The sequence below is a fragment of the Streptomyces kanasensis genome, from assembly GCF_043077165.1.
GTDB classification, from domain to species: Bacteria; Actinomycetota; Actinomycetes; order Streptomycetales; family Streptomycetaceae; genus Streptomyces; species Streptomyces changanensis.
In genome coordinates, this window is the sequence record NZ_JBIBSF010000009.1 from 109,838 (window position 1) to 166,602 (window position 56,765).

At 75.7% G+C, this 56,765-nt stretch carries 51 protein-coding genes and 1 riboswitch (1 of these 52 cut by a window edge); of the genes, 39 read left to right on the top strand and 12 right to left on the bottom strand.

Annotation, left to right across the window (positions count from 1 at the left end; translation table 11 throughout):
- Positions 1–155: 155 nt before the first annotated feature.
- Entirely contained in the window at positions 156–1,970 is a 1,815-nt protein-coding gene (locus ACF053_RS22225; protein ID WP_391955511.1) for a S8 family serine peptidase, read from the bottom strand.
- 711 nt (positions 1,971–2,681) lie between these two features.
- Here ACF053_RS22225 and ACF053_RS22230 point away from each other — a divergent pair.
- The 15 genes from ACF053_RS22230 (at position 2,682) to ACF053_RS22300 (ending at position 15,865) form a co-directional block, all read left to right on the top strand.
- Complete coding sequence (locus ACF053_RS22230) at positions 2,682–2,813, top strand: hypothetical protein (protein WP_391955512.1); 132 nt, start codon at positions 2,682–2,684, stop codon at positions 2,811–2,813.
- A gap of 434 nt (positions 2,814–3,247) precedes the next feature.
- Complete coding sequence (locus ACF053_RS22235; protein ID WP_391955513.1) at positions 3,248–3,745, top strand: DUF2617 family protein; 498 nt, start codon at positions 3,248–3,250, stop codon at positions 3,743–3,745.
- Positions 3,742–4,152, top strand: a complete 411-nt coding sequence (locus ACF053_RS22240; RefSeq protein WP_391955514.1) for a DUF4247 domain-containing protein — start codon at positions 3,742–3,744, stop codon at positions 4,150–4,152. Before ACF053_RS22235 ends, ACF053_RS22240 begins: the two co-directional genes overlap by 4 nt.
- Positions 4,153–4,209: 57 nt before the next feature.
- Positions 4,210–4,647, top strand: coding sequence for a DUF350 domain-containing protein (locus tag ACF053_RS22245; protein WP_391955515.1), 438 nt, complete (start codon positions 4,210–4,212; stop codon positions 4,645–4,647).
- A 10-nt stretch (positions 4,648–4,657) separates the two neighbouring features.
- Positions 4,658–6,256, top strand: coding sequence for a polyamine aminopropyltransferase (locus tag ACF053_RS22250; RefSeq protein WP_391955516.1), 1,599 nt, complete (start codon positions 4,658–4,660; stop codon positions 6,254–6,256).
- Positions 6,257–6,308: 52 nt separating this feature from the next.
- A complete protein-coding gene (gene dhaK, locus ACF053_RS22255; protein ID WP_391955517.1) occupies positions 6,309–7,301 on the top strand; it encodes a dihydroxyacetone kinase subunit DhaK in 993 nt (330 codons plus the stop codon).
- Positions 7,302–7,306: 5 nt separating this feature from the next.
- Positions 7,307–7,924, top strand: coding sequence for a dihydroxyacetone kinase subunit DhaL (gene dhaL, locus ACF053_RS22260; RefSeq protein WP_391955740.1), 618 nt, complete (start codon positions 7,307–7,309; stop codon positions 7,922–7,924).
- A complete protein-coding gene (locus ACF053_RS22265; RefSeq protein ID WP_391955518.1) occupies positions 7,921–8,331 on the top strand; it encodes a PTS-dependent dihydroxyacetone kinase phosphotransferase subunit DhaM in 411 nt (136 codons plus the stop codon). Before dhaL ends, ACF053_RS22265 begins: the two co-directional genes overlap by 4 nt.
- An 81-nt stretch (positions 8,332–8,412) precedes the next feature.
- Positions 8,413–8,614, top strand: a riboswitch (cobalamin riboswitch).
- Between the two features lie 29 nt (positions 8,615–8,643).
- Positions 8,644–9,336, top strand: a complete 693-nt coding sequence (locus tag ACF053_RS22270; protein ID WP_391955519.1) for an energy-coupling factor ABC transporter permease — start codon at positions 8,644–8,646, stop codon at positions 9,334–9,336.
- Positions 9,333–9,680 carry an energy-coupling factor ABC transporter substrate-binding protein gene (locus ACF053_RS22275; RefSeq protein ID WP_391955520.1) on the top strand — a complete coding sequence of 116 codons (348 nt, stop codon included), beginning with the start codon at positions 9,333–9,335 and terminating at the stop codon, positions 9,678–9,680. The genes ACF053_RS22270 and ACF053_RS22275 overlap by 4 nt, the downstream gene beginning before the upstream one ends.
- A 5-nt stretch (positions 9,681–9,685) precedes the next feature.
- On the top strand, positions 9,686–10,432 hold the full coding sequence (gene cbiQ, locus ACF053_RS22280; protein ID WP_391955521.1) for a cobalt ECF transporter T component CbiQ: 747 nt from the start codon (positions 9,686–9,688) through the stop codon (positions 10,430–10,432).
- Entirely contained in the window at positions 10,432–11,319 is an 888-nt protein-coding gene (locus tag ACF053_RS22285; RefSeq protein ID WP_391955522.1) for an energy-coupling factor ABC transporter ATP-binding protein, read from the top strand. Before cbiQ ends, ACF053_RS22285 begins: the two co-directional genes overlap by 1 nt.
- Positions 11,320–11,452: 133 nt before the next feature.
- Positions 11,453–13,486: an oxidoreductase gene (locus ACF053_RS22290; RefSeq protein WP_391955523.1), complete on the top strand. Its 2,034-nt coding sequence runs from the start codon at positions 11,453–11,455 to the stop codon at positions 13,484–13,486.
- Between the two features lie 232 nt (positions 13,487–13,718).
- The gene (locus ACF053_RS22295; RefSeq protein WP_391955524.1) at positions 13,719–14,366 is read left to right on the top strand and encodes a PadR family transcriptional regulator; all 648 of its coding nucleotides are present in this window, start codon (positions 13,719–13,721) and stop codon (positions 14,364–14,366) included.
- 83 nt (positions 14,367–14,449) lie between these two features.
- A complete protein-coding gene (locus ACF053_RS22300; RefSeq protein WP_391955525.1) occupies positions 14,450–15,865 on the top strand; it encodes an NAD(P)/FAD-dependent oxidoreductase in 1,416 nt (471 codons plus the stop codon).
- A 30-nt stretch (positions 15,866–15,895) separates the two neighbouring features.
- On the opposite strand, the gene ACF053_RS22305 is transcribed toward ACF053_RS22300, so the two are convergent.
- The gene (locus tag ACF053_RS22305) at positions 15,896–17,086 is read right to left on the bottom strand and encodes a zinc-dependent alcohol dehydrogenase (RefSeq protein ID WP_391955526.1); all 1,191 of its coding nucleotides are present in this window, start codon (positions 17,084–17,086) and stop codon (positions 15,896–15,898) included.
- A 209-nt stretch (positions 17,087–17,295) separates the two neighbouring features.
- On the opposite strand from ACF053_RS22305, the gene ACF053_RS22310 reads away from it, so the two are divergent.
- Positions 17,296–18,033: a GntR family transcriptional regulator gene (locus ACF053_RS22310; RefSeq protein ID WP_391955527.1), complete on the top strand. Its 738-nt coding sequence runs from the start codon at positions 17,296–17,298 to the stop codon at positions 18,031–18,033.
- A 140-nt stretch (positions 18,034–18,173) separates the two neighbouring features.
- Here the strand turns inward: ACF053_RS22310 and ACF053_RS22315 are convergent, their stop codons facing one another.
- Positions 18,174–19,043 (bottom strand): uracil-DNA glycosylase, encoded by an 870-nt coding sequence (locus ACF053_RS22315; RefSeq protein WP_391955528.1) that lies wholly within the window; start codon positions 19,041–19,043, stop codon positions 18,174–18,176.
- A gap of 51 nt (positions 19,044–19,094) precedes the next feature.
- On the opposite strand from ACF053_RS22315, the gene ACF053_RS22320 reads away from it, so the two are divergent.
- Both ACF053_RS22320 and ACF053_RS22325 read left to right on the top strand, forming a co-directional pair.
- Positions 19,095–19,574 carry an NUDIX domain-containing protein gene (locus ACF053_RS22320; RefSeq protein WP_391955529.1) on the top strand — a complete coding sequence of 160 codons (480 nt, stop codon included), beginning with the start codon at positions 19,095–19,097 and terminating at the stop codon, positions 19,572–19,574.
- Between the two features lie 55 nt (positions 19,575–19,629).
- Positions 19,630–19,908: a hypothetical protein gene (locus ACF053_RS22325; protein ID WP_391955530.1), complete on the top strand. Its 279-nt coding sequence runs from the start codon at positions 19,630–19,632 to the stop codon at positions 19,906–19,908.
- Between the two features lie 212 nt (positions 19,909–20,120).
- On the opposite strand, the gene ACF053_RS22330 is transcribed toward ACF053_RS22325, so the two are convergent.
- Positions 20,121–22,094 (bottom strand): NAD-binding protein, encoded by a 1,974-nt coding sequence (locus ACF053_RS22330; RefSeq protein ID WP_391955741.1) that lies wholly within the window; start codon positions 22,092–22,094, stop codon positions 20,121–20,123.
- A 315-nt stretch (positions 22,095–22,409) separates the two neighbouring features.
- Between ACF053_RS22330 and ACF053_RS22335 the strand changes: the two genes are divergently transcribed.
- From ACF053_RS22335 to ACF053_RS22365, 7 genes are all read left to right on the top strand, one after another.
- Entirely contained in the window at positions 22,410–23,243 is an 834-nt protein-coding gene (locus ACF053_RS22335) for an ABC transporter substrate-binding protein (protein ID WP_391955531.1), read from the top strand.
- Positions 23,210–24,040 (top strand): amino acid ABC transporter permease, encoded by an 831-nt coding sequence (locus ACF053_RS22340; RefSeq protein WP_391955532.1) that lies wholly within the window; start codon positions 23,210–23,212, stop codon positions 24,038–24,040. Before ACF053_RS22335 ends, ACF053_RS22340 begins: the two co-directional genes overlap by 34 nt.
- A gap of 11 nt (positions 24,041–24,051) precedes the next feature.
- The gene (locus tag ACF053_RS22345; RefSeq protein WP_391955742.1) at positions 24,052–24,861 is read left to right on the top strand and encodes an amino acid ABC transporter ATP-binding protein; all 810 of its coding nucleotides are present in this window, start codon (positions 24,052–24,054) and stop codon (positions 24,859–24,861) included.
- Positions 24,862–25,064: 203 nt separating this feature from the next.
- Positions 25,065–25,718 carry a nucleotidyltransferase family protein gene (locus ACF053_RS22350; protein WP_391955533.1) on the top strand — a complete coding sequence of 218 codons (654 nt, stop codon included), beginning with the start codon at positions 25,065–25,067 and terminating at the stop codon, positions 25,716–25,718.
- The gene (locus tag ACF053_RS22355; RefSeq protein WP_391955534.1) at positions 25,715–25,969 is read left to right on the top strand and encodes a hypothetical protein; all 255 of its coding nucleotides are present in this window, start codon (positions 25,715–25,717) and stop codon (positions 25,967–25,969) included. The genes ACF053_RS22350 and ACF053_RS22355 overlap by 4 nt, the downstream gene beginning before the upstream one ends.
- Complete coding sequence (locus tag ACF053_RS22360) at positions 25,966–26,763, top strand: metallophosphoesterase family protein (protein ID WP_391955535.1); 798 nt, start codon at positions 25,966–25,968, stop codon at positions 26,761–26,763. The genes ACF053_RS22355 and ACF053_RS22360 overlap by 4 nt, the downstream gene beginning before the upstream one ends.
- A 55-nt stretch (positions 26,764–26,818) precedes the next feature.
- Positions 26,819–28,480 carry a catalase gene (locus tag ACF053_RS22365; RefSeq protein WP_391955536.1) on the top strand — a complete coding sequence of 554 codons (1,662 nt, stop codon included), beginning with the start codon at positions 26,819–26,821 and terminating at the stop codon, positions 28,478–28,480.
- Positions 28,481–28,564: 84 nt separating this feature from the next.
- Here ACF053_RS22365 and ACF053_RS22370 read toward each other — a convergent pair whose 3' ends face one another.
- Positions 28,565–29,362, bottom strand: a complete 798-nt coding sequence (locus ACF053_RS22370; RefSeq protein ID WP_391955537.1) for an SDR family oxidoreductase — start codon at positions 29,360–29,362, stop codon at positions 28,565–28,567.
- Between the two features lie 139 nt (positions 29,363–29,501).
- Here ACF053_RS22370 and ACF053_RS22375 point away from each other — a divergent pair, with 139 nt between their 5' ends.
- Positions 29,502–30,746, top strand: coding sequence for an FUSC family protein (locus ACF053_RS22375; protein ID WP_391955538.1), 1,245 nt, complete (start codon positions 29,502–29,504; stop codon positions 30,744–30,746).
- A 208-nt stretch (positions 30,747–30,954) separates the two neighbouring features.
- Here the strand turns inward: ACF053_RS22375 and gap are convergent, their stop codons facing one another.
- From gap to ACF053_RS22390, 3 genes are all read right to left on the bottom strand, one after another.
- The gene (gene gap / locus ACF053_RS22380; RefSeq protein WP_391955539.1) at positions 30,955–31,953 is read right to left on the bottom strand and encodes a type I glyceraldehyde-3-phosphate dehydrogenase; all 999 of its coding nucleotides are present in this window, start codon (positions 31,951–31,953) and stop codon (positions 30,955–30,957) included.
- A 109-nt stretch (positions 31,954–32,062) separates the two neighbouring features.
- Entirely contained in the window at positions 32,063–33,019 is a 957-nt protein-coding gene (locus ACF053_RS22385; protein WP_391955540.1) for a GlxA family transcriptional regulator, read from the bottom strand.
- A 269-nt stretch (positions 33,020–33,288) separates the two neighbouring features.
- Entirely contained in the window at positions 33,289–33,702 is a 414-nt protein-coding gene (locus tag ACF053_RS22390) for an SRPBCC family protein (RefSeq protein ID WP_391955541.1), read from the bottom strand.
- Positions 33,703–34,104: 402 nt separating this feature from the next.
- On the opposite strand from ACF053_RS22390, the gene ACF053_RS22395 reads away from it, so the two are divergent.
- The 11 genes from ACF053_RS22395 to rfaE2 all read left to right on the top strand — a co-directional run bounded on the left by ACF053_RS22395 (position 34,105) and on the right by rfaE2 (position 46,809).
- Complete coding sequence (locus tag ACF053_RS22395) at positions 34,105–35,124, top strand: glycosyltransferase family 2 protein (protein WP_391955542.1); 1,020 nt, start codon at positions 34,105–34,107, stop codon at positions 35,122–35,124.
- Positions 35,125–35,441: 317 nt separating this feature from the next.
- Positions 35,442–36,041, top strand: coding sequence for a D-glycero-alpha-D-manno-heptose-1,7-bisphosphate 7-phosphatase (locus ACF053_RS22400; protein ID WP_391955543.1), 600 nt, complete (start codon positions 35,442–35,444; stop codon positions 36,039–36,041).
- Positions 36,038–37,048: a glycosyltransferase family 9 protein gene (locus tag ACF053_RS22405; protein ID WP_391955544.1), complete on the top strand. Its 1,011-nt coding sequence runs from the start codon at positions 36,038–36,040 to the stop codon at positions 37,046–37,048. The genes ACF053_RS22400 and ACF053_RS22405 overlap by 4 nt, the downstream gene beginning before the upstream one ends.
- Positions 37,045–37,998: a glycosyltransferase family 9 protein gene (locus ACF053_RS22410; protein WP_391955545.1), complete on the top strand. Its 954-nt coding sequence runs from the start codon at positions 37,045–37,047 to the stop codon at positions 37,996–37,998. The genes ACF053_RS22405 and ACF053_RS22410 overlap by 4 nt, the downstream gene beginning before the upstream one ends.
- 302 nt (positions 37,999–38,300) lie before the next feature.
- Entirely contained in the window at positions 38,301–39,395 is a 1,095-nt protein-coding gene (locus tag ACF053_RS22415) for a carboxylate-amine ligase (RefSeq protein ID WP_391955546.1), read from the top strand.
- A gap of 189 nt (positions 39,396–39,584) precedes the next feature.
- Positions 39,585–40,559, top strand: a complete 975-nt coding sequence (locus ACF053_RS22420; RefSeq protein ID WP_391955547.1) for an NAD-dependent epimerase/dehydratase family protein — start codon at positions 39,585–39,587, stop codon at positions 40,557–40,559.
- Positions 40,560–40,748: 189 nt separating this feature from the next.
- Positions 40,749–42,437 (top strand): carbamoyltransferase family protein, encoded by a 1,689-nt coding sequence (locus ACF053_RS22425; RefSeq protein WP_391955548.1) that lies wholly within the window; start codon positions 40,749–40,751, stop codon positions 42,435–42,437.
- Positions 42,434–43,399, top strand: coding sequence for a glycosyltransferase (locus ACF053_RS22430; protein ID WP_391955549.1), 966 nt, complete (start codon positions 42,434–42,436; stop codon positions 43,397–43,399). The genes ACF053_RS22425 and ACF053_RS22430 overlap by 4 nt, the downstream gene beginning before the upstream one ends.
- Positions 43,396–44,637: a glycosyltransferase gene (locus ACF053_RS22435; RefSeq protein WP_391955550.1), complete on the top strand. Its 1,242-nt coding sequence runs from the start codon at positions 43,396–43,398 to the stop codon at positions 44,635–44,637. The genes ACF053_RS22430 and ACF053_RS22435 overlap by 4 nt, the downstream gene beginning before the upstream one ends.
- 85 nt (positions 44,638–44,722) lie before the next feature.
- Positions 44,723–45,400: a D-sedoheptulose-7-phosphate isomerase gene (locus tag ACF053_RS22440; protein ID WP_391955551.1), complete on the top strand. Its 678-nt coding sequence runs from the start codon at positions 44,723–44,725 to the stop codon at positions 45,398–45,400.
- A complete protein-coding gene (gene rfaE2, locus ACF053_RS22445; RefSeq protein ID WP_391955552.1) occupies positions 45,397–46,809 on the top strand; it encodes a D-glycero-beta-D-manno-heptose 1-phosphate adenylyltransferase in 1,413 nt (470 codons plus the stop codon). The genes ACF053_RS22440 and rfaE2 overlap by 4 nt, the downstream gene beginning before the upstream one ends.
- A 210-nt stretch (positions 46,810–47,019) precedes the next feature.
- Here the strand turns inward: rfaE2 and ACF053_RS22450 are convergent, their stop codons facing one another.
- A complete protein-coding gene (locus ACF053_RS22450) occupies positions 47,020–48,315 on the bottom strand; it encodes an MFS transporter (RefSeq protein WP_391955553.1) in 1,296 nt (431 codons plus the stop codon).
- Between the two features lie 383 nt (positions 48,316–48,698).
- Here ACF053_RS22450 and ACF053_RS22455 point away from each other — a divergent pair, with 383 nt between their 5' ends.
- Positions 48,699–49,448 (top strand): SDR family oxidoreductase, encoded by a 750-nt coding sequence (locus ACF053_RS22455; protein WP_391955554.1) that lies wholly within the window; start codon positions 48,699–48,701, stop codon positions 49,446–49,448.
- Positions 49,449–49,478: 30 nt separating this feature from the next.
- On the opposite strand, the gene ACF053_RS22460 is transcribed toward ACF053_RS22455, so the two are convergent.
- The 3 genes from ACF053_RS22460 to ACF053_RS22470 form a co-directional block, all read right to left on the bottom strand.
- Positions 49,479–50,510, bottom strand: coding sequence for a DNA topoisomerase IB (locus ACF053_RS22460; RefSeq protein WP_391955555.1), 1,032 nt, complete (start codon positions 50,508–50,510; stop codon positions 49,479–49,481).
- A 197-nt stretch (positions 50,511–50,707) separates the two neighbouring features.
- Positions 50,708–53,323: a SpoIIE family protein phosphatase gene (locus ACF053_RS22465; RefSeq protein ID WP_391955556.1), complete on the bottom strand. Its 2,616-nt coding sequence runs from the start codon at positions 53,321–53,323 to the stop codon at positions 50,708–50,710.
- Between the two features lie 100 nt (positions 53,324–53,423).
- Entirely contained in the window at positions 53,424–56,087 is a 2,664-nt protein-coding gene (locus ACF053_RS22470; RefSeq protein WP_391955557.1) for a SpoIIE family protein phosphatase, read from the bottom strand.
- A gap of 128 nt (positions 56,088–56,215) precedes the next feature.
- Here ACF053_RS22470 and ACF053_RS22475 point away from each other — a divergent pair, with 128 nt between their 5' ends.
- Positions 56,216–56,765, top strand: partial view of a MurR/RpiR family transcriptional regulator gene (locus ACF053_RS22475; RefSeq protein ID WP_391955743.1) — the 5' portion only. 374 nt of this gene lie beyond the right edge of the window; 550 of the gene's 924 nt are visible here — the first part of the coding sequence; it begins with the start codon at positions 56,216–56,218; the stop codon falls past the right edge of the window.

Below are 56,765 nucleotides of genomic sequence, written 5' to 3' on the forward strand. Positions count from 1 at the left end.
GCCCGCGCCCTGTCCGGATACGATGTTGGGGGGGGGAGTCCCGGGCGGGTGTCCGGCATGTGGAGGTCGGGCACCGCACACAGACCCGGGCGGGCCCCCGGCGGGACGCGGGGGGCACGCCTTTGACCTGCGGTGATGCGGATCAGAGCGGGGTCTCAGAAGGTGAGACTCCAGGAGTCGATGTAGCCGGTGTCACCCGTGGCGACGTCACGGACCTGGAGCTTCCACGTGCCGTTGGCGACCTCGGAGGAGGCGTCGACGGTGTAGGTGGCGAGGAGGTTGTCCGCGGAGTCGTTGCTGGAGCTCTTGAGCCGGTAGGCGGTGCCGTCCGGGGCGACGAGGTCGACGACCAGGTCGCCGCGCCAGGTGTGCTTGATGTCCACGGCCACCGCGAGGGCGGCGGGGGCGTTGCCCGCGACACCGGTGACGGCGATCGGGGAGGTGACGGTGGTGTTGTCGGAGATCGTCACGTTCGCCGCGTTGGTGAAGGTGGCGCCACCGGGGGTGGTGGCCCCGCCGCCGGTGACGGCCGCGACCGTCTTCGCGGCGTCGGCGATGCCGGTGCCGCAGCCGCCGGAGCAGGTGCCGGGCAGCGGCCGGGCGTTGCCCTTGATCGCGGACTCGATCTGGGCCGGGGTCAGGGTCGACTTGGCCGACTTGAGCAGCGCGGCGAGCCCGGCGATGTGCGGGGCGGCCATGGAGGTGCCCTGGTAGGGCTTGTAGTTCTCCAGCGACTGGGTGGTGGTGCCGGCGTTCAGCGTGGAGAGGATGCCGTTCTCCGGGGTGGTGATGGTGCCGGGCGTGTCGGTGGCGCGGCGGGTCTCACCGCCCGGGGCGGAGACGTCGATGATGGTGCCGTAGTTCGAGTAGTACGAACGGTTGCCCTCGCGGCTGGTGGACGCCACGTTGATGACGTTCGCACAGTTGGCGGGCGTGAAGCCGGACGCGTTGGCGTTGCTGTTGCCGGCCGCGACGACGACGGTGGCACCCCGTGCGACGGCCCCGTCGATGGCGGTCTTGTAGACGGTCGGGCAGGTCGAGCTGGCGCCGCCGAGGCTCATGTTGATGACCTTGGCCGGGTTCGGGTTCACCGGGATGCCGGGGACGCTGCCGCCGGAGGCCCAGGTGATCGCGTCGGCGATGTCCGAGGACGAGCCGCCGCACTTGCCGAGCACGCGGACGTGCTGGACCTTCGCCCCGTACGCGATGCCGGCGATGCCCTTGGCGTTGTTGGTCACCGCGCCGATGGTGCCCGCGACGTGCGTGCCGTGCCAGGAGGAGTTGCTCGCGCGGGAGCCGGTGCCGCACTCACCGTCGGTGGCGTTCCAGTCGCCCTCGTCCTTGGGGTCGGCGTCGCGGCCGTTGCCGTCGCGGGCGTCGGCCGAGGTGGAGATGAAGTCGTAGCCGGCGACCGTGTTGGCGGCCAGGTCCGTGTGGGCCGCGTAGCCGGTGTCGATGACGGCGACGGTGACGCCGCTGCCGGTGGTCTTGTCCCAGGCGCCGGGCACGTTCATGCCGCCGGTGGGCTCGAAGAGGTCCCACTGCTTGGCGTAGTCGGCGTCGTTGGGGGTGACGGCCATCGGGTAGGCGCGGATGTCGGCCTCGACGGAGGCGACGGCCGGGTCGGCGCGGAAGGCGTCCATGACCTCGGAGACGTCCTGCCGGGTCGGCGCGGTGCCGAGGTCGACGAGCGCGCCACCGCCGGCGAGGCGGCGCTCGAAGGAGAGGCGCTCGCCGGTCTCGGCGGCCTTCTCGGCGGTGTCGGTCTTCGCGGCGGTGTTCGACGTGGCCTCCGCCGTACGCGCCTTGTAGGTCACGATGACCTTCTCGACGGGCGCCGTCGGCGTGGTGGCGGCCGGGTTCATGGCCTGCGAGGCCGGCGCGGCCGGCTTCGGGGAGGGGGCGGCCTCCGCGGCGAGCGCCACCGCGGAGGTGGCCGTGACGCCGAGGATCGTGGCACTCGCTGCCACGACGGATATGAGTCTCCGCCTGGAACCGTTCAAGGTGTTCCCTTTCAAGGGGCGTCTCCGGCGACTCCCGGAGCAGCTGACGGTGCGGAGCGCGGGCGGCGGCGCGGGACTCTGGCTGCTTGTGGGGTGCCTCCACAGTCCCTGGGGCCGGGTGCGCCCCCGCGCCGCCGCCGGCGCGACGGCCTCGTCATCGGGGCCGTCCCCGGTGGTGCCCTCCTGGGGTCGCACGCATGGGGTTGCATGCACCTGACATTCACGCGTCAGAGGGGGGAACCGCCGGTGCCGGAACAGTAGGGAAACGCGCCATGAACCCGATACGGGGAAAACCCTTGTCACCCACGGGCGGGGGGTGGCGGGGGGCGGGGGTACCCCCGCCGGGGGCGCCGCGCACCAGGCGTTTTCCGCCGTGCCGCGCCGGCGCGGTGCGCCGTGGCGGAGGTCCGCGGCGAGGGTACCGGCCCACGCCGCAGGCCCGCGCACCGGCCACCCGCCCCACGTCCGCCGCCGCCGGTCGGCGGCGACCGACGGGCGGAGCCCGCACCCGGCCACCGCAGGCGCGGCGGTCCGCGGCCGGCCGGCACGGCGGTCCGGCCCGCACCGGCGCGGGGCACCCCCGGCAGCGTCCAGGTGACGTCCCGTCGACCGGCGCACGGGCAGCCGGCCCCGCCCCGGCGCGGCCGACAAGGCACCGCCGAAGGCGGACGGATCGGGATGAACCTGCCTTTGTCGGTCAGCATCTGGATGACCGTCATGGAGCGGTATGGTCCGGCGCCGGTCCGCCGCCGGGACGGGGATCACCGCCCGGACACCCCGCTCGCGCAGCTGCTCGCGGACGGCGCGTGATGGGTACGCCGTGTCGGCCGGGACCACGCCTGACCTGGTCCGGGACCGTCCGCGCCGGCGGGGACCACTCAGGCGGGCCGCCACCTGCGCGACGGCGGGTTCCGCCCCGGCCTGCCCGGGCGCCGGGACGGACGAAGGCGAGGGGGAGGGACAAGAGCGAGGGGGCGGCGGTGCACGTCGGCGGTGGGGTGCACCGCCGAGACCGGGCCACGGGCGGGAACGGCCCGGGGTCCGCCCCTTCGAGCACGCGCGTCCTCCACCGGGGAGGCGCCCACCCAGGGGCGCACCCGGGACGCGGCCGCCTCCCCCCTCGGATGGTCCGGGGGAAGACGGCCCGGCCCCCGTGCGGCCGGGCGCGGTCCCCGGCGCTGCGGCGTCCGCGCGCTGTGCCATACTCGGCGGCGCTCAGGTGCGGGTACGGCTCTCGGGGGATCATGAACGGCATAGTCCTGGACACCCCCTACCTGGACACCGACGCCGACCAGTTGTCCTTCGCCCTCGGGCTCCCCTCCCGCGGGGCGCTGGCCGAGCGAACCGTCACCGTCGCCGGGGTCGAGGTGCACCTGCGCCTCCTCGGGGCCTCGCACCAGGTGTTCGCCGGCCCGGTCCGCGAGACCGTCGCCTGCCTGCCCGGCTCCGCGCCCCGGGGGCTGCCCGAGAGCGCGGCGCGGGACTTCGACGGCCGGCGCTACTCCTTCGGCGCCCGCACACGCACCCTCGACGCCGCCGCGTTCGGCGCGGAGGTGGCGCGGATACGGGACCGGGCGGACGCCCACCCGAGGGCCCTGTACGGATTCTTCCCCGGCTCCGTCGACGCGGTCACCGCGCTGACCGTCGACGCCGACGACACCGGGCTGACCTGGCGCACCTGGCACACGTACCCGGGGAGCCGCCGGATCGTGGCGACCCGCTCCCGGCTGGAGGCACGATGAGGACCGCCCGACGCGTCTGCGCGCTGCTGCTGGTCGCGGCCGCCCTCGGCGGGTGCGGCGGCGACCCCGACCGCGACGACGACGGCAACGCCGTCCCGTCCGCCTGGATCAGCCGTCAGTACCGCGCCCTCGGCGCCGACCGCCTCGACCCGCGGGACGCGCCGGCGGCCGTGGCCCGGGAGATCGACGGCCACGCCGGGGCCACCTCCCGGTTCGACTCCGGCGACCGCGTCTTCCTGCGCTACCGCGACGACATCGTCGCCATCAGCCCGCACCGCACCGGCAGCCGGATCGAGGTCACGGACTACCGGACCGGCTACCGCCGCTGGAAGTCGCACCTGCGCTCGGTGTGGCCGGACCCGGACGGCGCCGGCTTCCGCGGTGGCGGCCCCGGCGCCGGCAAGTGACCCGCGCTCCCGCCGCGCACCCGTGACCCCCGACGACGTCCCCGAAAGGCAACCCCCGTGGCAGAGATCCTCGAGTCGGCCGGCACGGCCGTGCTGTACGGCCTGGTCGGCTTCGCCGTGATGGTGGCCGGTTTCGTCGCGCTCGACTGGGTGACCCCCGGCAAGCTCCTCCACGTGGTGTGGACCGAGCGCAACCGCGGCGCCGCGGTGCTCCTCGCCGGCCAGACCGTCGCCGTCGGCCTCGTCATCGAGCAGTCGATCCGGGCCAGCGAGTCGGAGCTCGGCCTCGGCCTGGGGCTGCTCAGCACCCTGCTGTACGGGCTCGCCGGGGTCGTCGTCATGACGCTGGTCTCGCTGGTGGTCGGCGCCCTGACGCCCGGCAGGCTGGGCGCGGCCGTCCTCGACGACCAGGGCGACCGCCCGCACCCCGCCGCCTGGGTCCAGGCGGCCCTGTACCTCGGTACGGCCTTCATGGTCGGCGCCGCGGTCTCCTGACCTCCCCGCCATGAGCACCACCACCGCCCCGGCCCCCTCCCCCACCCCCGCCGTCCCGCCGCCGGCCCACCCGCGGGGCACCCGGGTGCTGTTGCTCCTCGCGGTGTTCGTCTGCGCCGCCTGCGGACTGGTCTACGAGCTGGCGCTGACCGCCCTCGGCAGCTACCTCATCGGCAACTCCGTGATGCAGACCTCCGTGGTCATCTCCGTCATGGTCTTCGCGATGGGCGTCGGCTCGCTGGCCGCCAAACCGCTCCAGCGGCGTGCCGTCGGGGCGTTCGCCCTGGTGGAGCTGGTGTTGGGGCTCGTCGGCGGCCTGTCCGTCCTCCTGCTGTACGTGGCGTTCTCCTGGCTGCGGATCTACATGCCGGCCATGGTCGTGGCGTCGTTCGTCGTCGGCCTGCTGATCGGCGCGGAGATACCGCTGCTGATGACGCTCCTCCAGCGGATCCGGCGGCAGGAGGCCGGCAGCGCCGTGGCCGACCTGTTCGCCGCGGACTACGTCGGCGCGCTCGTCGGCGGCCTGTGCTTCCCGCTGCTGCTCCTGCCCGCCTTCGGGCAGCTGAAGGGCGCCCTGGTGGTCGGCGCGGTGAACGCCGTCGCCGGGGGCGGGGTCGTGCTGTGGATCTTCCGGCGGGAGACCCGCCGCGCCGTGCGGGCGGGGCTGCTCGCGGGCTTGGGCGCCGTGCTCGCCGTGCTGGGGACGGTGTACGTCCTCGCCGACGACATCGAGGTCACCGCGCGCCAGCGGCTGTACCGCGACCCGATCGTGCACGCCGAGACGACGCCGTACCAGGACGTCGTCGTCACCCGGTCGACGGCGTTCACCGGGGCGCCGGACACGCGGTTGTTCCTCAACGGCGACCTGCAGTTCTCGTCCGTCGACGAGTACCGGTACCACGAGGCGCTGGTCCACCCCGCCCTCTCCGGGGAGCGCGCGTCCGTGCTGGTGCTGGGCGGCGGCGACGCCCTGGCGCTGCGGGAGGTGCTGCGCTACGGCGACGTCCGGGAGGTGACGCTCGTCGACCTCGACCCGGCCGTGACCCGGTTGGCCCGCACCTTCACACCGCTCGTCGACCTGAACGGCCGGGCCCTGGAGGACCCGCGGGTGACGGTCGTCAACGCGGACGCGTTCACCTGGCTGCGCGACGCCGGGCGGCGCTACGACGCGGTGGTCGTCGACTTCCCCGATCCGGACACGGCCGCGCTGGCGAAGCTGTACAGCGTGGAGTTCTACCACCTGCTCGGCCGGGTCCTGGAGCCCGGGGGACGGGTCGTGGTGCAGGCCGGGTCGCCCTTCTTCGCGCCCCGGACGTACTGGTCGGTCGCCGCGACGATCCGGGAGGCCGGGTACGCGACGACCGCGTACCAGGTGGACGTGCCGAGCTTCGGCAACTGGGGCTTCGTCCTCGCCACCCCGGGGGCGGACGGGCCGCCGCCGACGCCGCGTCTCGCCCGGGACGCGCCGCCGCTGCGCTTCCTGGACGGCGCCGTGCTGGAGGCGGCCACGGTCTTCCCGCGCGACCGCCGTCCCCTGGACGTCCGGGCCAGCACCCTCATGGACCCGGTGGTGCTGGAGTACGCGCGGCACGAGTGGCAGAACTACTGAGGGCCGCGTCCCCCTCTCGGTACTGTGCGGGTACGTCTCGTGAGGAGTAGCCGTGAGGATGCTGATCAACGTGCCCGAGACCGTCGTCGCCGACGCCCTGCGGGGCTTCGCGGCGGCGCATCCGGAACTCACCGTCGACGTCGGGAACAGGGTGGTGGTCCGCCGGGACGCGCCGGTCGCCGGGAAGGTCGCCCTGGTGTCGGGCGGCGGGTCGGGGCACGAACCGCTGCACGCCGGGTTCGTCGGCCCGGGGATGCTCTCCGCGGCGTGCCCGGGCGAGGTGTTCACGTCGCCGGTGCCCGACCAGATGGTCCGGGCCGCGGCCGCGGTGGACAGCGGCGCCGGCGTGCTCTTCGTGGTGAAGAACTACACGGGTGACGTGCTGAACTTCGACATGGCGGCGGAACTCGCCGAGGACGAGGGCGTGCAGGTCGCCAGGGTGCTCGTCGACGACGACGTGGCCGTCTCCGACAGCCTGTACACGGCCGGACGGCGCGGCACGGGGGCGACCCTGTTCGTGGAGAAGATCGCCGGCGCCGCCGCCGAGGAGGGCGCGCCGCTGGAGCGGGTCGAGTCGATCGCGCGCCGGGTGAACGCCGCGTGCCGGAGCTTCGGGGTGGCGTTGAGCGCGTGCAGCACGCCCGCGAAGGGCGGCCCCACCTTCGACCTGCCGTCCGGCGAGCTGGAGCTGGGCGTCGGCATCCACGGCGAGCCGGGACGCGAGCGGCGCCCGATGATGACCTCGCGGGAGATCGCCGACGTGGCGGTGGACGCCGTGCTGGACGACCTGCGGCCCTCGGGTCCGGTGCTGTTGCTGGTCAACGGCATGGGCGGGACGCCGCTGCTGGAGCTGTACGGGTTCGGCGCCGAGGTGCACCGGGTGCTGGGCGAGCGCGGGGTGCCGGTGGCCCGCACGCTCGTCGGCAACTACGTGACGTCGCTGGACATGGCCGGTGCCTCGGTGACGCTGTGCCGGGCGGACGAGGAGCTGCTGCGGCTGTGGGACGCGCCGGTGCGGACGCCGGCGCTGCGATGGGGGTGGTGAGCGCGGTGCTGGACTCCGGGACGTTCCTGCGGTGGATGGCCGCGGTGGCGGTGGCCGTGGACCGCGACGCCGACCTCCTCACGGAGCTGGACTCCGCGATCGGCGACGCCGACCACGGGGTCAACCTGCGGCGCGGCTTCACGGCGGTGGCGGCCGCGCTGGAGGAGGAGCCGCCGCGGACGCCCGGCGCGGTCCTGGTGCTGGCCGGCCGGCGGCTGATCTCCACGGTGGGCGGGGCGTCGGGGCCGCTGTACGGCACGCTGCTGCGGAGCGCCGGCAAGGCCCTGGGCGACGAGCCCGAGGTGGCGCCCGCGCGGCTGGCGGAGGCGCTGGGCGACGGTGTCGCGGCGGTGGCCCGGCTCGGCGGGGCGCGGGCCGGGGACAAGACGATGCTGGACGCGCTGGAGCCGGCCGTGGCCGCGCTCGGGCAGGACCGGCCGGACGCCGTCGCGGCGGCCGCGCGGGCCGCCGCGGAGGGCGCGGAGGCGACCGGGCCGATGCGCGCCCGCAAGGGACGGGCCAGTTACCTCGGCGAGCGGTCGGTGGGACACCGGGACCCGGGCGCCACGTCGGCCGCGCTGCTCTTCGCGGCACTCGCCGACGTCACGGGGGAGGCGGCGTGAGCGGCTCGGGGGCGCCCGTGGGCGTCGTGCTCGTCTCGCACAGCGCCCCGGTCGCGCAGGCCGTCGCCGCGCTCGCCCGGGGACTGGCCGGGGGCGCCGGCGGGGTACCGGTGGCGGCGGCCGGCGGCGGGCCGGACGGCGGGCTCGGTACGAGCGCCGAACTGGTCGCGCGGGCGGCCGCGGAGGTCGACGGCGGCGCCGGCGTCGCGGTCCTGGTGGACCTGGGCAGCGCCGTCCTGACGGTGAAGGCGCTGCTGGAGGAGGGGGAACTGCCGGCGGGGACGCGGCTGGTGGACGCGCCGTTCGTGGAGGGCGCGGTGGCGGCCGTCGTCACGGCGGCGGCGGGCGGCGACCTCGACGCGGTGGAGGCGGCGGCCTCGGAGGCGTACGGCTACCGCAAGCGGTAGGGCGTGGCGGGCACCCGCGAGCGCCCGCCCGTGCGGCGGGACTCCCCCGTGTGCGCGGTTGTGATGTACCTGGTCAACGCACTAGTGTCGCAGGGCCTTGGTGTACGGGAAGCCGGTGTGGAACCGGCGCGGCCCTCGCCACTGTGATCGGGAAGTCCGGCCCCACCCCCCGCGCCAGCGGGGAAGCCACTGGACCGCCGCGGGAGACCGCGGCGTCCGGGAAGGCGGGGTCGAGGCGGTAGTACCCGTCAGCCAGGAGACCGGCCAGGGCGCGTTGTCCATCCACGAGGTGCTGGAGAGGGTCTCCCCCACATGCATATAGCCGAGGGGTTCCTACCCCGGGAACACGCGGTCGCCTGGACACTGGCGGCCGCTCCGTTCGTCGTCCACGGCGTCCGGGCGCTGACCCGGGAGGTCAGGGCCAACCCCGAGTCGACGCTGCTGCTCGGCGCGTCCGGGGCGTTCACGTTCGTCCTGTCCGCGTTGAAGATCCCGTCGGTGACGGGCAGCTGCAGCCACCCCACCGGTACGGGGCTCGGCGCCATCCTGTTCCGGCCGCCCATCATGGCCGTGCTCGGCACGATCACCCTGCTGTTCCAGGCGCTGCTGCTGGCGCACGGCGGTCTGACGACGCTCGGCGCGAACGCCTTCTCGATGGCGGTCGTCGGACCGTGGGCCGGGTACGGGCTGTACCGGCTGCTGCGCCGCACGGGAGCGCCCCTGATGGTGGCCGTCTTCTTCGGCGCGTTCGCGGCGGACCTGTCCACGTACTGCGTGACGAGCGTGCAGCTGGCGCTCGCGTTCCCCGACCCGGGCAGCGGCTTCACGGGCGCGCTCGCCAAGTTCGGCGGGATCTTCGCGGTGACACAGCTCCCCCTGGCGGTGAGCGAGGGCCTGCTGACGGTGCTGGTGATGCGGTTGCTGCGGCAGTCGAGCGGGGGCGAGCTGGCCCGGCTCGGCGTGCTCCCGGCGGCGGGCGCGACGAAGGAGGCGGCGGTCCGATGAGCCGGAACGCGAGGATCAACACCCTGCTGCTGCTCGTCGTGGTGGCGCTGGCGGTGCTGCCGCTGGCGCTCGGACTGGGTGATCACAAGGAGGAGCCGTTCACGGGCGCGGACGCGCAGGCGGAGGCGGCGATCACCGAGAACGCCCCTGACTACGAGCCGTGGTTCAGCCCGCTGTACGAGCCCCCGTCGGGTGAGGTGGAGTCGGCGCTGTTCTCCCTGCAGGCCGCGCTGGGCGCCGGAGTGCTGGCGTACTACTTCGGGCTGCGCCGCGGGCGCCGGCAGGGTGAGGAGCGGGCCGGGGCCGGCGGGGCGGCCGAGCCGCCCGCGGCGTCCGGGGAGTAGCGGGGGTGCTGCCCATCGACGTGGCGGCGCACGGCAGCCGCTGGCGCCGCCGCCACCCGGGCGAGAAGGCCGTGCTCGGCTTCGGCCTGACGGCCTGTGCCGTGTCCCTGCCGCCGTGGCCGGGCGCGGCGCTGGTGGCGGTGGTCGCCGTCGTGGTGCTGCTGGGGCCGGCGGGGGTGGCTCCGCGGCAGCTGTGGCGGGCGTGGCGGGTGCCGCTCGGCTTCTGCGTCACGGGCGCGGTGCCGCTGCTGTTCCAGGTGGGCGGCCCGGCGGGTTGGGTGGCGCCCGCGCCCGGCGGGGCCGCGCAGGCCGTGGAGTTGCTGCTGCGGTCGTCGGCGGCGTCGCTGGGGGTGCTGCTCTTCGCCTTCACGACGCCCGTGTCGGACGTGCTGCCCCGGCTGGTGCGGGCGGGCGTGCCCGCGCCGGTGGTGGACGTGGCGCTGGTGATGTACCGCATCGGCTTCCTGCTGCTGGACGCGGTGGCGCGGATCCGGCAGGCGCAGGCCGCGCGACTGGGGACCACGAGCCGGGCCGCGGCGTGGCGCTCGGCCGCCGGTCTCGGGGCCACCGCGTTCGTCCGCGCCTTCGACCGGGCGACACGGCTGCAGAGCGGTCTCGCCGGCCGCGGCTACGACGGGACGCTGCGGGTGCTGGTGCCCGCGGCGCGGCTGGACCGCCGCTTCCTGGCGGCGACGGCGGTGTTGCTGGCGGTGCTGGTCGCGGCCGCCCTCGGACTCGAACGGGTGGTGTGATGACCGGGTCGCCGGTGGTGGAACTGGTGGGGGCGGGGTTCGCCTACGAGGGCGGGCCCGCCGTGCTCAGCGGGGTCGACTTCGCCGTGCCGGAGGGGCGGTCCCTGGCGGTCCTGGGCCGCAACGGCGGCGGCAAGACGACGCTGCTGCGGCTGCTGAGCGGCGGTCTGCGGTGTGCGAGCGGGCGGCTGCGCCTGGCCGGTGAGGATGTGGCGTACGACCGCAGGGGCCTGACGCGGCTGCGGACGGCGGTGCAGCTGGTGGTGCAGGACCCGGACGACCAGCTGTTCGCCGCGTCGGTCGGGCAGGACGTGTCGTTCGGCCCGATGAACCTGGGCCTGCCGGAGGTGGAGGTCCGCGCCCGGGTCCGCGAGGCGCTGGAGGCCCTGGACATCGTGGCGCTGGAGGACCGGCCGACGCACCTGCTGTCGTACGGGCAGCGGAAGCGCGCGGCGATCGCGGGGGCCGTCGCGATGCGGCCCCGGGTGCTCATCCTGGACGAGCCGACGGCCGGGCTCGACCCGCACGGGCAGGAGCGGCTCCTGGCGGTGCTGGAGGGGCTGCGGGCGTCGGGGACGACCGTGGTGATGGCCACGCACGACGTGGACCTGGCGCTGCGGTGGGCGGACGACGCGGCGGTGCTCACACCGGACGGGGTGCGCACGGGCCCGGTGGAGGACCTGCTGGCGGACGGGGAACTGCTGGACGCGGCGCGGCTGCGGCGGCCGTGGGCGATGGCGGTGGCGCGGCTGCTGCGGGCGCACGGGTTGCCGGACGCGGGGGCCGGGACGCCGCCGGGCGTCGGGAAGGCCACGCCGTGGGGGACGGTGCCGTGCACGCCGGAGGGGCTGGACGCCTGGGGGGCGGACCTCGCGCAGCGCGGCTGACGGAGGCGGGGCGCGGGCCCACCCGGTGTACGTAGCGCACCTCACGCCCCGATCGATGTGCAACTTGTTGCATAAAGAGGGCGCGGTCGTCTACAACAGGGGCGATGACACCGCGCGCGAGGAGGCGCCCCTCATGACCCCGACCCCGACCCCGTCCCGGTACCCGCACCTGCTGCGCCCCCTGGACCTGGGCTTCACCACCCTGCCGAACCGGGTGCTCATGGGGTCGATGCACGTCGGCCTGGAGGAGGCGGAGAACGGCTTCGAGCGGATGGCCGCGTTCTACGCGGCCCGCGCCCGCGGCGGGGCCGCCCTCATCGTGACGGGCGGCATCGCCCCGAACGAGGCGGGCCGGCCCTACGACGGCGGCGCCATGCTGACCTGCGCGCAGGAGGCGGAGCAGCACCGCGTCGTGACGGACGCGGTGCACGCGGCCGGCGGCAGGATCGCGATGCAGATCCTCCACTTCGGCCGCTACGCCTACCACCCGCGGCTGGTGGCGCCGAGCGCCCTCCAGGCGCCCATCAGCCCCTTCGTCCCGCACGCCCTGACGGACGCCGAGGTCGAGCAGACCATCGAGGACTACGTGCGGGCGGCGGAGCTGGCGAAGTCGGCCGGCTACGACGGCGTCGAGATCATGGGCTCGGAGGGGTACCTCATCAACGAGTTCATCGCCGCGGCGACCAATCACCGCGAGGACCGGTGGGGCGGCTCGTACGAGAACCGGGTGCGCTTCCCGCTGGAGATCGTCCGCCGCACCCGCGAGCGGGTGGGCGAGGACTTCATCCTCGTCTACCGGCTGTCGATGCTCGACCTGGTGCCCGGCGGGTCGTCGCTGGACGAGGTCATCGCGCTGGCGAAGGAGATCGAGGCCGCAGGCGCGACGATCATCAACACCGGCATCGGCTGGCACGAGGCGCGCATCCCCACGATCGCCACGTCCGTGCCGCGCGCCGCGTACACCTGGGTCACGAAGCGGCTCATGGGGGCGGTCTCCGTGCCCCTGGTCACGAGCAACCGCATCAACACGCCGGAGGTGGCCGAGGAGGTCCTCGCCGACGGCCGCGCCGACATGGTGTCCCTCGCCCGCCCCTTCCTCGCCGACCCGGAGTTCGTGGCGAAGGCCCGCGCGGGACGGCCCGAGACGATCAACACCTGCATCGGCTGCAACCAGGCGTGCCTGGACCACACCTTCAGCGGGAAGATCACCTCCTGCCTCGTCAACCCGCGCGCCTGCCACGAGACCGAGCTGGTCCTCTCCCCCACCCGGCTGCGCCGGCGCGTCGCCGTCGTCGGCGCCGGCCCTGCCGGCCTCGCCTGTGCGGTGTCGGCGGCCGAGCGCGGCCACGAGGTCGTCCTCTACGACGCCGCCGACGAGGTCGGCGGCCAGCTGAACGTCGCCCGGCGGGTGCCCGGCAAGGAGGAGTTCGACGAGACCCTCCGCTACTTCCGCACCCAGCTGGACCTGCGGGGCGTGGAGGTGCGCCTGGGCACCCGCGTCTCGGCGGACATGCTGGACGGGTACGACGAGGTGGTCGTGGCGACCGGTGTCACCCCCCGCGTCCCGGACTTCGACGGCGTCGACCACCCGAGCGTCGTCGGCTACCTGGACGTGCTGCGGGGCGGCGCGACGGTCGGCGAGCGCGTCGCGATCCTCGGCGCCGGCGGCATCGGCTTCGACGTCGCCGAGTACCTCACGGACGGTGGCGAGGGCGCGAGCCGCGACGCCGAGACGTACTTCCGCCAGTGGGGCGTCGACACCTCCTACGGCGAGCGCGGCGGCCTGCGCGCCCCCGAGCGGCCGCGGGCCCCCCGCCAGGTCACCCTGCTCCAGCGCAAGACCACCAAGGTGGGCGCGGGGCTCGGCAAGACGACCGGCTGGATCCACCGCACCGAGCTCAGGCACCGGGGGGTGGAGACGGTCGCCGGGGCGTCGTACGAGCGCGTCGACGACGAGGGCCTGCACATCACGGTCGACGGCGAGGCCCGCACCCTGCCGGTCGACACCGTCGTCCTGTGCACCGGCCAGGAGCCGCGCCGCGACCTGTACGAGGAGCTGACGGCCGCGGGGATCCGCGCCCACCTCATCGGCGGTGCCGACGTCGCGTCGGAGCTGGACGCCAAGCGGGCGATCGACCAGGGCACCCGCCTGGCGGCGACCCTGTAGGCACCCGCCGCCCGGGCGGCCCGGCGTCTACCGCCCGGGCGGCCCAGCGGCCCAGCGGCCGGACGCTGCCGTCCGGGTGGCCCGTGCCCGGGTGGCCCGTGCCCGGGTGGCCCCTGCCCGGTGCCCGGGTGCCGCTGGCGATAGCGTGCCGCCGGCGGGGCGTCCGGTCACGGCCGTCGCCGTGCCCGCCGCCGCCCGCCGGCCCGGGCGGCCGGGTCCCTAGGATGCGGGCATGTCACTCCCGCACGCGATCCTCACCGCTCTGCTCGAGAAGCCGTCCTCGGGTCTCGAACTGACCCGGCGCTTCGACCGGTCCATCGGCTACTTCTGGTCGGCGACCCACCAGCAGATCTACCGCGAGCTGGGAAAACTGGAGCAGGCCGGCCACATCCGCGCCCTGTCGGCCACGGCGCCGGCACGCGGGCAGCGCAAGGAGTACGAGGTGCTGCCCGCCGGCCGGGCCGAACTGGCCGACTGGACCCGGCGCGTCGAGGACCCGAAGCCCATCCGCAGCGCCCTGCTGCTGCGACTGCGCGCCGCGGCGGTGGTCGGCACCGAGGGGATGGCCGACGAGCTGCGCCGCCACCTTCGGCTGCACCGGACGCAGTTGGACGAGTACCTGGCCATGGAGCGGCGCCAGTTCCCCCCGGAACGCGACGCGGAAGCGGACCGGCTGCGCCACCTCGTCCTGCGCGGCGGCATCGAGCTGGAGCGCTTCTGGGTGGCCTGGCTGACGGAGGCGCTGGCGGGCGTGGCGGACCTCGGAGCCGCGGCGGACGCCGACGACACGGCGGACACGACGGACACGACGGGCACGGCGGACACGGGGAGCGCGGGGCGCGCGGGGGGCGCGGGACAGCGAGGGGGCGCGGGGAACTGAGTGGTTCCGGCCCGGTGCCCCGCCGCGCCCCGACGGACCGTGGATACTGGTCGCTCCGGGATCTCCGACGCGAAGGGGCGGACATGGCCGACGAGTTGGGCAGCGGTCATCGGACGGCGCGCGGCACACGGCACGCGGTGGTGATCGGCGGCAGCGTCGCCGGGCTGCTGGCGGCCAGGGCGCTCGCCGACCACGCCGAACAGGTCACCGTCGTGGAGCGCGACCGCTTCCCGGCGGAGGCCGAACCGCGGCCCGGGGTGCCCCAGGGCCGACATCTGCACGTGCTCCTGGAAGGGGGCCGACGGGCGATCGAGCAGCTCCTGCCGGGCGTCGTGGACGAACTCGCCGCGGCCGGCGCGCCCCGCGTGGGGATGCCCTCGGACATGGTCCAGTGGCAGGCGGGCCGGTGGTACCGGCGCACGCCCGCGACCGTGCACATCCTCAGCGCGTCACGACCGCTGCTGGAACACGTGGTCCGGCGGCGCGTACTGGCCGACCCGAGGATCACCGCCGTGGAGGGCGCGGAGGCCGTCGGCCTCGCCGGGGACGCCACCCGGGTGCGCGGCGTCCTCGTGCGCGAGCGGGGCACGGGCCGCGAGGCGGAGCCCCGGACGATCGCCGCCGACCTCGTCGTGGACGCGTCCGGGCGGGGTTCGCGGGCCCCCCGGTGGCTGGCCGAGCTCGGCGCGGAGCCGCCCGGCGAGGAGGTGCTGGACACGGGCCTCGCGTACGCGACCCGGTTCTACCGCAACGACCGGCACGCCGACGACATGGACGCGCTGGGCTTCAACGTCATCCCCAACCCGCGGCAGACGTACGGCGGGGTGGCCCTGCCGGTCGAGGGCGATCGCTTCGTCGTCACGCTGTCCGGCCTGCGGGGCCAGGAGCCGCCGACGGACGGCGCGGCCTTCGAGGAGTTCGCCGGCCGGCTGCCCCATCCCCTGGTGCGCGACTGGCTGGCCAAGGCGGAACCGGTGTCCGCGGCGCACGGGTTCCGCGGGACCGCCAACGTCCGGCGCCGCTACGACCGGCCCGGCCGCCGCCCGGCGGGCTTCCTCGCCGTCGGCGACGCCCTGTGCACCTTCAACCCGGTCTACGGCCAGGGGATGGCGGTCGCGGCGCTGGCGGCGGTGGCCCTGCGCGACGCCCTCGCGGACCGGCGCCGCACCCCGACGACGCTGCGCGTGCAGCGGGCGCTGTTCGCGGCGTCCCGGCAGGCGTGGGACATCTCCGCGGGCGGGGACAGGAAGATGCCCGGTGTCACCGGGGGGACGGGTGCTGCCGGCCCGCTGGGCCGGGTCACCGACTGGTACATGCGCCGGGTGGTGGAGCGGGCGCCGCGCGTCCCGGAGGTGGGGCGGGCCTTCCGGTCGGTGGTGACGCTGACCGATCCGGCGACGGCGCTGTTCGCACCGGGCGTGGTGCGGGCGGTGCTCTTCGGGGCGGCACCGCGCGGCCCCGAGCAGCCGCCCCTGTGGCGTGACCGGGACGACTGCTGACCGGGGCGGGGGCGCCGACCGCCGACCCGGTCAGGGACGCATGACGACCTTGCTGACGCCGTCCTCCTTGCGCTGGAACATGCGGTACGCGTGCGGCGCGTCGGAGAGGGGCAGGTGGTGGGTGGCGAAGGTGTCCACGCCGAGCGGGTCGTCGTCGGTGAGCAGCGGCAGGATGTCGTCCACCCAGCGGCGGACGTTGGCCTGGCCCATCCGCAGCTGGACCTGCTTGTCGAAGAGGGTCAGCAGCGGCAGCGGGTCGGCGGCGCCGCCGTAGACGCCGCTGAGCGAGATGGTGCCGCCGCGGCGCACGAGCTCGATGGCCAGGTACAGCGCGGCGAGCCGGTCGGAGCCGGCCTTCTGGTGGAGGCGGGCCGCCCAGGCGCGCGGCAGCAGACCGGCCACCTGCTGCTGGGCCTTGGCGACCGGGCTGCCGTGGGCCTCGGTGCCGACGGCGTCGACGACGGCGTCGGGCCCCCGGCCGCCGGTGAGGTCCCGTACGGCCGCGACCAGTTCGTCCTGGTCGTCGAAGGCGGTGAGGTCCAGGGTGTCCACGCCGCGCGCCCGGGCCCTGCCGATCCGCTCGGGGACGAGGTCGATGCCGATGACCCGGTCGACGCCCTGGTGGAGGGCGATGCGGCAGCACATCTCGCCGATCGGGCCCAGCCCGAGGACGGCGAGGGAGCCGCCGGGCGGCACGTCGGCGTACCGGACGGCCTGCCAGGCGGTCGGGAGCACGTCGGAGAGGTAGAGGTAGCGGTCGTCGGACGGGCCCTCCGGCACCTTGATCGGGCCGAACTGGGCCTGCGGGACGCGCAGGTACTCGGCCTGGGCGCCCGGGACGGAGCCGTAGAGCCGCGAGTAGCCGAACAGCGCGGCGCCCATGCCCTCCCCGGTCACCTGGGTCGTCTCGCACTGGGTGGGCAGGCCGCGCACGCACATCCAGCAGCTGCCGCAGGCGATCTGGAACGGCACCACGACGCGGTCGCCGGGTCGGAGGTCCGGCACCTCGGGCCCGACCTCCTCGACGATGCCGATGGGTTCGTGACCGAGGACGTCGCCGGGCGTCATGAACGGGCCGAACACCTCGTACAGGTGGAGGTCGGAGCCGCACAGTCCGGTGGAGGTGACACGGATGACGGCGTCCGTGGGCTGCTCGATGCGCGGATCGGGGACGTCCTCGACCCGGACGTCGCGCTTTCCCTGCCAGGTCACGGCCCTCATGGCGCCGCCCTCCCTCCGTCGGGTCTCCCTTGCGGCATGCGCTGGCCCGGGTACCCGGGTGGTTCTCCGCGAATCCGTTTCGGCCAGAGTTCGGGCGGAGTGCCGGGGAATGCCAGGACCCCCCTTCCACATAGGTTTAGACCAATGATAGGGATGTGCTCACCGACACGGCTCATTCAGCTACGCTGAGCGAAATTTGAGGGTTGAACATGGCTGAACCCCACGCCTCCGCGGCGCTTCCGCTCTACCTCCAGGTCGCGGCGGCTCTCCGCGACGATCTCACCGGGCGACGCGTCGCCCCCGGCTCCCGACTGCCGTCGGAGCGCTCCCTGGTGGACCGCTTCCAGGTCAACCGCCAGACCGTGCGCAGCGCGCTGCGCCTGCTGCGGGACGAGGGACTCGTGGTCACCGACCGGCGCGGCACCTACGCGGCGGCCTCGGACGCGGCGGGCGGCGGCTCCGGCCCCGTCCTGGCACCCGGGCTGCTGGAGTTCCCCAGCGGCGGGAGCGGCCGCGACCGTCCCGCCGAGACGGCGCTGACCTGGGAGGAGCCCCCCGCGGAGACCGCCGGGCTGCTCGGGCTGCTGCCCGGCGAGTCCTCCCTGGTGCACCGGCAGCGGGTCTTCGGCGCCGACGGCTCCGTCGAACGGCACGCCGTCTCGCGCTTCTCCCGGTACGCGCTGGCGGAGGTGCCCGAACTCGGGCGCTACCGGCGGTCGGAGGCGCGGGTGGGGCGCCGTCCGGACCTCCGGCTGCTGTACCACTGGATGCACCGGGCCGGACTGCGGCTCACCCGCCGCGAGTCGATCGGCGTGCGGGCGCCCGCGGCGACGGCGTGCCTGACGGTCCACCGGGAGGTGCACGACCAGCACGGCCACGTGCTGGAGGTGACCGACATCCGGTTCGCTCCCGAATCGGCGCCGCTGACGTACGAGTTCACGGGCTGACGCCCGCCGCCCCGGCCGCCCGCCGGCCCGGCCCCGCCCCGGCCCGGAGACGGTCCCGCCCGGCCCGGAGACGGTCCCGGGGACCGTCAGGGTCCTACGGACCGTCAGGGTCCCGGTCACCGTCACGGCCTCGGAGACCGTCACGGGGCGAGGGGGAGGCCGGCCGTGCGCGCGGCGTCGCCCAGGACACCGGTCAACATCTCCGGCGTGAGCACTCCGGTGAAGGTGTTGCGCTGGCTGACGTGGTAGCAGCCGAACACCTCCAGGTCCGGCCCGCCGTCCCGGGCCGGCAACCGCACCCGGGCGCCGTGCGCGAAGCGCGGCCTCGGGCGCGGCACCACCCAGCCGCCCGCCGCGAGCGCCGGGAACACCGCCTGCCAGCCGAACGCCCCCAGCACGACGAGCGCCCGCACGGTGGGGCGCAGCAGCTCCAGCTCCCGGGCGAGCCACGGGCGGCAGGTGTCGCGCTCACCGGGCGTGGGCCGGTTCGCGGGCGGCGCGCAGTGGACGGGCGCGGTCACCCGCACGCCCGTCAGGCGCAGCCCGTCACCGCGGTGCGTCGCCTCCGCCTGACTGGCGAGGCCGAGGCGGTGCAGCGCGGCGTACAGCACGTCGCCCGAGCGGTCACCGGTGAACATGCGTCCCGTGCGGTTGCCACCGTGCGCGGCCGGGGCGAGGCCGACGACCAGCAGCGCGGCGTCGGCGGGGCCGTACCCCGGGACGGGGCGGGCCCAGTACTCCCACCCCGCGTAGGCGGGGCGCCCCTCCCTGCCCACCTGTTCGCGCCACGCGACCAGCCGCGGGCAGGCCCGGCACCGTGCCACCTCCCGGTCGAGGACGTCCAGCGACGCGGCCGCGTGCCCCGCACGGCCGGGGAACGCGGGATCGTCGGCGCCGGGGAGCCCGCCGGAGCCGGAGGGACCTTCGGTGGCCGGTGGACCGCCGGGGCCGGAAGGTTCGCGGGGGCCGTCCGTGGGGGTGTCGCCGCCTTCGGAGTGGTCGTGTCGCATACCGGACGACGGTAACGCGGCGCGGCGGGGAGCGGCGGGCAGACTGGCGCCATGGTCGTGAAGCGCAGCGCGGGTCTGCTGGTGTTCCGTACGTCCGGCGGCCGCCTGGAGGTGTTGCTCGCCCACATGGGCGGCCCCTACTGGGCGGCGCGGGAGGCGGGGGCCTGGACGGTGCCCAAGGGCGAGTACGGGGACGAGGAGACGGCGGAGGCCGCGGCGCGCCGGGAGTTCGCCGAGGAGTTGGGCCTCCCCGCGCCGGACGGGCCTCCGGTACCGCTCGGGGAGGCGCGCCAGGCCGGCGGCAAGGTCGTCACGGTGTGGGCCGTCGAGGGGGACCTGGACCCGGGGCTGGTGGTGCCGGGGACGTTCACCATGGAGTGGCCGCGCGGGTCGGGTGAGACGCGCGCGTTCCCGGAGGTCGACCGGGTGGCCTGGTGCACCGCCGAGGAGGCGGCCGAGCGGCTGGTGGCGGGTCAGCGGGTGTTCGTGGAGCGGCTGTCGGCGCACCTGCGCGAGCGCGACACGGCATGACTGTCAGTGCCGTGCGGGACAGTGGGGGCAGGGATCCGTCGACAGGGAGCGAGAGATGACCACCAGCCTCACGATGCGGGAGCGTGCCGCGGCGCAGGCCTACCTCCGTCTGGTGGAGACGGCGCGGGCGGTGCTGGCGGACCCGGGCCTCGCGCCCCTTGCCGGGGTGTACCTGTCGTCGCCCATGGCGGAGGCCGACGAGGCGCTGCGCCGGGCGGGCCTGGCGGGCAACGAGGCGCGGCTGCTGAGCCTCGTGGCGACCCTGCGCGGCTCGGACGCGGCACCGGAGCCGTCGCGGGACGGCGCCGGGCGCGGCCCGCGGGACACCGTCTAGACGGCCCCTGACGGTCCGGACGGCACCGGCGTGGTGCGTACGCACCACGCCGGACCGTACGCACCACGCCGGACCGTACGCACCACGCCGGACCGTACGCACCACGCCGGACCGTCCGGACCGCGGGGCGCCCGCCCGCCGCGCCCGTCCGCCGGGCACGGCCACGGGCGGCGGCCGGCAGCGATGGTCAGCGCCACCGGCTCCGCGACCGACTACGGGCGTCGACCCAGGAGTTCGGCGAGGCCGCGGCGGGTGGCGGCCAGGACCACCCGGTCCTCGGGGCGCAGTACGTAACCGGGGTGCAGGTCCCACACGAGGCCGGTCCGCCGGTCGCCGTCGTCGGCGTCCAGGGCCGTCAGGTCGGGGCGGCGCTCGCCCGGCGCGGTGGGGTCCAGGGCGATGACGCGCCAGGCACCCGGGCGGAACGCCTCGGCGACGGTGCGGCCGGCCAGTTCCGGGTGGCGCGCCGCGACCACGGCGGCGAAGAGCAGGACGCGCCGCTCCACCGGTATGGCGCCGAGGATCTGTCGGCCCATCATGGCCCCGGCGAAGGCGGGGGCCGCCAGGTGGGAGACGCTGCGGCTGCGGGTGAGGGCTTCCGGGTGGGCGGCGCGCAGGGTGCGGTAGACGGCGGTGGCGATGTCGTCGTCGTACAGGCGCAGCACCACCCGCAGGTCGGGTCGGACGGACCGGGCGTACAGCACGGCCTCCAGGTTGGTGACGTCGACGCTCGTCAGGGCGAGCAGCGAGCGCGCCCGGTGGACGCGGGCGGACTCCAGGACGCCGTCCTCGGTGACGTCGCCGAGCACGACCGGCACGCGCAGCCGCCGGGCCGTGGCGATGCCGCGGGCCTCGGGGTCGGACTCGACGCAGACGACGGGGATGCCGAGCTCCCGCAGCCTGGTCAGCACGCGGGTGCCGACCTTGCCGAGGCCGAGCAGCACGACGTGGCCCGAGAGGCCGCGCGGCGGACGGCGCAGCGAGGTGGCGGTGCGGAAGGTGCCCAGCGCCTCCAGGAGCGCGGCGACGAGGATCGGCAGCAGGAGCAGCCCGACGAAGCCGGCGAGCATCTGCAGGACCTGCCGTTCGGCGGGGGCCTCCAGGGCGGGGTCGCCGATGGCGAAGATGTCCAGCATCGTCAGGTAGGCGGCGTGCAGCGGGTGGTCGTCGGTGGTGAGCCAGGTCGCCACGGCGATGGCGGCGACGGCGCAGAAGAGGCCGGCGAGCGACCAGCGCAGACGGCGCGAGAAGAGCGAGCCGAACGGGACGGACGAGGTGGGCAGCCGGGTCGCGGGGAGGGTCGGTCCGGCGTAGGTGATCGCCTCCAGGACCACGCTGCCGCGCCCGGTGGCGGTGGCGGCCGCACGGTCGTCGGGAAGGAGGCGGGGGCCCTGGTCGCCGCTGCTGTCGGCGCCCTCGCTGCCCGCCGGGTCGCTGGCCGTGGAGGAGAGCAGGGCGAGGGTGCACAGGCCGGGGTCGGCCACCTCGCCCGGGGCGGGCGGGGTGCGTTCGACGGCGCGCAGCAGCAGCCCGCCGGCGTGGACGATCTTGCTGGTGCCGGCGACGGCGGTGGCGGCCAGGGCGGGGGCCGCGGTGTCCGCGTCCGACAGGACGGTGGTGGAGGCGTCCAGCACCTCCGGGTCGATGTCCGGGACGGCGACGGCCGCGGCCTGGTCGAGGAGCTGCTCCAGGTGCTGGCCGAGTCTGCGGTTGTACATGCGGATGACCAGGCGCAGGCGGGGGTTGAGGCGACGGGCGAGGAGCGCGGTGCGGATGTTGGTCTCGTCGTCCTCGTGGACCAGGGCGAGCGCGGCGGCGTGCTCGACACCCGCCGCGACGAGCGCCGCCTCGTCCGTCTCCCGGACGTGGACGGCCTCGACCGCCCGCCGGAGCCCCCGGCCGCCCAGCGTGTCGTACGGGGAGGCGGACGGTCCCGTGACCGGCGCCGTCCTGCCGCCGCCGCGCCCGGCCTGGCCCGTGCGGGGGTCGATCGCGCCGGGGGGTCGGGCCATCGCCGCGGAGACCCGGCCGAACAGGGCGAAGGGACCGCGGCCCGTGCCGCCGTCGGGGTGCCGCGGGGCCGCCTCGCGGCGGCCGGCCACGACGAGGGTCACCCGCTCGCGGTAGACGTCGTTCAGCTCGTCGGCGAGACGGTCGGCGAGCGCGTCGTCGCCGCAGACGACCATGTGGCCGCGGTCGGCGGGGTCCGGGAACTGAGGGGGTATCGGAAACACGGTCCCAGCATGGCGCCGCCCCTCCGGGCCCTGTCCACGGGGGTGCCGCCGGAGGTGACGGTGATCACGGCGGGCGGGGTCCGGCCGACGGCGGACGGGGCCCCGCCGGGTCCCCCCGGGCCGTGCGTCGACCGGATGGATCACCCGGCCGGAACCGGACGGTGGAATCGGGCGATCTCCGCCATGTCGTGACGTTCGTGGCATACGATCGCCGCCGGCGGCTCCCCCCGAGCGTCCGCCGCCCCACGCCGCTCCTGGAGGTCAACCGTGTCGACGACTGCCGGCCGCAAGAGCCCCCGCTTCCGCGCCGCCCTCGCCGCCGTCCCGGCGGCGCTGCTGCTCACCGCCGGCTGTTCGTCCGACGGCGAGGGGCCCGGCGAGGCCGCGGGCGGCGTCCCCGTGGTGGAGAAGGGCAGGCTGACCACCTGCACGCACCTGCCGTACCCGCCGTTCCAGTTCGAACGGGACGGGAAGGTCGTCGGGTTCGACGTGGCGCTGGTCGACCTGGTGGCGCAGGACCTCGGCGTCGAACAGAAGATCCTGGACACGCCGTTCGAGAACTTCAAGACGGGGGCGTTCCTGAACTCCGGCGAGTGCGACCTGGCGGCCGCCGGCATGACCATCACCGACGAGCGCAAGAAGAACGTCGACTTCTCCGTGCCGTACTTCGACGCCACCCAGGCCGTCCTGGCGTCGAAGCGGAGCGGTGTGCGGACGCTCGCGGAGATCAAGGCGCGCAAGCTGCGGCTGGGCGCGCAGGCCGAGACGACCGGCGAGAGCTACGCCAAGAGCCAGGGATTCGATCCGGTCGCCTTCGAGAGTTCGGACGCCGTCCTCAACGGGCTGCGGACCGGGCAGGTCGACGCGGTCGTCATCGACTACCCCGTCGTGCAGGGGTGGCTGAAGGACAAGGCGAACGCCGCCGCGTTCGTCCTCGGTGAGAACGTCGACACCGGCGAGCGGTACGGCTTCTCGGTGAAGAAGGGCAACGACCGGCTGCGCGCCGCGATCGACAAGGCGATCACGGACGCGAAGGCCGACGGCACGTACGACAAGCTGTACGAGGAGTGGATCGGCCCGCTGCCCGAGGCGCGCCGGTGACCTCCCGGCTGACCAGGCGCCAGCGGCGCCGGGTGTCACAGGGCCTGCAGTACGCGCTCTTCGTCGCCGTCGTGGTGGCCGTCGCCCTGCAGGCCGACTGGGGGCGGCTGCAGAACCAGTTCGCGCAGGAGGACCTGGCGCGGCAGCTGTTCCCCGAGATCATCACCACGGCGCTGCGCAACACGGTCGTCTACACGGTCTCCGGGTTCGTCTTCGGCCTGGTGCTGGGGCTGCTGGTGGCGTTGATGCGGCTGTCGTCGGTCGCGCCGTACCGGTGGCTCGCCACGGTGTACATCGAGCTCTTCCGCGGCCTGCCGGCGCTGCTGATCTTCATCTTCGTCGGGGTCGCCGTGCCACTGGCGTTCCCCGGCACGGCGATCCCCGGCGGGACGTACGGCAAGGTCGCCCTGGGACTGGGGCTGGTCGCCGCCGCGTACATGGCGGAGACGATCCGCGCGGGCATCCAGGCGGTGCCCCGGGGACAGATGGAGGCCGCGCGGTCGCTCGGCTTCTCCCACGCGCGGGCGATGGTCTCGGTGATCATCCCGCAGGCGTTCCGCATCGTCATCCCCCCGCTGACGAACGAGTTGGTGCTGCTCTTCAAGGACTCGTCCCTGGTGCTGTTCCTCGGGGTCACCCTGACGGAACGGGAGCTGACCAAGTTCGGGCGGGACCTGGCCAGCCAGACGGCGAACTCCACGCCGATCCTCGTCGCGGGCCTGTGCTACCTGCTCGTGACGGTTCCGCTGAGCCTCGTGGTGCGCCGCCTCGAGGCGCGTACCAGGAAGGCCGGGTGACGGGGGTGACCATGGAGGGGACGGACGCGGGCGGGCGGGCCGAGATCGAGGTCCGGGGCCTGCGCAAGGCCTTCGGCGACACCGAGGTGCTGCGGGGGATCGACCTGGAGGTGGCGCGGGGCGAGGTGGTGTGCGTCATCGGACCGTCCGGGTCGGGCAAGTCGACCCTCCTGCGGTGCGTGAACCTGCTGGAGGAGCCGACGGCGGGGCGGGTCTTCGTCGGCGGCACGGAGGTCACCGACCCCGACGTCGACATCGACGCGGTGCGGCGCCGGATCGGGATGGTCTTCCAGCAGTTCAACCTCTTCCCGCACCTGACGGCGGAGGAGAACCTGGTCCTGCCGCAGCGCCGGGTGCTGCGGCGGGACAGGGCCGAGGCCGTGCGGGTCGCGCGGGCGAACCTGGAGCGGGTCGGGCTGGCCGGGAAGGCCGGCGCCCACCCGGCGCAGCTGTCGGGCGGGCAGCAGCAGCGGGTGGCCATCGCACGGGCGCTGGCGATGGACCCGGAGGTCATGCTGTTCGACGAGCCGACCTCCGCCCTCGACCCCGAGCTGGTCGGCGACGTGCTCGCCGTGATGCGGGGGCTCGCCCGGGACGGCATGACGATGATGGTCGTCACCCACGAGATGAGCTTCGCCCGCGAGGTCGCCGACCGCGTGGTGTTCATGGACGCCGGGCGCGTGGTGGAGGAGGGTCCGGCCCAGCAGGTCGTGGGCGCGCCCCGGGAGGCCCGGACGCGGGACTTCCTCCTGCGCGTCCTGGACCCGGCCGCCGCCGCCCCGCCGGGGCCGGACCCGGATCAGGCCGACGGGACCGCGTGACGGCCGTCTCCCCCGAGACCGCGCCCGGGCCCGCGGGACCGGGAGCGTGACCGGCGGGGACACGGCGGAGTACGACCCGTCGCACCGGCGGGGCCCGGGGGTCCGTCCGCCGTGCGGGTGAGTGATCGCGGGGCGGGCAGCATACGCCGGGCCGGGGCGGGGTACCCGATCGCCCTCCCAGTCCGACGAAGGGGGCGGAGACCGTGAAGGACCGCGCAGACGAGGCCGCGTACCTGGCCGTGGCACCGACGCCCGGCGAATTGGCGAGCGGGGCGCCCCTGCCCCTGCCGCCGGACCGCACGCAGTCCATCCTGGAGGCGACGAAGCAGGTCGCGGGGCTGCTCAAGGCCGGGGGGCACCGCTTCGCGCTCGCCGGCAGCGTCGCCGCGTACGGGCACGGGGTGCCCGCCAGGTTCCAGCACGACACCGACTTCGCCATCCTGCGGGAGGACGAGGAGACCGTCACGCGGGAGCTGGAGAACGCGGGCATCAAGGTGCGCAAGCCGCCGGAGGACTGGCTGATCAAGGCCACCTGCCGCGGCGAGGAGATCGACCTGATCTTCGAGCTGGCCCGGCACCCGGTCACCGTGGAGATGCTGGAGCGGGCGGAGGTCCTGCCGGTCGACTCGGTGCACATGCCGGTGCTGGCGCCGACCGACCTCATGGCCAGCCAGCTCGCGGCCTTCTCCGAGCACCACTGCGACTTCGGGTCGGTCCTGCCGATCGCCCGGGTCCTGCGGGAGAAGATCGACTGGGACCTGCTGCGCCGGGAGAACGAGGGCGCCCCGATGCCGGAGGCGTTCCTCTTCCTGCTGGAGCGGCTGAACGTGATCGAGCGGAGGGAGGCATCCGCATGAGCGGTGCCGACACGGCCGAGTACCGCATCGCCCACCTGCGGGACCGGCTGGCGAGCGACGACATCGCGGAGCTGGGCGTGAGGATCGAGCAGCGCGGCGCGGGCGTCATGCTGTACGGGACGGTCTCCAGTGACGCCTGTCGCCGCGAGGTCCTGCGGATCGCCCGGGAGGAACTCGCCGGGTTGCCGCTCCACGAGGACCTGATGGTGGCCTGCTCGGACGCCCCGACGCACCCCGAGGAGCTCTCATGATCAGGGTGGCCGCGGTCGGTGACATCCACTTGTCCCCCGAGAGCGCCGGTGCCCTGCGGCCGGCGTTCGAGACGCTCGGCGACTGCGCCGACCTGCTGCTGCTCGCCGGGGACCTGACCCGGCACGGCACGGTCGAGGAGGCCCGGGTCGTGGCGGGCGAGGTCGCCGGGCTCCCGGTGCCCGTGGTGGCGGTCCTGGGCAACCACGACTACCAGAGCGACCTGGAGGACGAGGTGACCGGTCTCCTGGAGGAGGCCGGGGTGATCGTCCTGGAGGGCGGCGGCACGGTCGTGCAGGTCGACGGGACGCGCGTGGGGATCGCCGGTACGAAGGGGTTCGGCGGTGGGTTCGCCGGACGCAGCGGCGGGGAGTTCGGCGAACCGGAGATGAAGTCCTTCATCCGGTACACCCGGCGGTGCGCGGACGAGCTGGGCGCGTCGCTGCGGCGGCTGGAGGACGACGGCTGCGCCGTGCGGATCGCGCTGACGCACTACTCCCCCGTGCCGGACACACTGGCCGGCGAGCCGCTGGAGATCTACCCGTTCCTCGGCAGCTACCTGCTGGCGGAGGCCGTCGACGACGCCGGCGCGGACCTGGCCGTGCACGGCCACGCGCACATGGGCTCCGAGCACGGCATGACCGGTGGCGGCGTCCGGGTGCGCAACGTCGCGCAGCCGGTGCTCGGGCGGGCCTTCGCCGTGTACCACCTGCCCGTGCCCGAGCCCGCCGTGTCGGTGGCCGGAAGCGGTGCGACGGAGGGGGCCGGGGCCGGTCGGGGCGGCCCGGCCCGTTAGGTCCGCGCTCGGGGTGGGTAACGGGGGTACTGCGACATTTCGGATTATTCCGACAGTGCAGTACCCCCGAGAGGAGCCGGACATCGTGACGGACGACAGCCGGAAGGTGCTCACCAACCGCCAGGGGCACCCGGTCCACGACAACCAGAACCAGCGCACGGTCGGGGCCCGGGGCCCGGCCACGCTGGAGAACTACCAGTTCCTGGAGAAGATCAGCCACTTCGACCGGGAGCGCATCCCGGAGCGCGTCGTCCACGCCCGCGGCGTCACCGCCTACGGGTACTTCGAGGCCTACGGGTCGTGGGGCGACGAGCCGATCAGCCGCTACACCCGGGCGAAGCTGTTCCAGGAGCGCGGCAAGCGCACCGACCTGGCCGTGCGGTTCTCGACCGTGATCGGCGGCCGTGACTCCTCGGAGGCCGCCCGCGACCCGCGCGGCTTCGCCGTGAAGTTCTACACCGAGGACGGCAACTGGGACCTGGTCGGCAACAACCTGGGCGTGTTCTTCATCCGGGACGCGATCAAGTTCCCGGACGTGATCCACGCGCTCAAGCCGGACCCGGTCACCTTCGAGCAGCAGCCGCGGCGGATCTTCGACTTCATGTCCCAGACGCCGGAGAGCATGCACATGCTCGTCAACCTCTTCAGCCCGCGCGGCATCCCGTCGGACTACCGCCACATGCAGGGCTTCGGCGTGAACACCTACAAGTGGGTGAACGCCGAGGGCGGGACGGTGCTGGTGAAGTACCACTGGATGCCGAAGCAGGGCGTCCGCAGCATGACCGAGGAGGACGCCGCGAACGTCCAGGCGCAGGGACTCGGCCACGCCACGAAGGACCTGTACGAGGCGGTCGCGCGCGGCGAGTACCCCGAGTGGGAGCTGCTCGTGCAGATCATGTCGGACGACGAGCACCCGGAGCTGGACTTCGACCCGCTGGACGACACCAAGACCTGGCCCGAGCAGGAGTTCCCGCCGAAGCCGGTGGGACGCATGGTGCTCGACCGCATGCCGGAGAACTTCTTCGCGGAGAACGAGCAGATCTCCTTCGGGACGGGCGTGCTCGTCGACGGCCTGGACTTCTCGGACGACAAGATGTTGGTCGGCCGGACCTTCTCCTACAGCGACACCCAGCGGTACCGGGTGGGCCCGAACTACCTCCAGCTCCCGGTGAACCAGGCCAACAACGCTCAGGTGCGCACCAACCAGCGCGACGGCCAGATGGCGTACCACGTGGACGGCGCCGGGGAGAACCCGATCGTCAACTACGAGCCGTCCGTGACGGGCGGCCTGAGGGAGGCGGACCACCCGGGCCACGACGAGCAGGGCCCCGAGATCCACGGCCGGCTCACCCGGCAGCGGATCCCGCGCACCAACGACTACCTGCAGGCGGGGCAGCGCTTCCGGCTGCTGGAGGACTGGGAGCGGGACGACCTGGTGCACAACTTCGTCACCCTGCTGAAGGAGTGCGACCGCCCGGTGCAGGAGCGCATGGTGTGGCACTTCCTGCTGGTCGAGAACGAGCTGGGGCTGCGGGTCGGTGAGGGCATCGGCATCTCCCCGCAGGACGTGGCGGGGCTGGAGCCGCTGCCGCACCAGAACCTCACCGACGAGGACCGCAAGCGGCTCGCCAACCTCGGGAACAACCCCCCGCGGGACGTGTCCGGGCTGACGATGACCCACTGCGTGCCGGACGAGAGGTTCGTCGTCACGCGGTGACGCGCGTGCGGTACGGCCCACCCCCCGGTGTCCCGGGGGGTGGGCCGCGTCGTCCGGGGTCCGGGGCCGGGGGTGCCGGACGGGTCAGGGGCGGCGCCAGGCGTCGCCCTCCAGGTGGGAACCGGCCATTGGGCCCATGCGGAGCATGCCGCCGTCGACGGCCCACGACGCGCCGGTGACGTAGGAGGACTCCTCCCCCGCCAGGAAGGCGATCACCGCGGCCACCTCGCGGGCGTCCCCCGGGCGGCCGACCGGGATGCCCGGCCGGCGCTCCCGGTGCACGTCCCGGTCCTCCTGGCCGGTCATCGGCGTGGCGATCTCGCCGGGCGCGACGGCGTTGACGGTGATGCCGTGCTCGGCCAGCTCCAGGGCCATGACCTGGGTGAGCAGTCCCAGCCCGCCCTTCGCCGCGCAGTACGGGGCGGCGCCGACGCGCGGCTGGTGCTCGTGCACCGACGTGACGTTCACGATCCGTCCGCCGCCGCCCTGCGCGATCATGCGGCGGGCGGCGAGCCGGCCGCAGAGGAAGGGGCCGATCAGGTCGACGTCGACCACCTCCCGCACGGTCTCGTAGTCGATGTCGAGGAAGGGCGTGGCGGTGCCGGTGCCCGCGTTGTTCACGAGGACGTCGATCCGGCCGAGCTCCTCGGCCAGGTCGTCGACGGCCCCGGCGGCCCCGGGCAGGTCCGTGAGGTCCATGCGCGCCACGGCGGCGCGGCGGCCGTGTGACCGCACCTCCTCCGCGGTGCGCTCCCCGCCCTCCCGGTCGGTGTGCCAGGTGATGCCGACGTCCATGCCGTCCCGGGCGAGCCGGACGGCGGTGGCCCGGCCGATCCCGGAGTCGGCGCCGGTGACGACGGCGACGCGCGTGCCTTGGTTCATGTGGCGGCCGGTACCACGCCCGGTCGACGGTAAACACGCCGTGGTACGAGTGGCAGACGTGACAGGAGTGACAGTCATACACACGAATTAACCGAAGTGACACGAGTGACAGGTCGACACGAGAGGGCAGGGGAACGGGATGCCGGACGTATCGACAGCCCCCGTGTTCAAACTCGTGCGACGGACCAGGGAACCCGTCGCCGCGCAGACGCTCCGCTCGACGGTGGCCGCCGTCATCTCCTACGTGGTGGCCCTCATGGTGCTGCCCGCGCAACCCGCTCCCCTGACGGCCCCGCTGACGGCGCTCCTCGTGGTGCAGGTGACGCTCTACGCCACGCTCACGACCGGGATCCGCCGGGTGAACTCGGTCGTCGCCGGTGTGGTCGTCGCGATCGGGTTCAGCGCGCTCGTCGGCCTCACCTGGTGGAGCCTCGGCCTGACCATCTTCGCGGCCCTGATCGTGGGTCACCTGGTGCGGGTGAGCGAGTTCGTGCCCGAGGTGGCCATCAGCGCGATGCTGGTGCTCGGGGTCACCCAGGTGGGCTCCGCCGCCTGGCACCGGATCCTGGAGACCCTCATCGGCGCCGGGGTGGGGCTGCTGTTCAACCTGCTGCTCGCCCCGCCCGTGTGGGTGCAGCCCGCCGGGGCGTCCATCGAGGGCCTGGCCGACGACATAGGGCGGATGCTGCGGGCCATGGGGGACGACGTCGCCGGGCTCGGGCACGTGCCGGTCGCGCACGCGGCGGCCCGGCTGCACGAGGCGCGCCGCCTCGACCACGCCATCGTCGAGGTGGACGCGTCGCTGCAGCAGGCGGAGGAGAGCCTCCTGCTCAACCCGCGGGTGCGGCAGGGACTGCTCGCGCGGGTCGTGCTGCGGACCGGTCTGGACACCCTGGAGATCTGCGCCGTGGTGCTGCGCGTGCTGTCGCGCACGATGACGGACCTCGCGAAGTTCCGTACGGACGAGTCGCTGTTCCCCGACGACGTGGCCGCGCTGCTGCGCGAGCTGTTCGGGCACATGGCGCGGGCCGTGGAGAGCTTCGCCCGGTTGACGACCACCCAGGTCGCCGCCAACGCCGAGGAGGCGGAGACCCGGTTGACCGAGGCACTCGCCGCGGGGCGCGCCGTACGGGACCGGGTCGCCGACCTGCTCCTGGAGGACGTGCAGGAGCACCCCCGCCAGTGGCAGCTGCACGGTGCGCTGCTCAGCGAGGTCGACCGCATCCTGGACGAGCTGGACGTCGACAAGCGCGGTGAGCGGTTGATGCAGGAGCTCGACCGCAGGTCGGCCGAGCTCGGTGAGCGCCACCCCCGCCTGGCGGCGCTGGCCGCCCGGCTGCGGGGCACCGGCTCGGCGCCCTCGCGGCCCAGCGTGGAGACCTGACGCGAGGGCGCCGTGGACCCGGGCCCGCGTCGGCGGGGGCGCCGATCGCCGCCGGGAGCGGGCGCTTGCGGCACCCCACGGAGGCCGGGCGGGGCCGCTTCCGCGACCGGGCGCTCCGGTCGGCCGGTCGGCCCGGCCGACCGGAGCGCCCGCGGGGGAAGTACCGCCGGCGCGGTCGCCGGAGGCGGGACACCGCCCCGGCGTCCGGTCAGCGGGTGGCGAGGAACTCCAGCGTGTCGATCACGCGGTTCGAGAAGCCCCACTCGTTGTCGTACCACGCGACCACCTTGACGTGGCGGCCGTCGACGCGGGTGAGGGCCGAGTCGAAGATCGACGAGGCGGGGTTGCCCACGATGTCGGAGGAGACGAGCGGGTCCTCGGAGTACTCGAGGATGCCGGCGAGCGGCCCCTCCGCAGCGGCACGGTAGGCCGCCAGCACGTCGTCGCGCGTCACGTCGCGGGCGACGGTCGTGTTGAGCTCGACGATCGAGCCCACGGGCACCGGCACGCGGATCGAGTCGCCCGCCAGCTTCCCGTCGAGGTTCGGCAGCACCAGGCCGATCGCCTTGGCGGCGCCGGTCGTGGTCGGCACGATGTTGACGCCGGCGGCCCGGGCGCGACGGGCGTCGCGGTGCGGACCGTCCTGCAGGTTCTGCTCCTGCGTGTAGGCGTGCACCGTCGTCATGAATCCGTGCTCGATGCCGGCGAGTTCGTCGAGGACCGCGGCCAGCGGCGCGAGCGCGTTGGTGGTGCAGGAGGCGTTCGAGACGATCGTGTGCACGGCCGGGTCGTAGGCGTCGGTGTTGACCCCGAAGGCGAGCGTGACGTCGGCGCCGTCCGAGGGCGCGCTGACGAGCACCTTCTTCGCGCCCGCGTCGAGGTGCGCCCGGGCGGCCTCGGCCGAGGTGAAGCGGCCGGTGGCCTCCAGGACGACGTCGACGCCGAGCTCGGCCCACGGCAGCTGTGCCGGCTCGCGCTCGGCCAGCACCCTGATCCGGCGGCCGTCGACGACGAGGGCGTCCCCGTCGACGGTCACCGGCCGCCCGAGCCGGCCGGCGGTGCTGTCGTAGGCGAGCAGCCGGGCGAGGGTGGCGGGCTCCGTCAGGTCGTTGACGGCGACGACCTCCAGGGCGCTGTCGCGCTCCAGCAGTGCGCGCAGCACGTTGCGTCCGATGCGGCCGAACCCGTTGATGGCGATGCGAGTCATGAGTGGTAGTCCCTTCCTTCCCCACCAGCCTCGCCCGCGGCCGGCCGCGCGGACAGTGGCGGGATCGCCACGGTTCGAAAGCATCGCGCCATACGGTGCCGGGCGGGTGTCACTCGCCCCGGGTGAAGGTGCGCCGGTACTCGCCCGGTGTGGTGCCGAGGATGCGCTGGAAGTGCTGGCGCAGGTTGGCGCCGGTGCCGAGCCCGGTGTCGGCGGCGATCTGCTCGACGCTGCGCTGCGAGCGCTCGAGCAGTTCGCGGGCCAGGTCGACGCGGGCGCGCATCACCCACTGCATCGGCGTGTAGCCGGTCTCCTCGACGAAGCGCCGGGAGAACGTGCGCGGCGAGACCCCCGCCTGCCGGGCCAGCACGTCGAGGGTGAGGGGCTCGCCGAGTCGGTGCAGCGCCCACTCGCGGGTGGCGGCGAACCGCTCGCCGAGCGGTTCGGGGACGCTGCGCGGCACGTACTGGGCCTGGCCGCCGCTGCGGTAGGGGGCCGCGACCAGACGCCGGGCCGCGTGGTTGGACGCGGCCACTCCGAGGTCGCCGCGCAGGATGTGCAGGCACAGGTCGATGCCGGAGGCCGCACCGGCCGAGGTGAGCACACTGCCCTCGTCGACGAACAGCACGTTCTCGTCGACCCGGACGAGCGGATGCCGGGCCGCGAGTGCCCGCGTGTAGTGCCAGTGCGTCGTGGCGCGCCTGCCGTCGAGCAGGCCCGTGGCGGCGAGCGCGAAGGCGCCCGTCGAGATGGCGGCGAGCCGCGCGCCCCGGTCGTGGGCGGCGATCAGTGCCTCGACGACGGCCCGCGGCGGATCGTCGCGGTCCGGGAACCGGTAGCCGGGCACGAAGACGATGTCGGCCCACGCGAGCGCGTCGAGGCCGTGGGCGACGTCGTACGCGAGGCCGTCGCCGCCGGCCACGGGGCCCGGTGTCGCCCCGCACACCCGCACCTCGTACGGCATGCTCGCGCGGGTCGTGAAGACCTGCGCGGGGATTCCGACGTCGAGCGGTTTCGCACCCTCGAGCACGAGGACGGCGACGCGGTGCAGACGGGGTGCGGGCACAGGAAGAGGTTACGTGGGGCGTGACCGCGCCCCGCCCACCGCGCGGTCCGGACGACCGGGCGGTCCGGACGATCGGGAGCTCCTGACCGGGGCGGTCCGCAGGAGCAGGCGGACGGCCGACCGGCCGGGTCGTGTGCCCTGCCACGGTCCACGTCGCGGTCCGCCGCCCTCGCCCCGTCGCCCGCCCCGGCCGATCCGGCACCGGAGCACGCCGTGGGACCGGTACGCGGGGCGGGGCCGCCGGCGGGCGTGCCGGTGCGCGGGCGCCGTCAGCCCCCGGGGGTGTCGATCCGCAGCCGGACGAGCTCGGCGAGGCTGCTGAGACTGCCCTCCAGGGCCTCGTTCACCTGCTCTTCGCCGGGGTCGTGGGACCCGTCGAAGAACGACAGGTGCACGGTGACCTCGCTGGCGCCGCTGTCGATGCCGGCGACCTGGAGCCAGCCGGCGTAGGACCCCTGCTCGCGGGTGCCCCACTCCAGCCGCATCTGCTCCTTGCGCGGACGCAGCAGCGCGGGGGTGTCCTCGTCGGTGCGGTCCTCGTGGACCGTGACCGCGGGCGGGTCACCGGCCCGGACGTGGAGGTCCCCCGGCAGCCACTCGTCCAGCCGGCTGACGTCGGCGGCCTGGTCGAAGACCTGCTCGGGCGGGGCGGGCATGGTGCGGGAGCGTTCGTATTCGGTCATCCCTCCACAGTTCCTCGACACGGCCAAGTCATGCCGGGAGGGGGAGAACGGGACGGCGGGAACCGGACGCCGCGAGGGGGGGGCGGGGTGACGGGGCGGCGGCTGCCGGGACCGGAAAGGGAGAAGCCCCGGCTGGACGGGGGAACCAGCCGGGGCAGCTCACGCGGGATGTGAAGGGCTCCTTCACCACCGCATAGATGAACGATAAACCATTGCCGTCCGATGGAGCCAATCGGCCGAAACCGCCCCGTCGAGGCCCCACCACTTCCCCGCACCGACGGCACCCGGGCGGCACGGATCGGCATGGACCGCCCTGCGGAACCGCATGATCCATGCATAAGGTGACCGAAACGGGCATTTCCCCGCCCTCATGTCCGGCCCAGGATCGGGAGGCGCCGCCCCATGAGCTCTCCGCCCGCCCCGTACGCCGTGGTCGTCCCCACCATCGGGCGGCCCTGCCTCGCCGAATGCCTCCGGGCCCTCGCGGCCGGGGAGGGTCCCGCGCCGGCCCGCGTCGTCCTGGTCGACGACCGGCCGGGCGAGCCGCCGCCCGGGGAATGCCCCGCCCCCCTTCCCCTCGACGCCCTCGGCCCGCTCGCCGACCGGGCGGTCGCGCTGCGCAGCGGCGGCCGCGGTCCCGCGGCGGCCCGCAACACCGGGCTGCGGGCGGTGCAGGAGCCCTGGACGGTCCTCCTCGACGACGACGTGCGCGTCGGCCCCGCCTGGCGGGCCGAGCTCGCCCGCGACCTCGCCGGGGCGGACCCGGGCACCGGCGGCGTCCAGGGCGTCCTGCGCGTCCCGCTCCCCGACGGGCGGCCCCCCACCGACTGGGAGCGCAACACCGCCGGTCTGGAGCGCGCGCTGTGGGCGACCGCCGACATGGCGTACCGCACGGAGGCGTTGCGCGCCGTGGGCGGCTTCGACGAGCGGTTCCCGCGCGCCTTCCGCGAGGACGCGGACCTCGCCCTGCGGCTGATCGACGCCGGCTGGACCATCCGGCGCGGCACCCGGCGCACCGAGCACCCGGTACGGCCCGCCGACCGGTGGGTCTCCCTGCGGGTGCAGCGGGGCAACGCCGACGACGCGCTCATGGCGCGGCTGCACGGCCCCGACTGGTGGGAGCGCGCCGCGGCCCCGCGCGGCCGGATCCGGCGGCACGCGGCGATCACCACGGCGGGCGCGCTCGCCGTGGTGCTGGCGGCCGGCGGGCGGCGCACGGCGGCCGCCTGCGCGGCGGGCGCCTGGCTGCTCGGCACGGCAGAGTTCGCCCGCGCCCGCATCGCCCCGGGACCGCGCACCCGCGACGAGGTGGTCACCATGGCCCTGACCAGCGCCGCGATCCCCGTCCTTGCCACCTGGCACCGGCTGGCGGGCGAGGTGCGGCACCGCTCGGCCGGGTGCTGGAACGGCGGCGGCGCGTGAGCGGGCCGGGCCCCGGCCCCGGGGCGGCGGACGGCCGCCTCGCCGAGGGACGTGCGGGCCGCGCCCCGGCGGGGAGGGACCTCGCCGGACCGGGAGCCGGTCGCGGCGCCGGAGCGCGTACGGGCACCGCCGGGGCGGAGGTCGGTCGCGGCGCCGGAGTTCGTGCGGGCACCGCCAGGGCGGGGGCCGGACTCGCCGACGCCGCCGGGACGCGCGCGAACCTCACCGGATGGGGTGCCGCCCGCGGCGCCGGAGCGAATGCGGGCACCCCTGGGGCGGGGGCGGGTGGTGGCGGGGGCGGTGTCGGGTGGCGTGCGGTGGACGCGCGGACCGCGCGGGCCGGTGGGGGCGGCGCGCAGGAGCGCGGGGGCGGCGGGTTGCCCGCCGCGGTGCTCTTCGACCGCGACGACACGCTGGTCGTGGACGTGCCCTACAACGGCGACCCCGAGCGCGTGCGGCTCATGCCGGGCGCGCGCGCGGCTGTGCGGCTGCTGCGGGCCCGGGGCGTACCCGTGGGTGTGGTGTCCAACCAGTCCGGGATCGGCCGCGGGCTGCTCACGGAGGCGCAGGTGCGGGAGGTGAACGCCCGCGTCGACGCCCTGCTGGGCCGCCCCCTGGACGTGTGGGTGCACTGCCCGCACGTGCCGGAGGACGGCTGCGCGTGCCGCAAGCCCGCCCCGGGCCTCGTCCTTCGGGCGGCGCGCGCGCTGGGCGTGGCGGCGGAGCGGTGCGTCGTGATCGGCGACATCGGTGCGGACATGGGGGCCGCGCGCGCCGCGGGCGCCCGGGGCGTGCTGGTCCCGACGACGCGGACGCTGCCCGCCGAGGTGGCCGAGGCGCCGGACGTCTGCCGGGACCTGCTCGGCGCGGTCCGGCACGTGCTCGGGCACCCCTCGACCGTCCGGAGGCCCCTATGAGGGCGCTCGTCGTCCGGCTGGACAGCTTCGGCGACGTCCTCCTCGCCGGTCCCGCCGTCCGCGCGGTCGCGCACCGGTCGGAGCGGGTGGCGATGTTGTGCGGCCCGCAGGGGGCCCCGGCGGCGCGGCTGCTGCCGGGCGTCGCCGAGGTGCTGGTGTGGCAGGCGCCCTGGGTCGGGTTCGACCCGCCCGCCGTGGACCGGAGGGACGTCGGCCGGCTCGTGGACCGGGTGGCCGCCGGCCGGTTCGACGCGGCGCTGGTCCTCACGTCGTTCCACCAGAGCCCGCTGCCCGCGGCGCTGCTGCTGCGCATGGCGGGCGTCGCGCACATCGCCGCGGACAGCGTCGACGCGCCCGGATCGCTGCTGGACGTGCGCCACCGGCGGGCGCCGCACGCGCACGAGGCGGAGGCGGCGCTCGCCCTCGCCGAGGCGGCCGGCCACCCCCGCCCGCCGGGCGACGACGGGCGGCTGCGGGTGCGGCACGCCCCGGCCGCACCGGAGCTGACGGGCCCCGGCCCCTACGTCGTGGTGCACCCGGGCGCGAGCGTCCCCGCGCGCAGGTGGAGCCCCGAACGGTGCGCGCAGGCGGTCCGGCTGCTCGCCGTGGCCGGCCACCGGGTCGTGGTCACGGGCGGCCCCGACGAACGGGAGCTGACCGCGTACGTCGCCGGCGCCCACGGCGTGGACCTGGGCGGCCGCACCCGCCCACCGGAGCTCGCCGCGGTGCTGGCGGGGGCGGGCGCGGTGGTCACGGGGAACACCGGCCCGGCCCATCTCGCGGCGGCCGTCGAGACCCCCGTCGTGTCGCTCTTCTCGCCGGTCGTCCCGGCCGGGCGCTGGGGCCCCTACGGCGTGCCGCACGTCCTCCTCGGCGACCAGGGCGCGCCCTGTGCCGGGACCCGCGCGCGCGTGTGCCCGGTCCCGGGCCACCCCTGCCTCGACGGGGTGACGGCGGAGGACGTGGTCGCGGCGGTGGACAAGCTGCTGGAGACGGGGGCGGCGTGAGGCCCCGCGTCCTGGTGCTGCGCGCGCTGGGGCTCGGCGACCTGCTGGCCGGGGTGCCCGCGCTGCGCGCCGTGCGGCGGGGCTTCCCCGGGCACGAGGTGGTCCTCGCGGCGCCGGAGGCGCTGGGCGACGTGGTGGCGGCCGTCGACGCCGTGGACACGCTGCTGCCCGCCTCGGCGCCCGGGCGGGCCGTGCCCGTGCGTCTGCCGTGGTCCGGCCCGCCGCCGGAGGTCGCCGTCGACCTGCACGGCAAGGGGCCCTCCAGCCACCTGCTGCTGGAGCGGACGCGGGCGGGCCGGCTGCTGGCCTTCGCCCACCCCGGGACCCCGCACGTCGTGGGCCCGAGGTGGACGGCGGACGAACACGAGCGGCACCGCTGGTGCCGCTTGCTGGCGTGGTACGGCGCCCCCGCGGACCCCTGCGACCTCCGGCTGCCGCCCCCGGAGGGCCCGTCCCCGGCGCCCGGGGCGGTCGTCGTGCACCCGGGCGCGGCCGCGGCCGCGCGGCGGTGGCCGCCGGAGCGGTACACGGCCGTCGTACGGGAGCTGCGGCGGCGCGGTCACCGCGTCGTGCTGACCGGCGGGCCCGGGGAGGACGCGCTGCTCGCGCGGATCGCCGGCGCCGCCGGCCTGGACGGCGCGGACGTGCTGGCGGGCGGGCTGCCCTTCCGGCGGCTCGCCGCGCTGTGCGCCGGGGCGGCCGTCGTGGTCAGCGGGGACACCGGCGTCGCCCATGTCGCGGTGGCGTACGGCGCGCCGTCGGTGACCCTCTTCGGTCCGGTGCCGCCGTACCTGTGGGGGCCCCCGCCGGACCCGCGGCACGCGGTGCTCTGGCGCCCGGGGCCGCCCGGTGACCCGCACGCCCGCCGGCCGGACCCGGGGCTGCTGCGCATCGGGCCGGACGAGGTCCTCGGCGCCGCGCTGGCCCGCCTGGACGGGCTCCCGACGTGACGCCGGGCCCGCGCCCGAGCCCCGAACACCGGTGCTTCACCACGTCGGCGTCCACGGCACCCCCGTGGGGCCGGGCCCCCGCGCCGTCGCCTCCGCCCGCCTGCCCCCCCCCCCCCCCGCGGCCGGCTCGTGCGGCGGCCGGCCGCCGCGGAGACCAGGGGCCGCGGGCCGGGCCGGGCCGGGCCGCCGCCCGCTGACCTGCGCGGCCGCGGCCCGCACGCCATCGTGAGCCGTTCGGGTGAGCGGGGCGCTTCGCGGATTATGCCCGATTTGTGGGGGTTTTTACGGGTACCCGACGCCACATGATCACAGTTGGGGTCGAGGAAGAGTACTTCCTCGTCGATCCGGTCACCTGCCTCCCCGTGCCCCTCGCCGACGAGGTCCGCGCGGCGGCGGGGCTGGGCCCGATCGTGGACGACCAGGAGGTCCAGTCGGAGCTCCTGCAGTCGCAGATCGAGGTCGCCACGCCGGTCTGCTCCCACCTCGACGAGGTGGGCGGCCACCTCCTGCGCCTCCGGCACGCCCTCGGGACGGCCGCCGAGAAGAACGGCTGCCGGATCGTGGCGACCGGTACCGCTCCCTTCCGGGGGCCCAACCCCGAACCCGTCACGGAGAACGCCCGGTACCTGGCGATGCGCTCCCAGGCGCCGCAGCTCGTCGACGAGCAACTCGTCAACGGCATGCACGTGCACGTCGCCGTTCCCGACCGGGCCCGGGCCGTCGCCGTGCTCAACCGCATCCGGCCCTGGCTGCCGGTCCTCGTCGCGATGTCCGCGAACTCGCCGCTCTGGGAAGGCCACGACACCGGGTTCGCGAGCTGGCGGACGGTCATCTTCGGCCGGTGGCCGGTGAGCGGCCCGCCGCCGTCCTTCGCCGACTCCGCGGACCACGACCGTCGGGTGCGCGTCCTGCTCGACTCCGGGGCGATCAGCGACACCGGCCAGATCTACTGGCAGGCGCGGCTCTCCGAGCGGTACCCCACCCTGGAGGTGCGCTGCACCGACGTGCAGCTGAGGGCGGACGCCGCGGTCATGTTCGTGGGGCTCGTACGGGCCATGGTGGCCACCGCCCTGCGCGCCCACGAGGCCGGGGAACCCCCGCCCGACTGCCCGCCCGAGCGGCTCCAGGCCGCGAACTGGTACGCCGCCCGGCACGGCCTGAGCGACCTGCTCATGGACCCGGAGGGCAGGTGCCGGCGCGCCGGGGACGTGCTGGCCCGGCTCCTGGACTCCGTGGGGCCCGCCCTGGAGGAGGCGGGCGACGACCGGGAGGTCGCCTCGCTGGTCCACCGGCTCCTCCAACAGGGGACCCCCGCCGACCTGCAACGCCGTGTGCTCGCCGAGGGCGGCACGTCCGCCCTGGCCGACCTGCTCATCTCCGAGACGGTCGCCCCCTGACCCACCGCACCCCCGACACCCGACCCGCCCGCCCCGACCCGCCCGCTCCGACCGGCCCGCGGCCCTGCCGGCCCGTCCGGCCCCCTCCGACGACCGACCGGACCGCCGGCCGACGGCGGACGGGGGGCGGCCGGGCGACCCACCAACCGACCGCCGACGACCGACCCACCGACGACCGAAGGAGCACGCATGAGCAGGTCCCCCGCGCAGAAGTGGCAGCACGCCGTCGTGACGGGCGGCGCCGGCTTCGTGGGTTCGCACCTCTGCAGCTCGCTGCTGGCCGCCGGCACGGCCGTGACCTGTGTGGACGACTTCAGCACCGGGCGTCGTGAGAACGTCGCCCACCTGCTGGGCGACCCCGGGTTCACCCTGCTGGAGGCGAACGTCGCCGAACCGTTCGACGTCGACCGCCCGCCCGACCTGGTGCTCCACTTCGCCTCGCCCGCGTCGCCCGCCGACTACCTGCGGCTGCCCCTCCACACGTTGGAGACGGGCAGTTCCGGCACCCGGCACGCGCTGGCGCTGGCCCACCGCGCGGGGGCGCGCTTCCTGCTCGCCTCCACGTCGGAGGTGTACGGGGACCCGCAGCAGCACCCGCAGAACGAGCGGTACTGGGGCAACGTCAACCCCGTCGGCCCGAGGAGCGTGTACGACGAGGCCAAGCGGTTCGCGGAGGCGCTGTCGACCGCCCAGGCCGAGGCGTGCGGCACGGACGTCGGCATCGTGCGGCTCTTCAACACCTACGGACCCCGGATGCGCGGCCGCGACGGGCGCGCGGTGCCCACGTTCGTCCGGCAGGCGCTGGCCGGTGAACCGCTGACCGTGACCGGCGACGGCCGCCAGACGCGCTCGCTGTGCTACGTCGACGACACCGTGCGCGGGGTGCTCGCCGCCGCGGCGCACGGGCTGCGCGGCCCGGTGAACATCGGCAACCCGGCCGAGCTGACCATGCTGGAACTGGCGCGGCTGGTCATCGAACTGACCGGCTCCACCTCCGAGATCCGCTACATCGAGCGTCCCACCGACGACCCGGCCGTGCGCTGCCCCGACATCACCCTGGCCCGCGACAAGCTCCAGTGGGAGCCGCGCGTGACGGCCGAGGACGGGCTGCGCCGCACGATCGACTGGTTCCGCTCGACCACGACCGCGGACCCGGCCACCTGACAGCCGGACACCGAAGCGCCGGCGCCCTGCCCCGGCGCCCGCGCCGCCCGACCCGGGCGTCCTGACACCCGCGCCGGACCCCCGGCACCCCCTTCCCGCTTCCCCTCACCTTCCCTCTCCCCTCCTTCCCCCTCCGCCCCTTCCCCCGCCGTCGCCTCCCCGGCCGACGTGCCGAAAGACAGGGACCCCATGCGCATTCTCGGAATCAACGCCCTCTTCCACGATCCCGCCGCCGCGCTGGTCGTCGACGGACGTGTGGTCGCCGCCGCGGAGGAGGAACGCTTCTCACGGCGCAAGCACGGCAAGCGACCGCTGCCGTTCTCCGCCTGGGAGCTCCCGGAGAAGGCCGCCGCCTGGTGCCTCGAACGGGCCGGGCTGCGCCCGCAGGACCTGGACGCCGTCGCGTACTCCTTCGACCCGGCGCTCGCCCGCCCCGCGGACGAGATGGGGCTCGACGACCCGTGGGACCACCTGCGGCTCACCTACGCGCGCGAGGCGCCCGGGTTCCTGCGGACCGCGCTGCCCGGCCTCGACCCGGAGGCGGTCCGGTTCGTGCCCCACCACATGGCGCACGCCGCGTCGAGCGCCTTCGCCGCGGACGACGCCGGGGCGGACATGTCGTCCGTGCTGGTGCTGGACGGCCGCGGCGAACGGGCCTCGCACCTCGCCGCCCGGCGCGTGCACCACCGGCTGGAGCCGCTCGCCGCGCAGGACCTGCCGCACTCGCTGGGCCTGGTGTACGAGGAGCTGACCGAGCACCTCGGATTCCTGCGCTCCTCCGACGAGTTCAAGGTCATGGCCCTCGCCTCGTACGGCCGGCCCCGCCTGCGCGAGGAGCTGCGCCGGTACGTGTACCCGACCGGTGACGGCGGCTTCCACGCGGCGGGCGTCCCCTGGCGCGAGCTGTGCCCGCCGCGCGGCGCGGAGGAGGCGTGGACGCAGGACCACGCGGACCTCGCGGCCAGCGCGCAGGCGGTGCTGGAGGAGACCCTGCTCGACCTGGTGCGCTGGCTGCACGGCCAGACCCACGACTCCCTGCTGACCCTCGCCGGTGGCGTCGCCCTCAACTGCGTGGCCAACGCCCGCATCGCGCGCGAGGGCCCCTTCTCCCACGTGTGGGTGCAGCCCGCCGCCGGCGACGCCGGCACCGCGCTGGGCGGGGCGGTGCTGCTCGCCGCGGGCGGGGGGGACGAGGTGCTGCCGATGGGCGGCGCCGACCTGGGCCGCGACTGGTCCGACGCGGAACTCGGCGCCTGGCTCAAGACCGCGGCGATACCGTTCGAGCGGCCGCCGGACATCGCGGCGACCGTGGCCGAGGCGCTCGCCGACAACGCGATCGTCGCCTGGTTCCAGGGGCGTTCCGAGTACGGGCCGCGGGCCCTGGGCCACCGCTCGCTGCTGGCCCACCCCGGCCACGCCGGGAACCTGGAACGGCTCAACGACGTGAAGGGCCGCGAGCAGTTCCGGCCCGTCGCGCCGATGGTGCTCGCCGACCGGGCGCCGGAGATCTTCACCGGGCAGCTTCCCAGCCCGTACATGCTCTTCGTGCACGAGGTGGCGCCCGAGTGGCGCGAGCGCATCCCGGCCGTGGTGCACGTCGACGGCACGGCGCGCGTCCAGACCGTGGACCGGACCGCCGAACCGCTGGTGGCGCGGATGCTGGAGGAGTTCGAACGGCTCAGCGGCCTGCCGGTGGTGGTCAACACCAGCCTCAACACGGCCGGCCGGCCGATGGTGGACGACCCCCGCGACGCGCTGGAGTGCTTCGGCTCCTCCCCCGTCGACCTGCTGGCGATCGGGCCGTACGCGGTGCGCCGCGGCGCCTTCTTCACCTCCGACTCGCAGGACTCCCAGTCCGTGAGGAGGGCCGCGCGGTGAACATCCTGCTCTGGCACGTGCACGGCTCGTGGACGACGGCGTTCGTCCAGGGCCCCCACACCTACCTCGTCCCCGTGCTGCCCGACCGCGGCCCCGACGGGCGCGGACGGGCCCGGACCTTCAACTGGCCGGACAGCGTCCGGGAGGTGACCCCGGAGCAGCTGCGCGGGGAGCACGTCGACGTGGTCCTGCTCCAGCGGCCCGAGGAGTTCACGCTCGCGGAACGGTGGCTGGGCGGGCGCCGCCCCGGCCGCGACGTACCCGTCGTGTACCTGGAGCACAACGCCCCCGACGGCGACGTGCCCGACACCCGGCACCCATGCGCCGACCGCGACGGCCTCACACTCGTCCACGTCACCCACTTCAACCGGCTGTTCTGGGACAGCGGCGGGGCCCGCGCCGTGGTGATCGAGCACGGCGTGGTCGACCCGGGCCACCTGTACACGGGGCGGCTGCCCCGGGCGGCGGTCGTCGTCAACGAGCCGGTGCGGCGCGGCCGGTACACCGGTACGGACCTGCTGCCCGCGTTCGCGGACGCGGCGCCGCTCGACGTGTTCGGCATGCGCACCGAGGGCCTCGCCCCCCACCTGGGCCTCCCCGGCGACCGGTGCCGCGCCCGGGACCTGCCCCAGCGGGAGCTGCACGCCGCGATGGCCGAACGGCGGGTGTACCTGCACCCGGTGCGGTGGACGTCGCTCGGACTGTCGCTGCTGGAGGCGATGCACCTCGGCATGCCCGTGGTGGCGCTGGCCACCACGGAGGCGGTGGAGGCGGTCCCGGCGGGTGCCGGGACCGTGTCGACCCGGCCCGAGGCGCTCGCCGAGGCCGTGCGGCATTACGTGGCCGAGCCCGGCGCGGCCGCCGAGGACGGCGCCCGGGCCCGGCAGGCGGCCCTCGAACGGTACGGGCTCAAGCGCTTCCTGGCGGACTGGGAGCGCGTGTTGACGGAGGTGCGCTCATGACGACCACCCACGGTTTCGCGGAACCCCTGTCGGTCGTGCTCGTCTCGGAGCACGCGAGCCCGCTCGCGGCGCTCGGCGGCGTCGACGCGGGCGGCCAGAACGTGCACGTGGCGCGGCTCGCCGCCGCCCTGGCCGACCGGGGCCACGAGGTGACGGTCTTCACCCGGCGGGACGACGCCGCGACACCGGAACGCGTCGCGATGCGGCCCGGCGTCGTCGTCCACCACGTGCCGGCGGGACCGCCCGAGCCCGTCCCGAAGGACGAGCTGCTGCCGTACATGCCCGCGTTCGGCCGGTACGTGGCACGGGTCCTGGAGTCGCGGCCGCCCGACGTGATGCACTCCCACTTCTGGATGTCGGGCGTCGCCGCCGTCCTCGCGACGCGCACGCTGCGGGTGCCGCTGCTGCACACGTACCACGCCCTCGGCACGGTGAAGCGGCGTCATCAGCGGGCGTCCGACACGAGCCCGCCGGAACGGGTCGCCGCCGAGTGCGAGGTGGGCCTGGCCTGCGACCGGATCATCGCCACCTGCCGCGACGAGGTGCGGGAGCTGACCCGGATGCACATACCGCCGGAGCGGGTGAGCATCGTGCCCTGCGGCGTCGACACCGAGCAGTTCTGCCCGGCGGGCCCCGCGGCCGAGCGCGGCCCGGCCCGCTTCCGGCTGCTCCAGCTGGGCCGGCTGGTGCCGCGCAAGGGCGCGGCGGTCACCATCACCGCGCTGACGCGGCTACCCGAAGCGGAACTGGTCGTCGTGGGCGGCCCGCCCGCGGACCGGCTCGACGGGGACCCGGAGGTGCGGCGGCTGCGTGACGTGGCCCGGCTCGCCGGGGTCGCCGACCGGGTCCGGTTCACCGGGGCGGTGTCCCGGGACGAGGTGGCGCCGCTGCTGCGCAGCGCCGACGTGGTGGTGTGCCCGGCGGACTACGAGCCGTTCGGCATCGTGCCGCTGGAGGCGATGGCCTGCGGCCGGCCCGTGGTGGCCAGCGCCGTGGGCGGGCAGCTCGACACGGTCGCCGACCCGGAGTGCGGCCGTCTCGTGCCGCCGCGCGACCCGGAGGCCCTGGCGCGCGCGGTGGCCGGCTTCCTCGCCGACCCTGCGCTGCGCGCGGGGTGCGGGGCGGCGGGGCGGCGCCGGGTGCTCAGCCGGTACGACTGGGCGCGGGTGGGGGCGGCCACCGAGGCCGTGTACGCGCGGGTGCGGGCCGCCCGGCCCGCCGTGACCGACGCGGTCTGACGCCGCGGACCAGCAGCAGCCAACGGACCGAAGGAGGTGCGGGTCCGCCGCGGCGGCCACGCCGGAGCAGGCGCCCCGACCAGACATGACCGAACTCCCCCTCCCCGATGAGTTCCCCGCCGCCGCCCTGGAGGCGGCGAGACGGCACTGCCGGTCGCTCGAGGACGCGCTCGGCCGGTTCCGCGTCGACCACCTGGACCGGATCGCCCACTGGGGCGGGCGGCTCGCGGCCGTCCTGCCGGGCGGCGGGCGGCTGCTCGCCGCCGGGAACGGCGGCAGCGCGGCCCAGGCTCAGCACCTGACGGCCGAGCTCGTGGGCCGCTACCGGCGCGAGCGGCCGGCGTACTCCGCGATCTCCCTGCACGCCGAGACCTCCAGCCTGACGGCCGTCGGCAACGACTACGGATTCGACCAGGTGTACGCCCGGCAGGTCGCGGCGCACGGCCGCCCCGGCGACGTGCTGGTGCTGCTGTCGACGTCCGGGCGGAGCGCGAACCTGATCGCGGCGGCGGCGACCGCGCGCACCGCGGGCCTGCGCGTGTGGGCGTTGACGGGCCCCGGGCCCAACCCGCTGGCCGAGGCGGCCCACGAGGCGCTGTGCGTCGACGCCGCGACGACGGCGACCGTGCAGGAGGCGCACCTGGTGGCCGTGCACGTGCTGTGCGAGTCGTTCGACGTGGCGGTCGCGGCGGGTCCGCCGGTGCGCGGCGGCCGGGCGGCGGGCGCGTTCGCTCCGGCGGCGGCCCGCCGGAGGATGTCGTGAACGCCCGCCGTCCGCTGGTGGTGGTCGGGGACGCCCTGCTCGACGAGGACGTCGAGGGCGTCGCGACGCGGCTGGCGCCGGACGCGCCCGCACCGGTCGTGGACGTGACGGGGGACCACCGGCGGCCCGGTGGCGCGGCGCTGGCGGCGGCGCTGGCCACGCGCGGCGGCCGTGAGGTCGTCCTCGTGACCGCGCTGGGCGACGACCCGGCGAGCGACGCGGTGCGCCGCTCCCTGGAGGGCCGCGTCCGGCTCGTCGAACTGCCCCTGCGCGGGACGCTGCCGGTCAAGACCCGGGTGCTGGCGTCGGGCCGGCCGCTGGTGCGGATCGACCGTGGCGGCGGCGCCCCGGGGCGGCCGGACGACGCGGTCCGCGAGACGCTGGCCGCCGCCCAGGCGGTGCTCGTGGCCGACTACGGGCGGCGTACGGCGGGCGCGGTCCGCGAGCAGCTGGCGGCGATCGCCCCGCGCGTGCCGCTCGTGTGGGATCCGCACCCGCGGGGCGGGGCGCCGGTGCCGGGCGTGCGGATCGTCACGCCGAACGCGGCGGAGACGCGGTCGTTGGAGCCGGGCGCGGGCGGCGAGTCCCTGCGGGCGTACGCGGAGCGCGGCTCGGGGCTCGCGGAGCGGTGGCGGGCCGCCGCCGTCGCCGTGACGCTCGGCGAGCGGGGCGTGCTGCTGACCCGGCCGGGGCCGGACGCCGGTACGCCGATGCTGGTGCCGGCGCCGTACCGGGCGTCCGGTGACGCGTGCGGTGCCGGTGACTGCTTCGCCGCGGCCACGGCCGCCGCGCTGGCGGACGGTGCGCTGCCGGAGGAGGCCGTGCAGCGGGGTGTCGCGGAGGCGGCGGCGTTCGTCGCGGCGGGCGGTGCGGGCAACCCCGCGCTGTGGCGGACGCCGCCGTCGGCCGGGCGCCACGCGGCGCCGGTGACCGACCCCTTCGCGGTGGCGGAGCGGGTACGGGCGCGCGGCGGGACCGTGGTGGCGACCGGTGGGTGCTTCGACCTGCTGCACGCCGGCCACGTGGGTCTGCTGGAGAGCGCCCGGCGGATCGGCGACTGCCTGATCGTCTGTGTGAACTCCGACGCGTCGGTGAGCCGGCTGAAGGGGCCGGGCCGGCCGTTGAACCCGATCGCGGACCGTACGCGGGTCCTGGCGGGGCTGGGCAGCGTCGACGCGGTGGCGGTCTTCGACGGGGACACCCCGGCGGAGCTGCTGACGCGGCTGCGGCCCGACGTCTGGGTGAAGGGCGGCGACTACTCGGCGGAGGACCTGCCGGAAGCGGAGGTGCTCCGGGCGTGGGGCGGCCAGGCGGTGGTCCTCCCCTACCTGGACGGGCGCTCCACGACGCAGTTGGCGCACCGCGCGGCGCGGGCGGCGGCGACCTCCGCGCGCCACCCCACCGGCTGACGGGCGTACGCCGACCGGCACCGCGCACTCGGCCCGGTGGCCGGGGACGCGGTGTCCACCGGCCTGGGGACCGGAGCGCACCGGCCCGGGAACGGCCCCCCGGGCGTCCGGTGGCCGGGGCCGGAGCGCGCCCGGCCTCCTCCGCGCCGTCCCACGCCCCGGGGGCCGTGTGCCCACCAGGGCGGGTGGTGCCGTGCGGGGGCCGCCCGGTCAGGCCGCGGTGCCCAGCGCGGCCGGGCGCTCGGCGAGGACCGGTACGGCGGCGGGCACGGGCACCGGGACCGGGGCGCGGCGGGTCCGGGTGGCGTACCCGGCGGCGATGACCGCGGCGATCAGCAGGCCGCCCGCCACGAGGGCGCCGCGGGCCCCGGCCAGTTCCATGAGCAGGCCCAGCACCGGTGGTCCGGCGAGGGCCCACACCGTGCGCACGCTGCCCCAGACTCCCAGCACGCGGCCGCGCAGGTGCGGCGGCGGGTCGGTCTGCAGGACGGTGGTGCCGGCCGTGTCGGAGAGGGACTCCACGACGGCCATGGGCAGGACGAGGACCATGAGCACCGCCAGGGACGGCGACAGGCCGGCGGCGGCCTGGAGCAGGCCGCCGGACGCGGCGAGCACGCCCACCAGGCGCACGGAGGGCCTGCGCAGCCGGGCGCCCAGCACGGCGCCCACGATGCCGCCGACCGCGAGGACGGTGGAGACGGCGCCGAAGGCCTCCGCCCCGCCGGCGAGCGGTCCGGTGACGAGTACGGCGAGGGTGAGGCCGTAGTTCCGCCCGAGCACCGAGCTGACGCCGGTGACCACGGCGAGGCCCACGAGCCGCGGGCGGCGGGCGAAGAAGACCAGCCCCTGCCGGACCGTCATGCCCCCGTCGCGGCCCGCGCCGCGAGCCCCGCCGTCCTTGCCGCGCCGCCCGGCACGGGCGCGGGGCCGCCGGGTGCGCGGCGCCTCCGGGGCGGTGGCCCGCAGGGGGCGCAGGAAGGGGATCACGGCCGCCACGAAGAGGAACGACAGGCCGTTCGCCGCGTACGCCGCGGCCGTGCCCAGGAAGGCGACGGTGACCCCCGCGAGGCCGGCGCCGGCCAGCCGGCCGGCGTTGTGGACGAGTGAGCCGACGCCGATGGCGGACGGCACGTCCTCGGTGCGGACGAGGTCGTTGCCGAGCAGGGCGCAGGCGGGACCGTCCACGGTGGCGATGAGGCCGGTGACGGCGGCGAGCGCCATGAGCACGCCCAGCCCGAGCCGGTCGGAGACCACGAGGACGGCGGTGGTGAAGGCGACCGCGCCGAGGAGGGCCTGGCTGACGGCGGCGGTGACCTTGCGCGGCCAGCGGTCGACGGCCGCGCCGCCGGCCACGCCCATCAGGAGGCCGGGTGCCGCCTGCACGGAGAGGGAGAGGCCGGTCGCCGCGGCGGAGCCGGTGATCTGCAGGACCAGCAGGTTCTGCACGGTCAGCTGCATCCAGGTACCGGCGTTGGAGACGAAGTTGGCGACGGACCACCAGCGCATGCTGCGGTACCGGAGCGACCGCCAGGGCGAGCGGTCGGCGGACGCGGCGGGGGCGGAGGGGAGGACGGGGGCAGGAGAGTGTGACACGTCTATCGGGGGCTCGAATGGCGGATCGGGGCGGACGGTCGACACCGGCCGCGCTGCGCGGCCCCGCCACCGGGAAATGTGCGTCGCCCATGGTGGCAGGCCCGCCGTCGCCCCGGCCGTGACCTGCGCCGCTCCGGAGGGCGCCGGCCGGGCGCGCCGGGCGTGGGGCCCTTGTGCCGCCTGGGTTCCGGCGCCTCGGGTGGGGTTGCTCACAGGAACCGTCCGGGGTGCCGGAGCGCGATGCCCGGGTCACAGTGGGTGGCAGTGGCACCACACCCACGGAAGGCGGAGGCGGCATGAGCAGCGGTGGAGTGCGCGTGGACCTGCACGGCAGGCAGGCCCTGGTGACGGGGGGCGCGCGGGGCCTCGGGGCGTCGATCGTCCGGCGGCTGGCCGGCGCGGGCGCGTCGGTCCTGGTGGCCGACGTCCGCAAGGAGCTGGCCCGGGAACTGTGCGAGGAGCTCAACGGCGACGGGGGTGACGCCCGCTTCGTGGAGCTGGACGTGCGGGACCCCGACGCGGTGGCCGGGGTCTTCCGCGAGCTGGACGGGGCCGGCCGGGGCGTGGACGTGCTGGTGAACAACGCCGCCGTCGACGTGTCGAAGCCGATCGAGCACCTGACGGCGGACGAGGTCACCCGGGTGGTCACCACGAACCTGCTGGGCCCGGTGTACCTCTGCCTGGAGACCTACCGGCGGATGGTGGCCCGCGGCGGCGGGCACATCGTGAACATCCTGTCGACCGCCGCCAACCGCACGTGGACGGAGGCCGGTCCGTACGCGGCGGGCAAGTCCGGACTGCGGGCGTTCACCCACACGCTCTTCAAGGAGGCGCAGCGCGACTGCCCGGGCATCGGCGTGACGGGGATCATCGCGGGCGGCATGGAGACGCCGTTCATCATGGACCGCTTCCCCGACGCGGACGTGTCGATGCTGCAGAGCCCGGACGTGGTCGCCGACGCGGTGCTCTACGCCCTGTCGGTGCCGGCCGGCAGCGTGGCGGGCGAGATCGTCGTCGTCCCCCGCAGGGAGCCGTCCTGGCCTTAGGGGTGCGGTGGCGGTCAGGTCAGGGGGCGGTCAGGCGCCGGGCGGGCGTCCCGTGCGCAGCATGCGCAGGACGGCCTGTTCGGCGGGGCCCTGGGTGGCGGGCACGCCGTGCGTGGTGTCGGCGCCGAGCCCCGGGAGGGCCGCGGCGACGGTGACGCCCTCCTCGTACAGCTCGACGACCCGCGGGTTGATGTAGGAGGCGCGGCACACGGCGGGCGTGTTGCCCAGGTAGCCGGAGACCTCGCGGACGGCGCGGGCGATGGCGCGGCGACGGGCCGTCTCGCTGTGCGCCACGGCCTGGGAGACCGCGAGGGCGACGGCCGCCATGACGGTGGCGTGCCAGGTGCGGAAGTCCTTCGCCGTGACCTCGATGCCGGCGAGGTCACGCAGGTAGGCGTTGACGTCGGCGCCGTTCACCTCGCGCCACGTGCGGCCCTCCCGGTAGGCGAGGAGCCGGTCGCCGTCGTCGCGGCGGCGGATGAGCGCGGTGAGACTGCGGCAGGTGGGCGGGTCGGCGACCACGTGGAGGCGCTGCTTGCCGTGTTTGCCCGGGTAGCTCAGCAGGACCTCGCCGCGGCTGCACCGGGAGTGGTCCCGCAGCAGGGTGGTCAGGCCGTAGGTCTGGTTCCGGTCGGCGTACCGCTCGCTGCCGATGCGGAAGAAGCCGAGGTCGAGGAGGCGTACGGCGGTGGCGAGGACCCGCTCACGGGTGAGGCCCCGGTCCCCGAGCGCCGCCTCCACCGCTTCGCGCACACGTGGCAGCGTCTCGGCCACGTCGAGGACGTGGTCGTGCTTGCTCTGCTCCTGCTGGGCGCGGAACGCCGGGTGGTAGAGGTACTGGCGGCGGCCCGCGGCGTCGGTGCCGACGGCCTGGAGGTGGCCGTTGCGGCGGGCGCAGATCCAGACGTCCTGCCAGGCCGGGGGGATGACGAGGCCCTTGACGCGGTCGAGTTCGGCCGGGTCGCGCAGGGGCCGGCCCGCGGTGTCCAGGTAGCGGAAGCCGCGCCCGTGGCGGACGCGGGTGTAGCCGGGGTCCGTGGGGCGCACGTGGGCGAGGCGCACGGACGTCGCTCACGCCCGCCGGGCGGCGGTGGTCGGGGCGGACGCTGCCATGGTGGGCTCCCGTCGTTCGTACGGCGTCTGCGCGGGCGCGGTGCGCGGGGCGCGCGCGGGGCGCGGGTGCGCGCTGGGCGCGGTGCGCACTCAACGGATTGCCGTCGCCGCGGTCCGCAAACCCGGCGGAACACCGGCGGGACCCCCTACGGCGGGGGCAGGACCTGTTCGGCCCAGATGGTCTTGCCGGTGGCGGTGTAGCGGGTGCCCCAGTGTTGGGTCATCTGGGCGACGAGGAAGAGCCCGCGGCCGCCCTCGTCGTCGATGGCGGCCCGGCGCAGGTGGGGCGCGGTGTGGCCGGTGTCCGAGACCTCGCAGATCAACAGGGAGCGGTCGCGGACGAGACGCAGCTGGACGGGACCGGCGGCGTAGCGCAGGGCGTTGGTGACGAGTTCGCTGACGACGATCTCGGTGGTGAAACCGAGCTCGTCCAGCCCCCACGCGGCGACCTGCCGGGCGGCGAGGGCGCGGGCGCGTCCGACCTCCTCCGGTCCGGCGGCGAGGTCCCAGGTGACGATGCTGTCGCCGTCGAGCATCCGGGTGCGGACCAGCAGCAGGGCGGCGTCGTCCTCGACCGGGCCCGGCAGGAGGGCGGTGACGACCCGGTCGCACAGCTCGGGCAGGGGGCGGTCGCGGTGGTCGGCGAGGAGGACACCGAGTCCGTCGAGCCCGGTGTCGGGGTCACGGTCGCGGTCACGGACGAGTCCGTCGGTGTACAGGGCGAGGAGGCTCCCCTCGGGGAGGTGGAGCTCGACGGTCTCGAAGGGGAGGCCGCCGAGGCCCAGGGGCGGCCCCGGCGGGACGTCGGGGACGGTGACGGCGCCGGTCGCGGCGTCGAGCACGACGGGCGCGGGGTGTCCGGCGCGGGCGAGCCGGCAGACGCCGGTGACCGGGTCGTACACGGCGTACAGGCAGGTGGCTCCGACGGCCTGGTCGTCGGGGATGTCGCCGACTCCGCGTCCGGCGGCGGGCGGGGGGCCGCCGGTGACGGAGCCGGGTGCGGCGGCCTCCTCCTCGGCGGCCTGGGTGATGAGGTCGTCGAGGCGGGTGAGCAGTTCGTCGGGGGCGAGGTCCTGCCGGGCGAGGACGCGGACGCTGGTGCGCAACCGTCCCATGGTGGCGGCGGCGCCGAGGCCGTGGCCGACGACGTCGCCGACGACGAGCCCGACGCGCGCGCCGGAGAGGGTGACGACGTCGAACCAGTCGCCGCCGACGCCGGACTTGCTGTCGGCGGGCAGGTAGCGGTGGGCGAAGTCGACGGCGGAGAGCCGGGGCAGGTTGCGGGGCAGCAGGCTGTGCTGGAGCGTCAGCGCGGCGGTGTGCTCCCGGGTGAAGCGGCGCGCGTTGTCGATGCAGACGGCGGTGCGGGCGACGAGCTCGTCGGCGACGGGCAGGTCGTCGGCGTCGAACGGGTCGGGGTGCCGTTCACGGTGGAAGGTGACCACGCCGAGGGGCGCGCCGTCGGTGCGCAGCGGCACGACGAGGGAGGAGGGGCCCCGGCCGGTGACGACGGCGTGCCCCGTGGCCAGGCAGCGCAGTTGGGGCGCGTCGGGCGGGTACGCGACGGCCTCGCGGGCGGCCGGGCCGACGCCGTCGGCCCTGCTCCCGTCGGGACCGGTGTCAACGGGACCGGTGTCAACGAGACCGGTGTCGTCCGAACCGGCGTCAGCGGAACCGGCCTCATCGGAACCGGTCGCCGGGCCGTCCGGGGCCGGCGACCGCGCGGCGCCGGTGGGCGGCGCCGCGCCGTCCGGGCCGCCGGCGGGCGCGCCGCGGTCCGCCGCCGCGGCGCCGGGTCGCCCCCAGACCCGGACGAGCCGGCCGGAGCGCGCGGTGCCCGGCGCGGGCTGGTCGCCCTCCAGTACGGCGTCGACCAGGTCGACGGTGACGCTGTCCGCGAACTGGGGGACGGCGACGGCGGAGAGCTCCCGGGCGGTGCGGCTCATGTCGAGGGTGGTGCCGACGAGACCGCCGGCCCGGACGAGGAGGTCGAGGCGCTGCTGGGCGAGGTAGCGGTCGGTGATGTCGACGGTCTCCTCGCACACGCCGAGGACGGTGCCGTCGGTGTCCTGGAGCCGGTAGTACGAGCAGGACCAGACGTGGTCGTGGTCCGGGTCGACGGGCGGGCGGCCCCGGTAGTGCAGTTCGATGACCGGCTCCCCCGAGTCGAGGACCCGGCGCATGGTCTCCTCCAGGGTCGGCGGGTACCCGGCGGAGAGGACCTCGCCGGCGGTGACCATGTCGTCGGGGCCGAGCCCGGCGTACTGGGAGCTGCCCATCTCGCGGTAGAGGGCGAAGTTGGTCCACACGACGCGCAGCTCGGTGTCGTAGATGGCGAGGCCGACGGGCGACTGGGTGGCCAGGCCCCGGAGCATCGACTGGAGGGCTTCCCAGCGTTCGGTGTCGTCGGCGTCGGCCACGGCGAGGAGCCGGGCGGGGCCCGCCTCGCCGTGGGAGAGCGGCAGGGTCGCGGTGGTGACGCGGATGATGCGGCCGTCGCGGTGACGCATGTGGAGCACCTGGCGGCGGGCGTGGGCGGCGCCGGGGAGTTCGGTGGCGATCTGGTAGGCGCCCGCGCGGTCCACGACGAGGCGGCCGATGGGGTGGCCGAGCGCCTCGTCGGGCGGGTAGCCGAGCAGCCGTTCGGCCGCGGGGCTCCAGCCCACGATGCGGTTGTCGGCGTCCAGTACGGCCGTCGCCGCTCTCGTCGCGTCCAGGGGGCCTCGGAAGTCGGAGCCCTCCGCTGCGTTCACCGCGCCCATGGCACCTGCCTCGTCCGTCGTCCCCATCCTCGGCCGCCGCTCACGGGGCCACAACCGCGGTGGTCCGGCCGGGTCACCGGCCGGCCGCGCGGACGCCGGCTCACCGGCCGGCCCCTCCGCCGTGCGCACCGCGGCCATCGGTCCGCGGACCGCCCCCGGCAGCGTGCGGACCGTCCCCGCCGAGCTCCGGACCGCCCCCGTCCGCACCACCCGGTGCGCCGGCGGGGCCGGGTGCGGCGCGGTCGGACCAGCGGGCGGCCAGGAGCAGGGCGATGTCGTCGGCCCGGTCCTCGGCCTGGCCGGCCCCGGCGATGAGGGCGTCGGCCGTCGCGGCCAGGGAGGCGGGGCCGACGCCGGACAGCGCGGCGCGCACCCGTTCGATCCCCACGTCGATGTCGACGCCGGGCTGCTCGACGAGTCCGTCGGTGAACAGGGCGAGCACCCCGCTCGGGGGCAGCCGCAGGTCGGTGACGGGGTACCGGGCGTCCGCGTCGACGCCCAGGACGACCCCGCCGGGAAGGTCGACGACCTCGGTTCGACCGTCCGGGTGACGCAGCAGCGGCGGGAGGTGACCGGCGCGCACCGCCTGGAGGAGTCCGGTCTCCGGCGCGAGCACGCCGTAGCAGCAGCTGGCGAACTGGCCGGGGTCGAGGTCGATGAGGAGGCGGTTGGTGCCGCTCATGACCTCGCTCGGGTCGTGCCCGGCGAGGGCGAAGGCCCGTACGGCGCTGCGCAGCTGGCCCATCGTGGCCGCGGCCGACACGCCGTGCCCCTGCACGTCGCCGATGACGAGGGCGAGGCCGCGCGGGGTCTCGACCACGTCGTACCAGTCGCCTCCGACGTCCATGCCCTGGGTGCCGGGCAGGTAACGGCCGACGGTGTTCACGTGGCGCAGGCGGGGGAGCCGGTGGGGCAGGAGGGCGTCCTGCAGTCCGCGGGCGAGGGCGGCCTCGGAGTCGTAGCGCCGCGCCCGTTGGAGGGCCTGGGCGATGAGTCCGGCGAGGGCGGTGAGGACGGTGCGCTCCTCGGGGCTGAAGCCGCGGGGCTGGTCGAAGCCGAGGATGCAGGAGCCGACGGGCCTGCCAGAGGCGATGAGGGGGAGGAAGGCGCGGGCGCCGACGTGCGCGTCGAGGGGGATGCCGGGGTAGGCGGCGGCGAGGCGCTGCATGGACTCGAAGAAGATCGGCCGGCCGGAGGTGAGCGTCTCGACGCCGGGCAGTCGGGCGTCCAGGCCGACGCCGTCGAACCGGTCGAGGAATCCCTGGGGGAAGCCGGTCTCCCAGGCGAGGTGGAGGTGGCGTTCGCTCAGCAGGTAGATGGCGAGCTGCCGGCCGCCGAACGCCGGCAGGAGTTCCTCGGTGACGACCTCGGAGACCTGGCGGGCGGTGACGGCCTCGGTGAGGGCGATGGCGAGGGCGACGGGCCGGTAGAGGACGGCGGCGCGGTCCGCCGGGGAGCCGAGGCCCCCGCCGGGGGCGGCGACGGAGCGAGGGGCGTAGACGGGTTCGTCGACGGCGGAGAGGGTGACGGTGAGACCGTCGTGGCCGGGGTGCAGGGAGACCGACAGCCAGGACGAGGCGGCGCGGTGCGCGAGGAAGTGCACGGGGTCGGCGGAGATGAGCGCGGCGCGGAAGTGGTCCTCGTAGGCGGGCCGGCCGGTCCAGGGCAGGGCCTCCCACAGGACGCGCCCGAGGAGGGTCGGGCGGCCCTGGCCGAGCAGGGTCTCGGCGCGGCGGCTGACGTAGGTGACGCGGCCGAGCCGGTCGAGGGAGAGGACCCCGGTGGCCAGCCGGTCCGCGGCGGCGGCGACGATCGGGCCGGTGCCGGAGTCGACCAGGACTCCGGTGAGGTGCGCCGGGTAGGGGTCGGGGCCGTGGGCCGTGGACGGGACGCGGCGGCGGGCCAGTTCGAGCAGGTGCGGCCTGCCGTCGCGGCCGCTCAGCCAGACCCGGCGGGCGGCCGGGCGGTCGGGGTCGGTGGCCGTGGTGAGCTGGTGGGCGGTGGCCCACAGGCCGTAGACGTCCTCGGGGGCGAGGAGCGCCTCCAGTCCGGCGACGGTGCCGGGGAAACCGTCGGGGTCGGCGCCGAGGATGCGGCACAGTTCGGCGTCGGCCGTCAGGGTGCCGCTGTCGACGCGCCACTCCAGGTGCCCGACGCGGACCGGGGGCGTGGCGCCCGCCGGGAGCTGGACGGGCGCCGGCTCGCGGTCCCAGGCGACGCGGGTGCCTGCGGTGTCGAGGCGGGCGAGGTCCGCGCCGAGGCGGGAGGCGGCGTTGCGCATGCGCTGGCGGTCGGCGGCGTCGACGGGCCGGCCGGGGGTGGCGGGGCGCAGGGCGACGAGGACACCGTACCGGTCGCGGCCGGCGGCGACGGGGACGTAGAGGGAGCCGAAGGGGTAGGGCAGACCGGCCATGAGCTGGGGGAAGCGGCGCATCGACTCTTCCGCGTCGGCGAGGTGGACGGGGTGTCCGGAGCGGAACGCCTCGGCGACCGGGAAGGGCCGGTTGATGTGCATGCGCCACCAGGGCCGGAACAGGTCCACGGGCAGTCCGGCGAGGACGGCCAGGCGGAGCAGGCCCGTGGAGCGGGAGCGCAGGTACACGCCGCCGGCGTAGCCGCCGACGGAGTCGATGGCGTCGACGGCGGCGGGCGCCAGCGCCATGGCCAGGGTGTCGGTGGCGCGGCCGTCGTCCGGCGGCCCGCCGCCCCGTCCCGCCGCGTCCGACGGGGGCGGGACGTGGCCGGGGGCTCCGTACCGGGTCACACAGCCAGGATGCGCCCGGTCGGGGGGCGGCCGCACTCCGGTGGAGGGGAGCGGGCCCGGTGGGGGCGGACCGGGCGTGCGTTATGTTGTGCGCAATTGGGACGAGAAGGAGGCGGATCGTGCCATCAGTGCCATCCGGGCAGCAGGCGCGAGCGCAGGCGGCCGCGATCAGGCAGGGACGGCAGGCCCCGGAGCCGGATCCGACGCCGGCGGAACGGGTGCGGGCCCTGTTCACGGGGCACCGACTGTCCCCGGGGCAGCGGCGCATCGCGCAGTACCTGGTCGACCACCTGACGGAGGCGGCGTTCCTGTCGATCACGGACCTGGCCGACCGGGCCGGGGTGAGCCAGCCGTCGGTCACGCGGTTCGCCACCTCGCTCGGGTACAGCGGCTTCCCCGCGCTGCGGGAGGCGCTCCAGCCGATCGCGTTGAGCGCGGTGGCGGGCTCCCCGGACGCGCGCGAGGGGGTGCGGCACAACGAGCTCCAGGCGGCGATCGACGCGGAGATCGAGAACCTGGAGAGCCTGCGGCGGGTTCTCGCCGATCCCCGGCAGGTGCTGGAGGTGGGCCGGCAGCTGGCTCATTCCGTGCCCTTGACGGTGGTGGGGCTACGGATCTCGGTGTCGCTGGCGGAGTACTTCGCCTACGCGGCCCGGCGCATCCACCCCGACGTGCGGG

Bases quoted from the DNA above. Each gene is read 5' to 3' on its own strand.
- ACF053_RS22230 (WP_391955512.1), top strand. From the start codon at position 2,682: ATGAACCTGCCTTTGTCGGTCAGCATCTGGATGACCGTCATGGAGCGG.
- ACF053_RS22235 (WP_391955513.1), top strand. From the start codon at position 3,248: ATGAACGGCATAGTCCTGGACACCCCCTACCTGGACACCGACGCCGAC.
- ACF053_RS22240 (WP_391955514.1), top strand. From the start codon at position 3,742: ATGAGGACCGCCCGACGCGTCTGCGCGCTGCTGCTGGTCGCGGCCGCC.
- ACF053_RS22250 (WP_391955516.1), top strand. From the start codon at position 4,658: ATGAGCACCACCACCGCCCCGGCCCCCTCCCCCACCCCCGCCGTCCCG.
- ACF053_RS22270 (WP_391955519.1), top strand. From the start codon at position 8,644: ATGCATATAGCCGAGGGGTTCCTACCCCGGGAACACGCGGTCGCCTGG.
- ACF053_RS22275 (WP_391955520.1), top strand. From the start codon at position 9,333: ATGAGCCGGAACGCGAGGATCAACACCCTGCTGCTGCTCGTCGTGGTG.
- ACF053_RS22285 (WP_391955522.1), top strand. From the start codon at position 10,432: ATGACCGGGTCGCCGGTGGTGGAACTGGTGGGGGCGGGGTTCGCCTAC.
- ACF053_RS22290 (WP_391955523.1), top strand. From the start codon at position 11,453: ATGACCCCGACCCCGACCCCGTCCCGGTACCCGCACCTGCTGCGCCCC.
- ACF053_RS22295 (WP_391955524.1), top strand. From the start codon at position 13,719: ATGTCACTCCCGCACGCGATCCTCACCGCTCTGCTCGAGAAGCCGTCC.
- ACF053_RS22300 (WP_391955525.1), top strand. From the start codon at position 14,450: ATGGCCGACGAGTTGGGCAGCGGTCATCGGACGGCGCGCGGCACACGG.
- ACF053_RS22305 (WP_391955526.1), bottom strand. From the start codon at position 17,086: ATGAGGGCCGTGACCTGGCAGGGAAAGCGCGACGTCCGGGTCGAGGAC.
- ACF053_RS22310 (WP_391955527.1), top strand. From the start codon at position 17,296: ATGGCTGAACCCCACGCCTCCGCGGCGCTTCCGCTCTACCTCCAGGTC.
- ACF053_RS22315 (WP_391955528.1), bottom strand. From the start codon at position 19,043: ATGCGACACGACCACTCCGAAGGCGGCGACACCCCCACGGACGGCCCC.
- ACF053_RS22320 (WP_391955529.1), top strand. From the start codon at position 19,095: ATGGTCGTGAAGCGCAGCGCGGGTCTGCTGGTGTTCCGTACGTCCGGC.
- ACF053_RS22325 (WP_391955530.1), top strand. From the start codon at position 19,630: ATGACCACCAGCCTCACGATGCGGGAGCGTGCCGCGGCGCAGGCCTAC.
- ACF053_RS22330 (WP_391955741.1), bottom strand. From the start codon at position 22,094: ATGGTCGTCTGCGGCGACGACGCGCTCGCCGACCGTCTCGCCGACGAG.
- ACF053_RS22345 (WP_391955742.1), top strand. From the start codon at position 24,052: ATGGAGGGGACGGACGCGGGCGGGCGGGCCGAGATCGAGGTCCGGGGC.
- ACF053_RS22355 (WP_391955534.1), top strand. From the start codon at position 25,715: ATGAGCGGTGCCGACACGGCCGAGTACCGCATCGCCCACCTGCGGGAC.
- ACF053_RS22360 (WP_391955535.1), top strand. From the start codon at position 25,966: ATGATCAGGGTGGCCGCGGTCGGTGACATCCACTTGTCCCCCGAGAGC.
- ACF053_RS22370 (WP_391955537.1), bottom strand. From the start codon at position 29,362: ATGAACCAAGGCACGCGCGTCGCCGTCGTCACCGGCGCCGACTCCGGG.
- ACF053_RS22375 (WP_391955538.1), top strand. From the start codon at position 29,502: ATGCCGGACGTATCGACAGCCCCCGTGTTCAAACTCGTGCGACGGACC.
- gap (WP_391955539.1), bottom strand. From the start codon at position 31,953: ATGACTCGCATCGCCATCAACGGGTTCGGCCGCATCGGACGCAACGTG.
- ACF053_RS22390 (WP_391955541.1), bottom strand. From the start codon at position 33,702: ATGACCGAATACGAACGCTCCCGCACCATGCCCGCCCCGCCCGAGCAG.
- ACF053_RS22395 (WP_391955542.1), top strand. From the start codon at position 34,105: ATGAGCTCTCCGCCCGCCCCGTACGCCGTGGTCGTCCCCACCATCGGG.
- ACF053_RS22405 (WP_391955544.1), top strand. From the start codon at position 36,038: ATGAGGGCGCTCGTCGTCCGGCTGGACAGCTTCGGCGACGTCCTCCTC.
- ACF053_RS22415 (WP_391955546.1), top strand. From the start codon at position 38,301: ATGATCACAGTTGGGGTCGAGGAAGAGTACTTCCTCGTCGATCCGGTC.
- ACF053_RS22420 (WP_391955547.1), top strand. From the start codon at position 39,585: ATGAGCAGGTCCCCCGCGCAGAAGTGGCAGCACGCCGTCGTGACGGGC.
- ACF053_RS22425 (WP_391955548.1), top strand. From the start codon at position 40,749: ATGCGCATTCTCGGAATCAACGCCCTCTTCCACGATCCCGCCGCCGCG.
- ACF053_RS22435 (WP_391955550.1), top strand. From the start codon at position 43,396: ATGACGACCACCCACGGTTTCGCGGAACCCCTGTCGGTCGTGCTCGTC.
- ACF053_RS22440 (WP_391955551.1), top strand. From the start codon at position 44,723: ATGACCGAACTCCCCCTCCCCGATGAGTTCCCCGCCGCCGCCCTGGAG.
- ACF053_RS22450 (WP_391955553.1), bottom strand. From the start codon at position 48,315: ATGCGCTGGTGGTCCGTCGCCAACTTCGTCTCCAACGCCGGTACCTGG.
- ACF053_RS22455 (WP_391955554.1), top strand. From the start codon at position 48,699: ATGAGCAGCGGTGGAGTGCGCGTGGACCTGCACGGCAGGCAGGCCCTG.
- ACF053_RS22465 (WP_391955556.1), bottom strand. From the start codon at position 53,323: ATGGGCGCGGTGAACGCAGCGGAGGGCTCCGACTTCCGAGGCCCCCTG.